We start from the raw sequence: 41,465 nt of genomic DNA on the forward strand, positions 1-41,465 counted from the left end.
GGCACCGGTGAGGTGCGGGCCCTCGCTTCGCAGATCGCGAGTCAGCGCAGGGGCTGAAATCAGCCGACGAGGCGGATGTTCTCGGCCTGCGGGCCCTTCTGGCCCTGGGTCACGTCGAACTCGACCTGCTGGCCCTCGAACAGCTCACGGAAGCCATTGGCCTGGATGTTCGAGTAGTGGGCGAACACGTCCGGGCCGCCCTCGGCCTGCTCGATGAAGCCGAAGCCCTTTTCGCTGTTGAACCACTTCACGGTGCCGGTAGCCATAACCGTCTCCTCCTACTGGGGCATCAGGGATCCACACCTCGTGAATCCCGGAGTAGCCGCGATCCCCATCCGGAGACTGAAACACCGGACAAAACAAATGCGCCTGTCGGTTGGAACCAGCAGGCGCACACCACGTTCATGGGAACCAAAACTGCAACTGCTTCGACTGTAGCACGGTGCCACCATGGTTGACCGGGGATTTTCCCGCCCTACAGATCACGTTTGGTGGCTCCGCAAATGGGGCAGACGGCGCCCCGCCGAAGCGGGACGCCGCCTGTACGCACCGGTCGGGTCAGCGCCGGCCGGCCGGCTCCGGCACCCCGTGGGCACCGGTCAGCGGGGCCGGGCCCTCGCCGTGGCCGTGGCTCGGGGTGTCCGCGTGGCCGGGCCACCAGGCGCGGCGGCCGAGCAGCGCGGTGAGCGCCGGGGTGAAGAACATCGCCATCACGAAGGCCGCGATGAGGATGCCGATGGCGATCGAGAAGCCCATCTCGCTCATCAGGGTGTTTCCGGCCAGCAGCATGGTGCCGAAGGTCGCGGCCAGGATGAAGCCGGCCGCGGCCACCGTCGGACCGCCGTGGCGGATCGCCTGGCTCGCCGCCTCGCGGGGGCTGCGGCCCTCGCGGGCCTCCTCGCGCAGTCGGGCGATCATCAGGATGTTGTAGTCGGTGCCGAGCGCGACCACGAACAGGTAGATCAGGATCGGCAGCATGAACATCAGGCCCTGCTCACCCTTGATGTTCTGGAACAGCAGGGTGGTGGCACCGAGGGTGGCGCCGAACCCGAGGCCGACCGAGGCCATCAGGTACCAGGGGGCGACCACGCTGCGCAGCAGCAGGCCGAGGATCACCATGATCAGCACCGCGGCGATCGGGAAGACCAGGCTGTAGTCGTGGGCCATCGCCGTGTTGATGTCCTTGTACACGGAGGTGGTGCCGGCGACGTAGGCCTTGGTGCCGGCGGGCGCGTGGTCGTGGGCGACCTTGCGGACCTCGCCGATGGTGTCGATGGCCTTGTTGCTGGCCGCCTCGTCCTTGAGGACGACGGTGATGTCGGCGGTGAGCCCGTCCTTGCTGACGCCGTGGTCGGGGTCCGGCATGGCGGCGCTGGACACCCCGCTCACCTTGCCCAGGTCCTCCACGTAGCCCTTGAGGCCGGCGACGTCGATCCTGTTGCCGTTCTGGCTGGTCAGGTAGATGTGGGCGGGGTCGGCGGCACCGGCCGAGTAGGCCTTGACCATGGTCTCCTGGACGACCATCGACTCCTTGGACTTCGGCATCGAGCTGCCGGCCATGTCGAAGGTGCCCTGGTAGCCGAGCGCGGCGACCGCGAGGCCGACCATCACCAGGCCGGAGAGCAGGGCTGCGGCGGCCGGACGGCGGCCGACACCGCGGCCCATCGCGGCGAAGCGGGCGTTGGACGGCTCGCGCTGCCAGGCCTTGGAGGGCCAGAACAGGACCTTCTCCGGGATCAGGCAGAGGATCGCGGGCACCAGGGTGACCGAGGCGATCGCCGTGACGGCCACCGCGATCGCCAGCGAGGGGCCGAGCGCCTTGAACATGCCGAGGCTGGACAGGACGAGCACGGCGAAGGCGACCACGACGGCACCGGCGGCGGAGGCGATGGCCTCGCCGACCCGGCCGACCGCGTTGGCGACGGCCTGCTTGCGGTCGTCCCCGGCGCGCAGCCGCTCGCGGTAGCGGAACATCAGGAACAGGAAGTAGTCGGTACCGACGCCGTAGAGCACGACGGTGAGGATCTGTTCCATCGAGTTGTCGGCCTTGAGCCCGAACACCTTGCTGGCGTCCGAGATCAGGCCGTTGGCGACCATCGAGTAGATGACCACCGAGAGGATCGGCAGCAGCGCGATGATCGGACTGCGGAAGATGATCCCGAGCGTGAGCAGGATGATCACGACCGTGCCGAGGCCGATCAGCATGCCGGCCGTCTTGCCTGCGTCCTTCTGGTCCAGGTTCATCGCGGCCGGGCCGCCGACCTGGAACTTCAGGTTGCTGCCGGAGGCGAGTGCGGTGCCTTCGTCGCGGAGCTTCTTCGCGGCGTCGGTGAACTCGTCCGTCTGCATCTTGGTCTTGTCGATGGAGACCATCGACATCGCGTACTTGTGATCCTGGGAGTAGGAGGCCGCGGAGACCGGGGCGACCATCTCGACCAGCGGGATCTTCTTGTCGGCCAGGCCCTGGGTGACCTTGGTCATGGCCGCCGCGTCGCCGTCGTCCAGCTTGCCGCCGTCGGTGCGCTCGAAGAGCAGCAGCGCGGAGGGCGAGACGTTGGACGGGAAGGCCTTCTGCTGGACCTCCGAGGCCTGGATGGACTCGTAGTGCTTGGGCAGGAAGGCCGCTTCATCGGAGTTGGCCTTCAGCGGCGGGGCGGTCGCGATGATCGCGACCGCGGCGATCAGCCATGCGCCGATCACCCACCACGGGCGGCGAACGACGAATTGTCCTAGTCGGTGGAACATGCTCGATGCCTCCTGGGCATGGTTCACCGCAGCCCTTGGGGGACGGGACGCTGGGCGACGGCAGGACCGGCGCGCGGAGTGCTGTGGACACTCCCTTGCCGGTCGGCAGGTAAGTAGGTCTGGGGCATCATCCTACGAGTACTTGCTTGCCGCCCGGCAAGGAGCCCCCGTTGCATTCAACCCCCGCGGCCGCCCCGAAGCGGCCCCGCTCCAGTTTCTCCCGGGCGCAACCCCGTTGACCTCGTGCTCCGGGTGGAGACTTCTCCCCCTCAGGGTGGAGGCGCACCCCCTACCCCCCAGGAGGAGATCTCGGGGTCCCGGGGTAGGGAAAACCCCACCCCGGCCCCGAGGAGAGCACCAGGAAACGGCCACCCGCCAGCCGGATTACCCGTCAACCCCCGCTTCCCTACTGTCGATCGGGACGCCGGACCGCACCCGGCGCACCCCGACCGGCGGTTCTCCCGACCCAGGGCCGCCGCCGCTCCCGTCCGGCGACGACCGCCGCTCTCCCAGGGGGGAACCACCGTGAAGCCCGTGAAGTCCAGACTCGGCCTGGCGGCCGCGATGGGTGCCTGGAGCGCCCGGCACCGGAAGACCGCCGTGTTCGGCTGGCTGCTCTTCGTCGTCCTGGCCGCCGCGCTCGGCACCGTGCACGGCAGCACCAAGGTGACCGACGCCGAGTCGATCCCCGGACAGGTCTCCCGGGCCGCGCGGATCCTCGACGAGGCGGGGCTGAAGAGCCCGGCGAACGAGACCGTCCTGGTCCAGAGCTCCACCCGCAGCGCCGACGAACCGGAGTTCCGCGCCGCCGTCGGCCAGGTGATCGCCGCCGTGAACGGCACCGGCCGGGCCGCCGAGGTCCGTTCGCCGTACGACACCAAGGCGGTCTCCGCGGACGGCCACTCCGCGCTCGTGATGCTGACGCTCAAGGGCGACAGCACCGAGGCGGTGGAGCACGTCCAGTCGGTGCTGGACGCGGTGGCCGGCGTGCAGAAGCAGAACCCGGACCTGACCGTGGTCCAGCTCGGCGACGCCAGCTCCGGCAAGTGGATGCAGGACCAGTTCACGAACGACTTCGCCCGCGCCGAGTGGACGGCCGTGCCGCTCGCCCTCGGCATCCTGCTGGTCGCCTTCGGCGCGCTGGTCGCCGCCGTGCTGCCGGTGGTGCTCGCGCTCACCGCCTTCGTCGCCGCCGCCGGACTGGTCGCGCTCAGCAGCGGGTTCCTGCACACCAGCAACGACGCCAGCTCGGTGATGCTGCTGGTCGGCCTCGCCGTCGGCGTCGACTACTGCCTCTTCTACCTGCGCCGCGAACGCGAGGAACGGGCCGCCGGGCGGGACGCGGCCACCGCGCTGGCCGTGGCCGCCGCCACCAGCGGCCGGGCGGTGCTGGTCTCCGGCGTCACCGTGGTGGTCGCCATGGCCGGGATGTTCCTCACCGGGATCGCCACCTTCCGCTCGATGGCCTACGCCACCATCGTGGTCGTGATCACCGCCGTGCTCGGTTCGCTCACCGTGCTGCCCGCACTGCTGTCGATGCTCGGCGACCGGGTGGAGAAGGGCCGGGTGCCGTTCCTCGCCAAGCTGCGCCGGCCGGACGCCGCGCAGACCGGCGGACGGTTCTGGAACGCGGTGCTGACCCCGGTGCTGCGCCGCCCGCTGGCCGCCACCGTGCTCGCCGGCGCCTTCCTGCTGGCCCTGGCCGCGCCGATGCTCACCATGCACACCGCCAACCTGACCTTCCAGCAGCAGCTGCCCAAGGGCAACGCGCTGGTCGCCGCCTCGCAGAAGATCGAGGCCGCCTTCCCCGGCAGTCCCGGCCCCGCCACCGTCGTGATCAAGGCCGCCGACATCGACTCCCCCGCGATGACCGCCGCGATCGCCGACCTCAAGGCGAAGGCCCTGGCCGGCACGCTGATGCACGGCCCGGTGGAGGTCGCCGTGCACGCCGACCGGAACGTCGCCACCGTCGACATCCCGCTCAACGGCACCGGCAACGACGCCACCAGCAACGACGCCCTGAAGAGCCTGCGCGAGGACCTGGTGCCCGCCACCGTCCTCAAGGTGCCCGGCACCGAGGCCCCGGTCACCGGCCGCACCGCCGGGTCGTACGACTTCAACCACACGATGACCGGCTCGATGCCGCTGGTCTTCGCCTTCGTGATCGCCTTCGCCTTCCTGCTGATGCTCACCTCGTTCCGCTCGCTGGCCGTCGCCGTCACCGCCGTGGTGCTCAACCTGTTCTCGGTGGGCGCCGCGTACGGGGTGCTGACGCTGGTCTTCCAGCACGGCGTGGGCGCCTCGCTGCTGGGCACCGCCGGGGTCGGCGCGGTGGAGTCCTGGGTGCCGCTGTTCCTCTTCGTGATCCTCTTCGGGCTCTCGATGGACTACCACGTCTTCGTGGTCTCCCGGATCAAGGAGGGCCACGACCGCGGCCTGCCGACCCGGGCCGCGATCGCCCACGGCATCCGTTCCACGGCCGGGGTGGTCACCAGCGCCGCGGTGATCATGGTGGCGGTGTTCGCCGTCTTCGGATCGCTGTCCATGCAGGTGATGAAGCAGATGGGCGTGGGCCTGGCGGTCGCGGTGCTGATCGACGCCACGGTGATCCGCGGGGTGCTGCTGCCCTCGGTGATGACCCTGCTGGGCGAGCGCAACTGGTACCTGCCGCGCTGGCTGAACTGGCTGCCGGACCTCTCGCACGGCGAATCCGTCCCGCCGCTCGGCGCCGACCGGGCCCTGCACACCCAGCCGGCCGCCCCGGCGGAGGCTGCGCGCCACCGCAGGGCCGGGGTCTGAGCCTCCCGGCACCCAGGACGCGTCCGACGCCGGGCCCCGCAGCGCGCGGGGCCCGGTGTCCGTGCGTCATGATGATCACCGTCCGGGATCCCCCGGGACGAACGTCGGCGGAACGGAACTCCAGTCATGATCCCCTTCGACGAGGGCCGCGCCCGGCTGCTGCTCGCCCGGGCCTGCGAGTCGGCCGGGCTGGCCGCCCCCGACGGGGCCACGCTGCTCGCTCTCGGCGAGAACGCCGTCTTCGACCTCGGCGACCCGGCCGTGGTCGCCAAGGTCGGCCGCGGCCCCGAACTGTACGACCGGGCGCACCGCGAGCTGGCCCTCGCCCACTGGCTGGCCGGGCAGGACGTGCCGGTGGTCCGCCCGTACGACGCGGTGGCGCCCGAACCGCAGCTGGCCGACGGCCACCCGGTCACCTTCTGGCACCGGCTCGCGCCCGCCGTCCGGCCCGCCCGTCCCGTCGACCTCGCCCCGCTGCTGCGCGCCCTGCACCGGCTGCCGCTGCCGCCCTTCACGCTGGGCCGGCGCGACCTGCTGGCCCCGGTCGAGCGCTGGCTGGCCTCCGCCGAGGGCCACGTCGACCCCGCCGACGTCGCCTTCCTGCGCCACCGCCGGGACGCCTTCGAGGCCGCCCTGCCCGACCTCGTCCCGCAGCTGCACCCCGGGGTGATCCACGGCGACGCGCTGCCGCGCAACGTCCAGATCGGCCCGGACGGGCCGGTGCTGCTCGACCTGGAGTTCATGGCGAACGACCTGCGCGAGCACGACCTGGTCGTCCTCGCGCTCAGCCAGGACCGGTACGGCGTGCCCGCCGAGGAGTACCGGGCGTTCACCGCTGCGTACGGCTGGGACGTGCGCGAGTGGTCCGGCTTCACGGTGCTGCGCGGCGCCCGGGAGACCGCCAGCGCCTCCTGGGTGGCGCAGCAGGCGGCCAGCAACCCGGCCGCGCTGAAGGAGTTCCGGCGCCGGGTCGACTCGCTGCGCAACGGGGCCACCGAGGTGCGCTGGTACCCGTTCTGACGGCCCTCTCCGTTACCCGCGTCGGCACGGAGATGCCACCGGGGCGGGTGTGAGAAGACTCTTACGGCGGTTCGGTCCGGCCCGCAACCGGGAAACGTACGATCGGCGTCCTGTCGGGCAGTCGTCCTGACCCGAGAGACCGGCACCGTACTCGCACCTCAGGAGCCGCCGCCATGCACCGGACCGCCCACCGCCCCTCCACCCCGACCCGACCGTCCCGCTCCCGGCGCCGGCTGTTCGCGGGCTGCATCGCGGTGGCCGCCGCCCTGGGGCTGGCCGCGTGCGGGACCGCCAGCGGAGCGCTCCGGTCGCCGAGCGCGGCGGCGCCGTCCGGGGCGCAGTCCCCGGTCACCGCCCAGCCGAGCGTGACGGCGGCGGCCACCATCGCGCCGACCCCCGGCTCGGACGCCGTACCACCGGGTTCCCCGGCTCCGGTCGCCCCCTCCTCCGCCCCGGCGGCTCCGCCGAAGTCGAACCCGCCCGCGGCCACGGGCGCCCCGGCGGCCTCCGCCACGCCTGCCGCCCCGACCACGCCTGCCGCCCCGACCGCGTCGGCCGCCCCGACCGTACCGGCCACTCCGACCGCCGAGCCGTCCTCGCCCGCCGCGCCGCCCCCACACACCGGGGCGGGCACCGTGATCGGCTCCACCGCCTCCGGCGGCCGCACCGTCGCGCTCACCTTCGACGACGGCCCCGGCCCGGCCACCGGCCAGATCCTCGACCTGCTGGCCCAGTACCACGCCAAGGCCACCTTCTGCGAGATAGGCCAGAACGCCGCCGCCAACCCCGCCATGGTCAAGCGCATACTGGCCGCCGGGCACCGGCTCTGCGACCACAGCGTCCACCACCCGCAGCCGTTCGCGAAGCTCCCGCACGACAAGGCCGTGTACGAGATCACCGCCGCCCGGGACATGATCGTCCAGGCGGGCGGCCCCGGCACCGAGGTCGGCTGGTTCCGTGCCCCGGGCGGCGGCTTCAACAGTGACAACGAGCACATCACCGCGGGCCTCGGGATGTCCTCGCTCGGCTGGTCCGTCGACCCGCGCGACTGGTCGCGTCCGGGGACGCCGGCCATCGTCTCGGCCGTGCAGAAGCAGCTCAAGCCCGGCGGCGTGGTCCTGATGCACGACGGCGGCGGCGACCGCAGCCAGACCGTGGCCGCGCTGAAGCAGCTGCTGCCCTGGATGGTCGCCGAGGGGTACACCTTCGACTTCCCGGCCGCGTAGCACGGCCGGCGGCCGCCCCGAGGCTTCCCCCTCGTTCACTCGGTGGACGACCCCCGACGGCGTCGCCCGCAGCCTGGTCTGCGCGATCCGCGTCCAGGCCCACCTCGCGCCCCGGGTCGGGCAGGTGCTGACCGTCCGGTACGACCCGCCGGCACCGGACACCGCCGAGGCCACCATCGTGCCCCGCCCGAGGGTGCCTGACGCCCTGCGGCGGGCAACCCGCCCCGCTGCACGTCTTCGTCCTCCCCGCGGACCCGGCCCATCCGGTGGGCCCGGGGCCGGCCGGGCGTCAGTCGACGCGCAGCCGGTAGACCTGCCGCGAACCGCCCTCCGGGCCCGGGCCGGCGGCCTCGGCCGGAGTGAAGCCCAGCCGCTCGTAGAAGACCCGGGCTCCGCTCGCCACCGCGCCCGGGTGGTCCGGACCGAAGGTCACCACCTCGACGGTGGCCGGGCCCCGGACGTGGCGGCGCAGCACGTCCTCGACCAGCTCCCGGCCGACGCCGGTGCCCCGGGCGCGCCCGGCCACCACGAGCCAGTGCAGGTGGTACACCGGGGGCCGCTCGGGCCCCGCGTTCCCGGCACCGAACAGCAGGCCGCCGAGCAGCCCCCGGTCGTCCTCGGCGACGGTCGCCAGGCCCCGGTCGGTGCTGCTGCGCACCGCGCGGTGGAAGCCCGGATCGGCGACCATCGGGCCGAACCAGTGCTCGACCTCGGCGGCGAGGGCGAGGAAGCCGGGCAGGTCCGCGGGGAGGGCCGGGCGTACCGTCACCGGGCGGGCCAGCGCGGGTCGACCACGGCCTGCGGGTCCTTGCCGCGGCGCAGCCAGGCCTGGAGGCCCTCGGCCCACTGCCGGTACCAGTCGATCTGCCGCCGGTGCAGCTCGGCGGGCGGCACCGCTCCCACCTCGGCCGGGTAGCGCCCGGCCAGCGCGACGGCGACCCGGACGGCGGCCAGCGCGTCGCTGCCCGCCTCGTGGGCGTCCGTCAGCTCCACCCCGTACAGCTCGCAGACCCTCTGCAGGGTGCGCGAGCCCTTGCGGTACTTGTCCACGGCCCGGTCGATCACCAGCGCGTCCAGCACCGGCCCGACCGGCCGGCCCAGGCGCTCGGCGAGCGTCGCCAGCCCGTACCGGCGCAGCTCGGCGTCGAGCAGCGACAGGTCGAACGGCGCGTTGAACGCCACCACCGGCCGTCCGGCGGCGATCCGCTCGCACAGTGCGGCGGCTATCTCCTCCACCGCCTCCTTCGCCGGTCTGCCCTTGCTCCGCGCCACCTCGTCCCCGATCCCGTGGATCGCCTCCGCCTCGGCGGGTATCGGCACCCCGGGGTCGACCAGCCAGTGCGCGGCCCCCACCCGGGCGGCCCCGACCGTGTCCACGAGCGCGGCCGTGACGATGCGGTCCACGGCCGGGTCGGTGCCCGTGGTCTCCAGGTCGAAGCCGACCAGTGGCTGCTGCCACCAGCTCATCAGGTGTGTCCTTCCGTCCTGCCTCTCGAAACAGCCCCTATCATCACCCGCCCCACCGACAACCCGGCCGGGGGGAGCCCGCTCGTCCTCGTCGCCGTGCCCCGTGCCCCGGCCGCTCGGGGCGGCCCGGGCACGGCCCCGGTCAGGCCGCCCGGCCGGCCGGGCGGGCGAGCGCGAGGCGGCTGGGGAGGACGCTCGCCGCGACGGCGAGCAGCAGGCACAGGGCGGTGCTCGCGCCGAGGGGCGCCCAGGGCAGCCGCAGGGCGACGGTGGTCTGGCCGGCCAGGATGCGGTGGTTGAGCAGTGCGGTGGTGCCGTACTGGGTGAGCGCGGTGACGGCGAGGGCGAGCAGGGCGGCGGTGGCGACGACCAGGACGGCCTCCAGCGCGACCATCCACGTCACCTGGCGGCGCACCGTCCCGGCCAGTCGCAGCACGTCGAAGTCGCCTCGGCGGTCGGCGGTGCTCATCACCATGGTGTTGACGATGGCGATCAGCGCGTAGAGCAGCGCGGGCCCGAGGATCGTGGTGGTGGCGATCCAGGCGTAGTGGGCGCCGGGGTCCGGCCCGGGGTCGCGGGCGTCGGTGAGGGTGCCGCCGAGCCGGTCGGCCGGTTCGGCGTCGAGGTGGACGGCGGCGGGGCGGGCGTCTGCCAGGTGGCCGGCGGTGGCCTCGCCGCTGAGCAGGACCTCGTCCAGGCCGAGCTGGGTGCGGTAGACCAGGACGAGCCGCAGGCTGGTGACGGTGCCGTCGGCGAGGCGCAGGTTGACCTGGTCGCCGAGCTTCCAGCCGTGGCCGCGGACCTGGTCGGTGGAGGCGGCGAGGGTGGCGCCGCGCAGGTCGGCGGCACTGCCGCCGACGGTGGGCAGGGTCCAGGCGGTGGCGGGGTCGCCGTCGACGACGGTGGCGGCGGACGGCACGCTCGCGGGCGAGTCCTCGCCGTGGTCGTCGAAGGCGGGGGCGGCGGCGCCGAGGCCGGTGACCACGGTGGCGGTGGTGGCGGTGGCGTGCAGGCCGGGCCGGGTGGCGGTGAGCCGGTGGGCGGCGTCGGCGGGCAACGGGGCGGCGCCGGGACGCAGCACGTACCGGGCGGCGGTGGTGGCCCGGTTCTGGGCGGTCATGGCGTCGGCGAAGGCGGCGGTGGAGCCGACCACGGTGCCGGTGAGCGCGATGGTGAGGAAGGCCGGGGTGGCGGTGGAGACGGTGCGGCGCACGGCAGTGAGGGCGTTCTGTCGGGCGAGCAGCGGGGCGGCGGCGACGGCCCGGGTGAGCGGGGCGCTGAGCAGCCGGACCAGCGGCGGGACGAGGACGGGTGCGAACAGGGCGAGCGCGGTGATGGTGAGCAGGTCGGCGCCGAGCACCCACTGGGAGGCGAGCTGCGGGTCGTCGGGCTGGTCGCCGGGGGCGGGGGGCATGGTGGGCGCGGCCAGGTAGTAGCCGACGGTGGCGGCCAGGGCGAGCAGTCCGAGCAGGGCGCAGGTCCAGCGCAGCGGGGTCATGACCCTGCGGTCGGCGGCGGCGTCGCCGAGCGCCTCGACGGCGCGCACCCGGCCGGCCCGTAGGGCGGCGGTGACGGCGCCGAGCAGGGCGACGAGGAGGCCGACGGCGGCGGCCAGCAGCATCGGCCCGGCGGCGGGGTGCGCGGTGAAGCCGTCGGGGGCGGCGCCGCGGGCGACCAACCAGGTGGCGAGCGCGGGTGCGCCGGGCAGTGCGAGCAGGCAGCCGCTGACGGCGGCGGCGAGGGCGACGACGGCGGCCTCGCCGGTGATCAGCCAGACGATCTGCCGGGGTGTGGCGCCGACGGCGCGCAGCATCGCGATCTCCTGGCGGCGCTGGGCGACGGCGAAGGCGAAGGTCCCGGCGACGACGAAGACGGCGACGAAGGCGGTCATCGCGGCGGTGAACTGGAGCACCTTGTGCAGCGAGGGCGCACCGAGCGGGGAGTCGTCGCCGGCGGTGTCGTTCAGCAGGCTGCCGGTGGTGGCGACGAGCAGGACGCCGAGGGTGAGGGCGACGTAGGAGCCGGCGAAGGCGGCCCTGCGCCGCCGCAGGCTCGCGGCGGCGACCGGCAGCAGGGTGGCGAGCGAGGTCATGCCGCCGTCTCCAGGGCGGTCATCCGCTCGGCGACCTGCTGGGCGGTGGGGTGGGGCAGGTCGTCGACGATCCGGCCGTCGGCGAGGAAGAGCACGCGGTCGGCGTGGGCGGCGGCGACCGGGTCGTGGGTGACCATGACGGTGCTCTGGCCCTCGCGGTCGACGAGGTCGCGCAGCAGGGCGAGGACGTCCCGGCTGCTGGTGGAGTCGAGGGCGCCGGTCGGCTCGTCGGCGAACAGCATCCGCGGCCGGGTAATCAGTGCGCGGGCGATCGCGACGCGCTGCTGCTGGCCGCCGGAGAGCTGGGAGGGCAGGTGCCGGGCGCGCTCGCCGAGGCCGACCTGGGCGAGGGCGCGGTGCACCTCGGCGCGGTCGGGGCGGCGGCCGGCCAGTCGCAGCGGCAGGCCGACGTTCTGTTCGGCGGTGAGCGAGCCGACCAGGTTGAAGGCCTGGAAGACGAAGCCGATCCGCTGCCGGCGCAGTACCGTCAGCTCGGTCTCGCCGAGCCCGGCGAGGTCGGTCCCGTCCAGGGTGACCCGGCCGCTGTCGGGCCGGTCGAGGCCGGCGCAGCACTGCAGCAGGGTGCTCTTGCCGGAGCCGGAGGGCCCCATGACGGCGGTGAAGCCGCCGCGGGCGAAATCGACGTTCACCCCTCTGAGTGCCCGTACGGCCTCCGGTCCGGTTCCGTAGGTGCGGTGTACGTCGACGAGGCGCAGCACGGCCCCGTCCTCCCCCGTGATCTTCACGGTAGCCACACCTACCACGGGCTCCGCGCTCCGGACCAGGTGGCTTGGGGGAATCGTTACGCCGTCAGCCGGCGGGCCTCGGCCTGGACTTCGGCGTCCAGCTCCGCCCTGGTCCTGGTGCCGCAGTCGAGGGTGCCGTACTCGTCGTCGAGGCACGCGAGCGGGTCGGCCGGGTCGAATTCGTGCCCGAACCGCCTGTGGACCCGGTGGGTCAGGTCCTGCGGCCCGTACTCGCCGGCCAGCAGCCGGGCGGCGAGCGCCCGCAGGACGGCCTGCTTGCCGGGCACGCCGCCGGGCGGGTGGAAGGCCAGTCCGAACTCGGCGAGCGCGGGCGGCAGCAGGTCCGGCACCAGGCCGGACGCCTCCCCGTTCGGGCAGGCGGCGAGGGCGGTGAGGGCCTCTCCGTCGAAGCCGGCGACGAGCGCGGCGCAGGCGGTGTCGACCACCTCGACGGCGGTCAGTTCCCCGGCGCTCCACAGCAGGGCCGCGTCCCGCAGCCGTTCGGCGGCCGGGTCGGTGCACACTGTCGGCACCGGGCGGACCAGGAAGGCGTCGACCGGGTCCTCGTGCTCCGGCCGGAAGCCGTGCCGCTCGTACAGGCGGCGGGCGGCGCTGCCCTGCAGGACGTTCAGGCGGACGGGTTCGCCCGCCGCGTCGGCCTCGGCGAGGAGGTGCCGCAGGACGGCGGTGCCGAGGCCGTGGCCCTGGTGGCCGGGGCGGAGGTAGAAGTGCTCCAGCAGGCGACCGCCCTGTTCGGCGGGGCGGACGGTGACGGAGCCGGCGAACGCGCGGCCGACCAGCACGATCGAGGTGTGCCCGGGTGAGAAGCCGTCGCGCAGCCGTTGGCGGACCCGGTGCCCGTCGTAGCGGCCGAGCCGTTCGAGGTCGGCCCGCATGACCTCGGCCCGCAGCTCGGCGACGGCTTCGACGTCGGCGGTCGTGGCGGGGCGCAGGCTCCAGTCGGCATAGGTGCTCACGAACCGCAGTCTGACAGCCACGCCACCGCGCTGGCCAAGGATTTTGTCAGGACACGGGCCGGGAGTCGGCCCAGACGCCCTCGAACTCCTCGCGGTAGACCTCCAGCAGTCCCGGCTCGGTGCCGCCGGGCTGCTGGCCGGCGCCGCCGCGCAGCACCAGGGCCGGGGACTCCATGCCGCGGGCGCGGCGCAGGTAGGGCTGGATGACGCCGAGGTCGCGGCCCTGCCGGCGGCCGCCCGCCTGGCCGGTCGTGCGGGGGCCCTCGACCAGGTAGGCGGTGAAGCGCGGGGTCTCGTCGAAGACCCGGATCTCGAAGCCGCCCTGGTCCCGCAGCCGGGCCCGGACCCGCCGCACGTGCATGATGTTCATCTCGATGGAGCGCGACAGCTCGCTGCGCCCGAGGCCGAGTTCGCGTTCGCGGCGGCGCACCGCGCTGCTCGCCGGGTTGAGGAAGAGCAGCCGCACCCGGCAGCCCTCGCCGGCGAGGCGCACCAGGCGTTTGCCGGTGTAGTTCTGGCAGAGCATGCCGAGGCCGATGCCGAGCGCGTCCAGGCGCCGGGCGCCGTCCAGCAGGTCCTCCACCGGCAGGTCGCGCTGGAGCCGGACGCGGTCGGCGTGCACCGCGACGACGTCCGCGTACCGGCCGGCCACCAGGGACTCGACCACGTCGGCGGGCACGCCGCCGGCGCCGCCGTCCAGCACGGCCAGCAGCCGGGCGGCGGCCCGCTCGGTCTGGGCCAGCACGGTCTGGGTGAGCACCCGGTTGCGGGAGACCACGTGCCGGGCCACTTCCAGTTCGTCGAGCGCCAGCTCGATCTCGCGCCGGTCGGCCAGGTACGGCTCGAAGCAGGGCCAGTGCTGCACCATCAGCTCGCGCAGCTGGGGCAGGGTGAGGAAGACCAGCGGGTCGTCGTCGGCCGGGTCGAGCAGGTAGCCCTTGCGGCGGCTGACCTCGCGCACGGCCCCGGCGCGGTGGGCCCACTCCTCGCCGGCCGGCCCGGCGGCGGCGGTGACCCAGTCCTCTCCGTGGGCGGGGGCGTAGATCGGGTGCAGCACCTCGTCGACCAGGGCGCGCAGCCGCTGTTCGACCAGGTTGAGCCAGACGTAGGCGCGGCCGGACAGCCGGACCCGCTGGTAGGCGTCCTCCCACTCGGCGACCGACCAGGCCAGTGCGGGTATCTCGACCGGGCCGCCCTGGGCGGGCACCAGGGCCCGGCCGGTCAGGGTGGGGCGCATGACCACCGTGGGCGCCTCGCTGCGGGCCGCGCCCCGGTCGGGGCCGCCGGGCCCGGAGCCACGGCCGCCGGCGGGGAACACCATGCGCCACCTCGTCTGGTTGCTGCGGCTGACCCCCGCGGGCGCGGGGACCGTCGAATTCCTGGCGGCCCGCCCGGGCGGCGGGACGATCAAGGGTACTGCCCGCCGCGAGCCGCTCGCAGCCGGATGCCCGGGGGCCCTCCCGCACCATCCGCCGCGTTCTTCACACGAATGCCCGACGGACGCTCATTCGGCCCAACCCGGGCCGGATCTCCCGGCCGCCGGGGACGCGCTCGGGGAGTATGCGCTGTGCCGTGCGTCACGGCGCGCGGTCACGCACATGCCCGGCCGCCCGGCCGGGAAGAGAGCGTCCGGGTCCGGGCAGGCGGTCGGGCCGTTGTCGGACTACATGCCAGTTTCCGTCGGCAGTAAGGGAGTTGAGCAGTCATGCAGGTCTGGCCCGGTGCGCCCTACCCGCTCGGCGCCACCTACGACGGGGCCGGCACCAACTTCGCGGTGTTCTCGGAGAGCGCCGACCGGATCGAGCTGTGCCTGATCGCCGAGGACGGCTCCGAGACGGCCGTCGAACTGCGCGAGACGGACGCCTTCGTGCGGCACGCCTACCTCCCGGGCGTCCAGCCCGGCCAGCGCTACGGCTTCCGCGTGCACGGCCCGTACAACCCGGGCCTGGGGCAGCGGCACAACAGCGCCAAGCTGCTGCTGGACCCGTACGCCAAGGCGATGAGCGGGCACATCGACTGGGACGAGTCGGTCTACGGCTACCACTTCGGCGCCCCCGAGCGCCGCAACGACCTGGACTCCGCCCCGCACACCATGCACTCGGTGGTGATCAACCCGTACTTCGACTGGGGCACCGACCGCCCGCCGCGCACCGACTACCACCGCACCGTCATCTACGAGGCCCACGTCAAGGGCCTCACCCGGCTGCACCCGGGCATCCCCGAGGAGATCCGCGGCAGCTACGCGGGCCTGGCCCACCCGGCGGTGATCGAGCACCTGGCCAAACTCGGCGTCACCGCGATCGAGCTGATGCCGGTGCACCAGTTCGTCCGCGACCACCGGCTGCGGGACCTGGGCCTGGCCAACTACTGGGGCTACAACACCGTCGGCTTCTTCGCCCCGCACTCCTCCTACTCCTCCACCGGCGACCGCGGCCAGCAGGTGCAGGAGTTCAAGTCCATGGTCAAGGCGCTGCACGCGGCCGGGATCGAGGTGATCCTGGACGTCGTCTACAACCACACCGCCGAGGGCAACCACCTGGGGCCGACGCTGTCGCTGCGCGGCCTGGACAACGTCTCCTACTACCGCCTCGCCCAGGACCAGCGCTTCTACGAGGACACCACCGGCACCGGCAACAGCCTGCTGATGCGCAGCCCGCACGTGCTCCAGCTGATCATGGACTCGCTGCGCTACTGGGTCACCGAGATGCACGTGGACGGCTTCCGCTTCGACCTCGCCGCCACCCTCGCCCGGCAGTTCCACGAGGTGGACCGGCTCTCCTCCTTCTTCGACCTGGTCCAGCAGGACCCGGTGGTCTCCCAGGCCAAGCTGATCGCCGAGCCCTGGGACCTCGGCGAGGGCGGCTACCAGGTGGGCAACTTCCCACCGCTGTGGACGGAGTGGAACGGCATGTACCGGGACACCGTGCGCGACCTGTGGCGCGGCGAGAACGCGGCCCTCGCCGAGTTCGGCTCCCGGCTCACCGGCTCCTCCGACCTCTACCAGGACGACGGCCGCCGCCCGATCGCCTCGATCAACTTCGTGACCTGCCACGACGGTTTCACCCTGCGCGACCTGGTCTCGTACAACGAGAAGCACAACCAGGCCAACGGCGAGGACAACCGGGACGGCGAGTCCTTCAACCGCTCCTGGAACTGCGGCGTCGAGGGCCCCGCCGCCGACCCGGCCGTCGAGGCGCTACGGGAGCGCCAGCAGCGCAACTTCATCGCCACCCTGATGCTCTCCCAGGGCGTGCCGATGCTCTCGCACGGCGACGAGCTCGGCCGCACCCAGCTGGGCAACAACAACGCCTACTGCCAGGACAACGAGCTCACCTGGGTGCACTGGCCCGAGGGCGACGGGCCGCAGGCGCGGCTGCTGGAGTTCACCCAGGGGATGATCTGGCTGCGCCGCGACCACCCGGTGTTCCGGCGGCGGCGTTTCTTCCACGGCCGGCCGGTGTCCGGGCGGTCGGGTGCGGGCACCCACGGTCCGGGCGCGCGGGGCGCGGCCGCGCCGTCCACCGGCGGGTTCGACGACCTGACCGACATCGCCTGGTTCACCCCGGCCGGGGAGGAGATGACCAAGCGCAACTGGGGCGCCAGCTACGCCAAGTCGCTGACCGTCTTCCTCAACGGCTACGCGATCTCCGAACCGGACCGGCGCGGCGGCCGGATCGTCGACGACTCCTTCCTGCTGATGTTCAACGCCCACTTCGAACCGCTGGAGTTCACCGTGCCCGCCGACCACGGGCAGGAGTGGCAGGTCGTGGTCGACACCGCGCAGCCCCGGCTGCCCGCCCCGGGCACGGGCGCCCGGGTCAAGGCCGGGGACGCCCTGTGGCTCACCGACCGCTCGCTGATGGTGCTGCAACGGCCCGCCTAGGGGGGCGCGCAGGATCTTCGGACGGCCGGGGGCGGTCACCTGTTCGGGTCAGCAGCGGGTCTTGGCGGCGGGCTCCCCCGGGTACCTATGGAGCTATGACCCCCGCCGCCGAGCCCGCGCAGCCCCGCCCGGCCGCCACCGTCCCCTCGTCGTCGTACCGTCTCCAGCTCCAGCCCGGCTTCACCCTCCGCGACGCCACCGCCGCCGTCCCCTACCTGGCCGCGCTCGGCGTCTCCCACCTGCACCTGTCCCCGCTGCTGGAGGCCGTCCCCGGCTCCACCCACGGCTACGACACCGTCGACCACGCCCGGATCAGCGAGCAGCTCGGCGGCGAGCCGGCGCTGCGCGAGCTGGCCGCCGCCGCGCACCGCCACGGCCTGCGGCTGATCGCCGACGTGGTGCCCAACCACATGGCCGTGCCCGCCCCCGAACGGCTCAACCGGCCGCTGTGGCAGGTGCTGCGCGACGGTCCCGACTCGCCGTACGCGCACTGGTTCGACATCGACTGGACCGCCCAGGCGGGCCCCGTCGACGCGCCCGGGCGCGGACGGGTGCTGCTGCCGCTGCTCGGCGACCGGCTCGGCGCCGTACTGGACCAGCTCACCGTGGACGCCGGCACACTGCGCTACCACGAGCACGAACTGCCGCTGCGCCCCGGCACCGAGGAGCTGCCGCTGCCCGAGCTGCTCGCCCGCCAGTGGTACCGGCTGGCCTGGTGGCGGCTGGCCCGCACCGAGCTCAACTACCGGCGCTTCTTCACCGTCAACGAGCTGATCGCGCTGCGGGCCGAGGACCCGGAGGTGTTCGCCGCCACCCACGCCGTCCTGCTCGCGCTGCACGCCGACGGCGTCCTGGACGGCTTCCGGATCGACCACCCGGACGGGCTCGCCGACCCACGCGGCTACCTGCGGCGCCTGGCAGCGGCCACCGGCGGGGCGTCGGGGACCACCGGCGGGGCGTCGGGGACCACCGGCGGGGCGTACGTCGTGGTCGAGAAGATCCTCACCGGCGACGAGCGGCTGCCCGAGGACTGGCCGGTGGCCGGCACCACCGGCTACGACGCGCTGCGCCGGATCGACGGCGTGCTCACCGACCACGCGGGCGCCTGCCGGCTGGCCGGGGCCTACGAGGCCTTCCGGCACGGCGGCCCGGTCCGGGACCTCTGCGAGGACCCGCACCCCGCGATCGCCGCCGCCCGGCGCGGCCGGGCCGACATGACCGGGCCGGACGGCGAACTCGCCGCCGAGGTCGAGCGACTGGTGCGGATCGCGCTGCGGATCGGCGCCGCCGAGCCCGCGCACGCCGACCACTCGCCCGGGCAGCTGCGCGCGTCGCTCGGCCGGCTGCTCACCGGCTACCCGGCGTACCGGCCGTACGCCCGGCCCGGCGAGGTGCCCTCGACGGCGTCCGTGGAGCAGCTGCGGGCGGCCCTGGACGGTTCCGCCGACGCGACCGACCGGCTGGTCGCCGCGCTCGCGCTCGGCGAGCTGGGCCGCGGCGCGGACAAGGACGAGTTCTGCGCGCGCTTCGCCCAGACCGCCGCCGCGGTGGCCGCCAAGGGCGTCGAGGACACCGCCTTCTACCGCTGGAACGCGCTGCCCGGCCTCAACGAGGTCGGCGGCGAGCCCGCCCGGCCCGGACTGCACCCGGAGGAGTTCCACGACTGGTGCCGCTACCTGGAGCGCACCTGGCCGCACAGCATGACGGTGCTCTCCACCCACGACACCAAGCGCAGCGCCGACGCCCGGGCCCGGCTCGCCGTGCTCGCCGAGCGGCCGGACGCCTGGGCCGCCGAGGCCGCCTCCTGGTCCACCGCCGCGGGCCCCGGCTTCGACCGGGACGCCGACTGGCTGCTCTGGCACACCCTGGTCGCCGCCTGGCCGATCGCCCCGGACCGGCTGGTCGCCGCCCTGCTCAAGGCCGCCCGCGAGGCCAAGCTGCACACCTCCTGGACCACCCCCGACCCGCGCTACGAGCAGGCCCTGGAACAGCGCGCCCGCTCGGTCTACGGCAACCCGGGGCTGCTCCCCCGGATCGAGGGCGCCGTGCACGCCCTCGCCCCGTACGCCCGCGCCAACACCCTGGCCGCCGCCCTGCTGCACCTCACCGTGCCGGGCGTGCCGGACCTCTACCAGGGCAGCGAGGAGCCGCTGTACACCCTGGTGGACCCGGACAACCGGGGCGTGGTGGACCTCGGTGCGCTCGCCGTGCGGCTCACCGACGCGGCCGCGCCGCGCCCCGGCGACCTCGCCCGCGAGAAGCTGCACCTCACCACCACCGCGCTGCACCTGCGCCGCGCCCGCCCGCTCGGCGCCTACCGGCCGTTGCACGCCGTCGGCCGCTCCGGCGACCACCTGCTGGCCTTCGCCCGGGGGGACGACGTGGTCACCGCCGTCACCCGGCTGCCGTACGGGCTGGAGCGGGCGGGCGGCTGGCGCGACACGGTGCTGGAGCTGCCCGCGGGCGGGCCGTGGACGGACGAGCTGACCGGGCGGAACTTCCCGGCGGGCACGGTGGCGGTGGCGGAGCTGCTGGCGGCCCTGCCGGTCGCACTGCTGACGAGGAGGGCCTGATGCCGGTCTACGAGGTGTGGGCGCCCAACGCCGCCTCCCGTGTCCGGGTCGACGTCGACGGCGCGGCCCACGAGTTGGCCCGCTGCCCGGACCGGGACGGCTGGTGGTCCGGCGAGGCCCCGGCGGGCGACTACGCCTTCCGGCTCGACGACGGCCCGCCGCTGCCCGACCCGCGCTCGGCCCGGCAGCCGCACGGCCCGGACGGGCCCAGCCGCGCCGTGGACCACGCCGCGTTCCGCTGGTCGCACACCGGCCGGCGCGGCCGGGCGCTGCCCGGCGCGGTGCTGTACGAACTGCACGTGGGCACCTTCACTCCTCGCGGCACCTTCGACGCCGCCGCCGAACGCCTGGACCACCTGGTCGAGTTGGGCGTGGACTTCGTCGAGCTGATGCCGGTCTGCCCGTTCCCCGGCAAGCACGGCTGGGGCTACGACGGGGTCTCGCTCTGGGCCGTCCACGAGCCCTACGGCGGGCCCGAGGGGCTCAAGCGCTTCGTGGACGCCGCCCACCGCAAGGGCCTCGGGGTGGTGCTGGACGTGGTGCACAACCACCTCGGGCCGTCCGGCAACCACCTTCCCGCGTACGGGCCGTACTTCACCGACCGGCACCACACCCCCTGGGGTTCGGCGGTCAACCTGGACGCGCCCGGCTCGGACGAGGTGCGCGCCTACCTGATCGGCAGCGCCCTGGCCTGGCTGCGCGACTACCGGATCGACGGGCTGCGACTGGACGCCGTACACGCCCTCGCGGACGACCGGGCGGTCCACTTCCTGGAGGAACTCTCCCACGAGGTGGAGAAGTTGGCGGTCGCCACCAACCGGCCGCTGTTCCTGATCGCCGAGTCCGACCGCAACACCCCGGCGACCACCGCCCCGCGCGAGGCGGGCGGGCAGGGCCTCACCGCGCAGTGGAGCGACGACTTCCACCACGCCCTGCACTGCGCGCTCACCGGCGATTCCCAGGGCTACTACCGGGATTTCGCGGACCAGCCGCTCACCGCCCTCGCCAAGACGCTCACCCGGGGGTTCTTCCACGACGGCACCCGGTCCTCCTTCCGCGGCCGCAGCCACGGGCGGCCCTTCCCGCCCGCCGACGGCCACCGGCTGCTCGGCTACCTCCAGACCCACGACCAGGTCGGCAACCGGGCGCTCGGGGACCGCGTCTCCACCAGCCTCTCCCCCGGCCGGCTCGCCTGCGGCGCGGCACTGGTGCTCACCTCGCCGTTCACCCCGATGCTCTTCATGGGCGAGGAGTGGGGCGCCGCCACCCCCTGGCAGTACTTCACCGACCACACCGACCCGGACCTCGCCGAGGCCGTCCGGCAGGGCCGGCGGCGGGAGTTCGCCGCACACGGCTGGGCCGCCGAGGCCGTCCCCGACCCGCAGGAGCCCGCCACCGTGCTGCGCTCGGTCCTCGACTGGACCGAGCCCCGGCGCGCCCCGCACGCCGAACTGCTCACGTGGTACCGGCGGCTGATCCGGCTGCGCAGCGAGCGGCCGGAACTGTCCGACCCGGACCTCGGCGCGGTGCGGGTGACGTTCGACGAGGCGGCGGGCCGGCTGGTGGTGCACCGGGGGCCGTACCGGATCGCGGTCAACCTCGGACCGGACGAGGCCGCGCTGCCGCTGGGGGCCGCCGGGCGCGAGGTGGTGGCGGCCTTCGGGTCGGCGACGCTGGAGGGGACGGCGGTGCGGACGGCGCCGGACACGGTGGCGATCGTGCTGACCGGCTGACCCGGCGGAATCACCGGAGGAAGGTGCCGATCCGCTCCCGGAGCGACGGGGCGTCCAGGCCGTAGGCGGCCAGGTGCTCGGGCATCGACCCGTAGTGCCGGTGCTCCTCGCGCGGCACGCCCAGGCCCAGCACCCGGTGCGGGCGGTCGGCGAGCGCCGCGTGCGCCTCGTTGGCGGAGGTGCCCGCCAGGTACGGCTCGACCAGCACCACGTCCACCCGGTCGCCGAGCGCCGCGCGCAGCCCGGCCGCGTCGAAGGGGCGCACCGTCGCCGCGTACAGCACGGTGACGTCCAGGCCCTCGGTGGCCGCGAGCACCGCGTCCAGCATCGGCCCGACGGCGAGCACCGCGCCGCGCGAGCCCGTCCGGACGGTGGTGAAGCGGCCCGGCTCGACCGGCACCGGGGCCGCGTTCTGGTGTGCCGAGAGCCGGACGTAGACGTTGCGGTCACCGTCCGCGTAGGCGTGGCGCAGCAGCTGCTCGGCCTCGTCCGGGTGGCCGGGGACGTGGACCGTCCAGTCCGGCAGGGTGTCCAGCAGGGCGACGTCGCCCGGGGACATGTGGGTGCGGCCGCCGGCCGGCCAGTCGTACGAGCCCGCCGCGCTCACCAGCACGGCGCCGACGCCCTGGTGGACGAGGTCCAGCTTGACCTGCTCGAAGGGCCGTTCGATCAGGAAGCTGGCGAAGGTGTGGGCGATCGGACGCATCCCGGTGAGCGCCAGGCCGCCGGCCGCGCCGATCAGCAGCTGTTCGCGGATGCCGACGTTGACCACCCGGTCGGGATGGCGCTCCTGGGCCGGGGCGAAGGCGGCCGCGGTGATGTCGGCGAGCACCAGGGCCAGCCGGGGGTCCTCGTCCAGCAGTCGGGTGGTCACGTCCACGAAGCGGTCACGCATGGTGTCCATCGGTGAAGTTCCTCTCAGGGGCTCGGTCTTGGCGTGCTCGGGCTGCGGCCGGGTGCTCAGTGCGGGCCCTTGGGCTCGACCCGTGCGACCACCACGTGCGGGCGGCCCAGGTGCTCCGTGGCATAGGCGCGGTACAGCGCCTCGTGGTCGCGGCCGTCCACCGTGGCGGTCGACCAGCCCTCGGCCGCGAACCGCTGGGCGATGCCGCCCTGCCAGCCGTGCGTGGCCGAGGAGTTGTCGATCACCACCACGTTCAGCCGGTCCAGTCCGTAGGCCCCGGCGAAGGCCACCGCCTCGGCGTTGGAGCCCTCGTCGAACTCCGCGTCGCCGACCAGCACCCACACCGCCGGGTCGGCCAGGCCCTGCGCCCGCAGCCCGAGCGCGGTGCCGACGGCCAGCGGCAGGCCGTGGCCGAGCGAACCGGAGGCGATCTCCACGCCCGGGACCAGCGTGCGGTCCGGGTGGTGGCCGAGCGGCGAGTCGTAGCCGCCGAAGCTCGGTAGCACCGCCGGGTCGAGGAAGCCCTTGGCCGCCAGCACGGCGTAGTACGCCATCGGTCCGTGGCCCTTGGAGAGCAGGAAGCGGTCACGGTCCTGCGCGTCGGCGGTGTCCGGGGTCACCCGCAGCACCCGGTCGTACAGCACCCAGAGCGCGTCCAGGGTGGAGGTGGCGGCGGGGCCGTGCTTCTCGTCGCCGGTCATCAGGCTCATCAGGGCGGGCAGGTCCTCGAAGCGGGTGCCCGTCGTGGTCGTGGCGGTCGCGTTCGTCGTCATGACCACGATCGTGCAACTTAAAGCCGACTTGAGGTCAAGCGGCTACAGTGGGTTTCCATGACCGCCCGCCCCGACGGCCACCGCGACCCCGGCCCGCACCACAGCGACCTGCTCACCATCGGCCAACTCGCCCACCGCAGCGGCCTCGCCGCCTCCGCGCTGCGCTACTACGAGAGCCTCGGCCTGATCCACGCCACCCGCACCTCCGGCGGCCAGCGCCGCTACACCCGCGGCACACTGCGCCGGATCGCCTTCGTCCGCGCCGCGCAGCGCGTCGGCCTCTCCCTGGACGAGGTGAAGGTCGCCCTCGACCGCCTCCCCGACCGCCCGGCCCCCAGCCGCGCCGAGTGGGACCAGGTGGCCGAGTCCTGGCAGAGCCGGATCGACGACCAGATCGCCGAACTGCAACGACTCAAGGAGAAGCTCACCGGCTGCATCGGCTGCGGCTGCCTCTCGCTCTCCCGCTGCGCCCTCTACAACGCCGCCGACCGCGCGGCAGAAGCCGGACCCGGCGCCCGCTACCTGCTCACCCGCGACCCGGACGACGGACCCGAGCCTCTGCCCCCGGCCGCCGACACCTGCGGGACCCGCCGGGGCGAGCACTGAAACCCCTGTGCGCCGCAGCCGCCGACCCGCGCCCGCCGATGGCGTACACCCTGCTCCGTGTGTCCAGCAACCTGCCGTGGCACCTGCGGGGTTGAAGCCCTCGGCGCGGACACCGGACGCCCTCGCCGAGGAGTGGCTCGGGGTCGCCTAGAGTCGCGGGTCGGTGCGCAGCAGGCTGTACCGGACGACATCGCGCCACTCGCCGGCGCGGAAGGTCACCGCGCGCTGCACGCCCTCCCGGGTGAAGCCGAGCTTCTCCAGGACGCGCTGCTCGGCCAGGTTGCCCGCCTCGGTGTCCGCCTCCAGCCGCATCGCCGGCGAATGGGCGAACAGGTAGTCCACCAGCAGCCGTTGGGCCCGGGTGCCGATCCCGCGCCCGCGCGCCCGCGGCAGCAGCTGCACCCCCATGGTCCAGTACGGGGCGGACGGTCTCACCCCGGCGCGGTTGGCGGCGACGAAGCCGCCGAACCCGCCCCCGGCGACGACCGCGAGCGTCACATGCTCCTCCCCGAGCATTCCGTCCTCCAGCCACCGACGGCGGAACCGCTGCGGGTCCCGCCAGCCGTACCACTGGAACTCGCCCAGCGCCTCGGGGTCGTCCAGCATGTCCTCGATCGCGGAGAGATCGGCCTCGGCGATCGGGCGCAGGGACACTGATTCATCACTCATGCAGGCGCCAACGGCCGGGCGGCCGTGACGGTTCCTCGGCCGAGCGGCGGGCGGGGACCGGTGCGCAGCAGGCTGCGGAGAACGACATCAGGCCATTCTCCGGAGCGGACGAGCTGTGCCCGCTTCACGCCCTCGCGGACGAATCCGAGCTTTGCCAGGACGCGTTGCTCGGCCGGATCGCCGGATGCGGTCTCCGCTTCCAGCCGCATCACCGGCGAATGCGCGAACAGGTAGTCCGCCGGCAGCCGTTGGGCCCGGGTGCCGATCCCGCGCCCGCGCGCCCGCGGCAGCAACTGCGCGGGGGCGTCTTCTACTGCGACCGCCTTCATTCGACGATCGAGCGGGCGAGCCGGAATCCCACGTCGTCGATCCGCAGGGTCGGGTGGCTGCGGCGGCGAACCGAGGCGCGGCAGCTCCAGTGCTCGTCGAACCAGCCGCCGCCGCGCAGGACGCGGTAGCTGCCGTACACCTCGGGGTCGTAGCGGTCCCAGCACCACTCCCACACGTTGCCGAGCAGGTCGTACAGCCCGTAGGCGTTCGGGCGCAGCCCGCCCACCTCGTGCGGCCGCTCGCCCGAGTTGCCGCGGTACCAGGCGATCTCGTCCAGCGGGCCGTAGCGCGGGCCGTCCGTTCCGGCGCGGCAGGCGTGCTCCCACTCGGCCTCGGTGGGCAGCCGGTAGCCGTCGGCGGCGCGGTCCCAGGAGACCTCCTCGCCGTCCACCCGGTAGGCGGGGGCGAGGCCTTCGCGCCGGGACAGCTCGTTGCAGTGACGGACGGCGTCGAGCCAGGAGACGCTGTGCGCGGGGCGGCGGTCGCCGGTCGCGCCCTCGTACTGCTCGCGGGTCACCGGACAGGCCGCCAGTCGGTACGAGGCGACGTCGACGCCCCAACTGCGCTGGGTGCGACGGTCGGAGAGGGTGACCCGGCCGGAGGGAACGGTGATCATCCACCGATCCTAAGCGGAGCCCCGCAACAGGGCGACGCACGACGTCGAGGCCGAACGCCGCGAGCAGGCCGCGGACCGGGTGCACGGAGTGTCCACGTCGGACCTCGCCGCCCCGCGGGGTCGTCCGCGATCACGGCGAACGTGGTCGCGGACTCGCGCGCAGTCCTCGGAGGGCCGGTGCGCGGGACAACCCACCCCGCGCGGGAAGTCGGCCGGACCGACCTCCCACGCGGCGGCGCATCACCTACCCGCCGGTGGCCGGCCGCGCGGTGACCGTGCACAGGCGCTTGGTGGCGCGGGTGAGGGCGACGTACAGGTCGCGTTCGCCGGTGGGGCGGGCCGCCGCGATCCCGTCCGGGTCGACCACGACGGCCTCGTCGAATTCCAGGCCGCGCGCCTCGGAGGCCGGGACCAGCCGGGCGTACTCCTCGACCCCCGCGGCCGCCAGTTCCGCCACCCTGCCGTCCGCGCAGATCACGCCGAGCAGCTCGCCCGGATGCGCGGCGGCCTGCGCCCGAAGCTCGCGGACGAGATCGGCCACCAGCCCCTGCGGGGCCACCGCGACGGCACGCGGCTCGTCCCCGTGCCGGATCGACCGGACCGGCGGCTGGTCAGGGGCGATGCGGCTGAGCAACTCCCCGGTGGTTACCAGGATTTCCTGCGTGGTCCGGTAGCTGACGGTCAGCGTCCGCAGGTCGAAGCGGCGGCCGAAGAGGGGGGCGAGCGCCTCGTTCCAGTCCCGCGCCACTGTCGCCGGGCCCGCCTGCGCGAAGTCGCCGACCAGCGTCATCGACCTGCCCGGGCACCGGCGCGTGATCATCCGCCACTGCATGGCGGTCAGCTCCTGCGCCTCGTCGACGACGACGTGCCCGAAGGTCTGCTCGGGCGGCCCGTCGACCAGGCTCGCCGCCTCGTCGAGGAGCGGCACGTCCGCGTCGGCCCACGGCGCGCCGGGCGTGCGCAGCAGCAACGCCAGCTCGCCTTCGCCGAGTTGCGGAAGGTGTGCGGTCAGCGCATCGGCGTCGGCCAGCAGGGCACCGACGACGTCGCCGGGAACGAGCCGCGGCCAGAGTTCCTCGACCGCCCGGTCGAGGTGCGGGTCCTCCAGGAGGTCGGCGCGGACGGCGTCGGCGTCGAACTCGTCGGCCCCCGTGGCGGGCGCGTCGTCGATGCCGAGGCTGCGCAGGTCCCGGGCCGCCATCCGGTCGAGGTCGACCCCGGTGAGCTGCGCGACCTCGGCGTCGATGCGCTCCAGCGCCTCGGCCGTGCCGCGGGCCAGCGCGTTGGTCAGGGCGTCGACCAGCAGTTCCAGGAACAGCCGGCGCGCCCGGTTGTGCGCGAGCCCGCTCGCCTGCGCCGCCTGCCGCGCCCCGGCGACCTCCTCCTCCGCCAGGCGGACCCACTCCTGTCCGACCCGGAGGGTGAAGTCCCCGCCCGGGGCCTGTCGCGACCGGACCGACGAGGCCAGCGCTTCGGCCAGTTCGGCACCGCCCTTGAGGCGCGCCGCCTCGAACGGGTCCACGGCACCCGGCACGACGCCGGCCAGCTCCTCGCACGTCGCCAGGACGACGTCGTTCTCCCCGAGCGAGGGCAGCACCTGGGAGATGTAGTCGAGGAACCGCGCGTTCGGCCCCAGCACCAGCACACCGCGCTCGGCCGCCTTCGGGAACGCGTACAGCACGTACGCGGCGCGGTGCAGCGCCACCACCGTCTTTCCGGTGCCCGGGCCGCCCTGCACCACCGTCACCCCGCGGTGCGAGGAGCGGACGATCGCGTCCTGTTCCGCCTGGAGCGTCGCGACCGCCGCCCCCATCCGCCCCGTACGCCGCTCCTGGAGCGCCGCCGTCAACGGCCCGTCTCCGACGACGTCCCCGGCGGTCGGCTCCGAGCCGTCCAGCAGCTCGTCGCTGACCCCGACCACGGTACGGCCCGTCAGGCTCAGATGACGGCGGCGCCGCAGCCCCAGCGGGTGGACCGGCGTCGCCTCGTAGAAGGGCCGCGCCGCCTCCGCCCGCCAGTCCACCAGCAACGGCAGATCGTCCTCGTCCCGTTGCAGGCCCAGCCGCCCGATCCGCAACGCGGTCCCGTCCGCCAGGTCGATCCGGCCGAAGACCAGCCCGCCCTCGGCCCCCTGCAGCCGGCGCACCTCGCCCGCCAGCCGCCCGGCCGCCACCTCCCGCTCGTACACCTCGCCCGCGCTGCCCGCCACCGACGCGAGCACCCGCCCCAACTGCGCCCGCGCCCCGGCGAGCCGCTCATCGAACAGCTCACCGATGACGGACACCTGCACCTGCTCCAGCTCCACCTGCTGTGCGGCGGTGTCATTGATCTGCGACACGGATGAGCCCCCTCTCGGTTCGACCCGCCACTATGCAGAGGGAATTCGGAGAAGTAAACGTTGACTTGTCCGGCCTGAATGTGTCCTTCGATTCCTCGCGTGGAATTTTCTCGGCGGAATTCCGGAACGGTTTCCCGGGCGCCCCTTCTCGCCCTGCGGAAACGGCCTTTCCCGGCCCCGGGCGGGGGCACTGCCGCGCGGCGGCCCGGGGCCGAAACACCCGTCCGACTCATGCCCCGGATAGCCCCAACAGGCCGCCACACAAAGGCTTTTGCCGCATGCGCGCCCATCGGCCGGCCCGCCTAGGATCGGCGGCATGAACCGTACGATCCGCACCACCGAAGACGTCCTCGCCCTCCTCGACGGCCTCTTCCCGCCGGCCGAACCGTTCTGGGACCGGTTCTACGCGGACCGGTCCGCCGAGCGCCCGTTCTTCGCGCCCAAGCCGGACGAGAATCTGGCCTCCTGTCTCGACCGCGGTCTGCTCTCCCCCGGCCGGGCGCTCGACCTCGGCTGCGGCGCCGGCCGCAATGCGATCCACCTGGCCTCCCTCGGCTTCGAGGTGGATGCCGTCGACCTCTCCGCCACCGCCATCGCCTGGGCCCAGGAGCGTGCCCGCGAGGCGGGTACGGGCACCGAGCTGCGGTTCCACCGGGCGAGCATCTTCGACGCCGAACTCCCGTACACCCACTACGACCTGGTCTACGACTCCGGCTGCCTGCACCACCTCCCACCGCACCGCCGGGTCAGCTACCTGGCCCTGCTCGACCGGGTCCTGGCACCGGGCGGGCACTTCGCCGTCACCGCCTTCGCCGCCGGCGCGATCGGCTCCGAGCGGCCCGACGCGGAGCTCTACCGGATCGGCGCGCTGGAGGGCGGCCTGGCCTACTCGGCGGACGAACTCCGATCGCTGTTCCGCGAGTTCACCCCGCTGGAGATCCGCCCGATGGCCGCCCAGGGCCCCGACTCGCCGCTGTTCGGTGTCCCCTTCCTGCTCACGGCGCTCTTCCGGCGATCCGCCGGCCTCTAATCGGCCTCTCATCCTCCGCCCCTAGCCTGCGGCCGCATGAACGTCTCACTGCTCGACGGCTGGTTCCCGTGGACGGTCCGGGCCGCGGCCCTCGCGCTGCTCCTGGCCGCCGTGGGCCTGCGGGACCGGGCGTGGCGGCGCAAGCGGGGGCCGCTCGCGCTCGGGACGGCGCTGGCGGCCACCGCGGCCGGCGCCGTCGCCGTGCCGGTGCTGAGCGGGATCACCGACCCGATCCCGTTCGGGGTGTGGCTGTGGAGCGGGGTGGCGGTCACGGCGCTGTGCGTGCTCGGGTTCGGCTGGCGCGGCGCCCGGTGGTGGCGTCGGGCGCTGGTGGCGCCGACCGTGCTGCTGGCGCTGTTCTGCGCGGCGAACAGCGTGAACATCGCGACCGGCTACTACCCGACCCTGGGAGACGCGATCGGTGAGCTCGGCGGGCAGCCGCTGCCGGACCAGATCACCCTGGACGAGCTCGGGTCGGTCCACGGCAGGACCGGCACCGGCCGCATCGTCCAGGTCGACATACCGGACACCGCCAGCGGCTTCGCCCACCGCCAGGAGCTGGTCTACCTCCCGCCCGCCTGGTTCCGCAGCCGGAACCGGCCCAGGCTGCCGGTGCTGGAGATGATCGGCGGCGAGTTCGCGGCGCCCGACAACTGGATCCGCTCGGGCAACGCCGTGAAGACCGCCGACGCCTTCGCCGCCCGGCACAACGGCTTCGCGCCGATCCTGGTCTTCGTGGACGCCACCGGCGGCTTCCGGGTGGACACCGAGTGCGTGGACGGCCCGCACGGCCACGCCGAGAGCCATCTGCTCAGGGACGTCCCGCCGTTCGTCCAGAAGACCTTCAACGCCGCCACCGACCCGCACAGGTGGGGCGTGGCCGGCTGGTCGATGGGCGGCACCTGCGCGTTCGACCTCACCGTCGAGCACCCGGACGTCTTCACCCACTTCGCCGACTTCTCCGGCGACAAGGGTCCGTCCATCGGCGACCGGGACCACACCGTCCAGGAGCTGTACGGCGGCGACGCGGCCGCCTGGGCCGCCCACGACCCACTGACCGTGCTCGCCCACCACCCCAGGTACCAGGGTGTCTCCGGCTACTTCGCCCAGGGAAACGAGGAGCACGGCCAGATCGAGTCCGCCAGGGCCCTGGAGACGGCGGCCCGGAAGGACGGCATCCGGACCGTGAACGCGGTCGGCTCCGGCGGGCACACCTGGCAGACCGGTTCCGCGGCCTTCGCCCAGGCCCTCCCCTGGCTCGCCCAGCAGCTCGGCGTCCCGGGCACCCACGCGTAACCGCCCCCCGAGAGGTCAGTCCCGTTCCCGCCCCACGGCCTCCTCGTACGCCAGCAGCGTGTCCACCACCAGGCGCCGCTGCGCCGCGCTGAGCGGCCCGAGGGCCGTGCGCCAGGCGGCGGCCCCCGGGGCGAGCCAGGCCTCGATGGCGGGCAGCCGGGCGGAGGCGATCGCGACGATGCGGCGCCGGCGGTCGGCCTCGTCCTCGCGCCGCTCCAGGATGCCCTGCCGGCTGAGGTCGCCGACCATCAGGCTGACCGTGGTGGGGGCGACCTCCAGTCGGGCGGCGAGGTCGTTGACGCCCATCGGCCCGTCCAGCAGCAGGCAGGCCAGCAGCGACAGGTGACGGGGCGCCAGCGCGAAGCCGAGCAGCGGTTCGGGGACGGGAATGCGCTTGGCCCGCCCGACCAGCCGGGGCATCAGCAGCAGCATCGACCGTACGGCGTCGTCGAGCTCCTCCCCGTTCGACGGCTGCCGCACGTCGCGCGGTTCACTCTCGGGCGTTGACATCGCACACCCCTTCCCAGTTACCTTTGATAGCAAAGCTGTTTTACGTGCAAAGCAAACCTGCCAGCCCATGGTACGAACCGAGCCGAACGGAGCTCCACCATGCCGCACCTGAGCCTGCACATCCGCGAGGAGTCCCTCGACCCCGACGTCGAGCGGTCGCTCATCGCCGGCCTCACCGAGGCCGTCGCCACGGTCTTCGGCGAGCAGTTCCGCCCCCTGGTCGCGGTCGAGCTGATCGGGGTCCCGCAGCGCCGCCGGGGCATCGGCGGGCTGCCGACCGACGAGGTCGCGCCGGTGGTCACGCTGAGCATGCGGGAGGCGGCCTACCACCTGCCGCAGGTCCCGGACGCGCCCGCGCGTCTGGTCGCGGCGGCCACCGGGGCGATCGCCGGCGTGCTCGGCGAGGCCGTCGGGCAGCAGACCGTGGTCACCCTCGACGGCGTTCCGGCGGGCCGCTCCGGCCTCGGGGGCCGGGTCGGCTGACCGCATCCGTTCCGACCGGCCGCCCGCACCGGCCGCGAACGGGGAGGCCCCGGGCGCCGAGGGTCTCCCGCCCCCGCACGTTCCGAGAACGTCGCACGAGCCCGGCGCACCTGCCCCCACCAGCCCGGATGCGCCGCCCCGGCCCGCGCACGGACGCGAAGGCACGCTCCAGGAATCCCCCACACACCCTCCACGCCCGTTCACATCGGCCCCACAAGCCCCATCGACCCCAAAGGGAATCCGGGCCTCCGGCCGGAACCCGGCTTGGCGACCGGCGCTCCGGTGGCATAAGTTTCGACCGCCGTCGGCATGCCATCGGCCCTGACCACCCCTCAATCCCGGGGCGGGCGGCCGGGCGAGGAGCACGACGGCCGTACGCAGAGGGGGGAGGAGCTGCCATGCCGCATGCCCGCGACCACGGGTCGACCGGGCGGCGAGGACGGACGGACGGCGCCGCGCACCAGCGGCCCACGGCCGGTGCGCGCCCGACCCCGACCAACGCCACCGGACACCCGAGGAACCGTCAGTTGCGCACCACCAGACTCGCCACCGCCACCGCCGCAGCCCTCGTCTGCCTGGGCGCGCTCAGCGCCTGCGGCCCGGACAACGGGAGCCAGGACGCCGGGAAGACCGCCGCACCGGCCGGGGCCGCCGGCACCACGCCCAGCACCAACCCCACCAAGCCGGCCGGCTCCGACAAGGGCATCCCGGACAAGGCCTGGATGGACACCAAGAGCATCCCGATGGACGAGAGTTACCACTACACGCCGCTGGCGGCCAACGCCAAGCCGGTCTCCGGCCCGGTCCAGTTCAAGGGCATGGAGCTGTGCCGCGCCGCGATCGCCAAGGACGACGAGCCGCTGTTCACCGGCGCCGCCGCCGCGAAGGCCTCGGTCGGCTTCGACGGGGACCGCTGGGCGGCCCAGCAGACCCTGCTGTTCCACGGTGACCCGACCCGCAGCAGCGGCACCAAGCAGACCACCAACCTGGCCGAGGGCCGCCTGACGGAGGCGCTCAAGTCCTGCGCCAAGACCGCGCCCGGCGCCACCGTGAAGGTCGACAGCGCCCCGGACGCCCCCTACTTCGCCGCCGTGCTGACCGTCCCGCAGGCCGACGGCAGCACCGTCACCCTGCACGAGTACGTGGTCAGCGACGGCGGTGCGGTCAGCGAGCTGGCCGTCTGGGCCACCACCAAGGCCGGCGCCCAGCCGAAGGACGCCTGGAAGGCCCCCGAGGACAGGTTCGTCGGCACCGGCATGACGGCGCCGATGTGCGAGGCCCTTCCGGGCTGCGACGGGCACTGACCCCCGGCGGGCACCGCACCTCGCGGGCGCCCGGACACCGCACGGCGGGGTACCCGCCCACACAGACGGCCGCCCGGCCCGTCCGGCACAGGGGACCGGACGGCCCGGGCGGCACTGTCACGCCGGCTCCCGGGGAGCCGGCCTCACAGCCCCAGGACGCCGAGCGCGGTGGTCCAGTCGTTCGCGATCGCGCTGCGGGCGTCGTCGAGGCCCACCCGGCCGTTGCACACCGCGTTCTTGAGCTTGGTCTCGACGGAGTCCTTGCTCTGCGCCGGCTGGTTGCCGTAGCGCGGCTCGGGCCACAGGTTGGCCGGGTCGCGCGGGGCGCCGCCGAGCTCCAGCGGAACGAGGTGGTCCTCCTCGTAGTCCGCCGTGCTGGTGTCCGCGTAGCCGTAGGCGGCGATCTGCTGCACCTTCAGCGGGTTGGTGTAGCTGGTCGGCGGGCGGACGGTGGCGGTCCAGCCCGAGACGCAGATGGTCTGCCCGATGGTCGCCTGGGTGACGTCCGGGTTGTACGCACCGGGGGTGCAGTACGGGTCGGGCAGCGGCAGGTACGCCTGCGAACAACTCGCCGCGAGCGTACGGGGCTCGGCGGTGGCACCGTGGGCCGGCGCGGCGGCCTGCGCGGTGCCGGCGGCGAGCCCGGCGGCGGCGAGGGCGGCTGCCGAGGCGGTGACGGTGAGGCGGTGACGGAGCATCATGGGGGAAGCACTCCCGGGCCGGCCCGGCCCCTCGCCGGGCGACTGTGTTCATGACAGCACCGACCGGCCGACCACCGTCAGGCCCGGGACGTGAACGCCTGGTGACCGCGTCTCCACAACCTTCGCCGTCCCGGACGCCACGCCCCGGGCCACGTGCCGAGCGGTCAGCCCCTCAGGACCGCGAGTTCGATCTCCCGGCCGGCCCGGTCTCCGGGCACCGGCAGCGCCACCCCGGAGGGCTCGAAGCCGGCCTTCCGGTACATCGCCTCGGCCCGGGCGTTGTCCTCGTGGACGAACAGCCGCACCCGCTCGATCCGGGGCTCGGTGAGCGACCACGCCCACTCCTGGACGGCCCGGATCAGGTCCTGCGCCAGCCCGGTGCCCCGTGCCTGCGGCCGGACGTAGACCCCGACCACGTGCACCTGGTCGACCGCGATGACGTCGCCCTCCAGGGCCCCGTCCCCGCCGGGCCGCTCGACCAGCCCGGTCATCGTGCCGAGCCAGCGTCCGTCCTCGGCCTCCGCGATGAACTGCGCCACGTGCGGGCCCGTCGCGGCCCGGGTGATGCGGTCCTGCCAGAACTCGTCGGGCCTGGCCGCGGCCTGCTCGTGCGTCTCCAGGAAGGCCACGGCCGCGACCGGGTCCAGCAGCGCTTCCAGGCGGATGTCCCTGGCCTGCGGCCAGTCCTCGGTCCGTACCCGTCTGATGATGGTGGCACTGGTGTTCATCGCGTGATCATTTCATCGGCACCGACAGCCCCCGCAACCGGATTCGGCACCACCGGTCGGACCGGATCGGCCCGGGACGCCTCCAGCAGTCGCGCCAGCAGCGCCGCCGGCCCGTCCGGCAGGCTGCCGTGGACGAGTTCGGTCCGGTGCACCAGCCTGGGCGCGGCGATCGACGCGTGCCCGACCCCGGGCGCCGCCGCGAGCACCGGCTCGGGCAGCAGGGTGAGCCCGTGCCCGGCCGCCACCAGCGCGAGCAGCCCGTGCAGGTCGGTGCCCTGGTAGCGGGTGGCGGGCCGGAAGCCGTCGACGCCCGCAGCCGCGCGCAGCCGGGCCGCCGTCGGCGTGAGGTCGGGGGCGTCCAGCCAGCGGGCGGCAGAGAGGTCGGCGAGCGCGAGGCCGCCGCGCCCGGCCAGCGGATGATCGACGGGCAGGGCGACGGCGACCGGCCGTTCGGCCACCGCGACGGTGCGCAGCGGGCCGACGTCGGGCAGCGGCAGCGGGTCGCTGGGCGCGGCCAGCCCGTCGATCAGGGCGAGGTCGACCTCGCCGGTGGCGAGCCGCGCGGGCAGCACGTCCTGGGCCAGCACCCGGACCACCAGCTCCGCCCGCGGATAGGCCCGGCGCACCTCGCCGAGCGCGCGCCCCAGGGTCGCTCCGACCGCCAGCGGGGTGGCCCCGAGCACCAGCCGGGCGCTCAGGGCACCGGCCAGGCGTGCGACGTCGGCGCGCGCCGCCTCCAGCCGGACCAGCAGCGGCGCGGCGTGCTCCAGCAGCCGCTGCCCGGCCCCGGTCGGGCCGACCGGGCGGCGGACCAGCAGGGCGGCCCCGAGGTCCGCCTCCAGCGCCGCGATCTGCTGGGAGACCGCGGACTGGGTGTAGCCGAGCTCCCGAGCCGCCTCGGAGAAGGAGGCGAGGCGGGCGACGGTGACGAAGGTGCGCAGCTGCTGCGGGTCCACGGCGGTCATCAACCGATCTGATCGAAGCTTAAGGAATCATCGTTGGCGCTGATCTCGGGTGCGGGGCCAGGATAGCCGCATGACCTACCTGACCCCGCGGGTCGCCCTGGTCGGCGACCGCTCCCCCGCCGTCCGCTCGCACGCCCGGATCCCGGGCCTGCTGGACGCCCTCGCCGAGCACGACCACCTCGTCCTGGACGCCTACTGGATCCCGACCGGGGACGCCGCCGAGCCCGGCGCCCTGGACGGCTTCGACGCGGTCTGGCTGCTGCCGGGCAGCCCGTACCGCAGCGAGGCGGGCGCCCTGGCGGCCGTCCGGACCGCCCGCGAGCGCGGCATCCCCTTCCTCGGCACCTGCGCCGGTTTCCAGCACGCGGTGCTGGAGTACGCCCGGAACGTCTGCGGCCTGGCCGGGGCCGTCCACGGCGAGGAGCACCCCGACGGGGAGCAGCAGGTGATCGCCCCGCTGGCCTGCTCCCTGGTCGGCCACGAGGGGGCCGTCACGGTCGCCCCCGGCAGCCTCGCCGAACGGGTGCTCGGCGCCACCCGCACCCAGGAGCGCTACCACTGCGCGTACGGCCTCAACGGCGCCTACCTGGAGCGGCTGTCCGCGCACGGCCTGCGGTTCAGCGGCGCCGACGGGTCGGGCGAGGTGCGCATCCTGGAGCTGCCCGGCCACCCGTTCTTCCTGGCCTCGCTGTTCCAGCCCGAGCTGTCCGGCGACGGCACCCGGGCGCACCCCATGGTCCGCGCCCTGGCCGGCGCCGCCGTGGCACACGCGGATGCGGGCACCCCGGCCGCGACGGCCTGAACGCGCCTCACATCGGCAGCGACCGCAGCCGCACCGGCCCCTCCGGCCACCCGGCCCCCGCGACCAGCGGGGCCCACATGGTGCGCAGCGGCATCTCCGCCAGCCGCCCCCCGGGCTGTTCCACCGTCACCTCCTGCGCCACCTCCCGGAAGCCGAGCCCCCGGTAGAACGCGGTCAGCGGCGGGCGGCAGAACAGCAGCGCGTACCGGTGGCCGAGCGTGCGCGCGTGGTCGAGGCCGGCCCCGACCACGGCCCGCGCGAGGCCGCCGTGGCGCCGGTCGGGCGCGACGCAGACTCCGCCGACGCCCACCACGGTCAGGTCGGTGCCGCCCACGGTGAGCGGCAGCGGCAGCAGTCCGGTGTGGGCGACGAGCCGGCCGTCGGCGGCCCGGACGCCGAAGTGGATCTCCTTGGGCAGGAAGGCCAACCCGGTGTACGCGACGCCGTACGGGTCGTCCCCGGGGCCGAGGATCTCATCCTGCTCGGCACGGCTGTACTGCGCGAGCCGTTCGACCACCGGCGCCCCGGCGAGGTGCGGCTCGGGCGAGAAACGATCATCCATTCCGCCATGCTCTCCTCCCACCAGCGCCTTCAACCAGTCCCTTCCCGGCCACTCGGTCCGACGATCGTCCCGGCACCGCGCCGGTGTGGAAGCATGCCCCTCATGCAGCAGCCCACCGACCAGTCGGCCGCCGACCTAGCCGCACCGCTGCCCGGCCCGCCGCTGCGCCTGCCCCGACCGGTCCGGGCCGTCGCGCCGACGGCCCTGGTGCTGCTCGTCCTCGTCCCGCTCGCCGCCAACGACCCCGACTTCGGGCCGACCGCCTCGCCGGGGACCAACGCGGGCCTGATCGCGGTCGGCGCGCTCGCCCTGGTCCTGCGGCACCGCCACCCGGCCGCGACGACCGCGGTCACCCTGGTGAGCGGCCAACTCCCGCTGGCCGTCGCGCTCCACGGGCTGGCCGCGCGGCGCGGCGGCACCGCGCCGGTGTACGTCCTGGCGGCCCTGGCCCAGCTGCGGCTGTTCGTCCCGTTCGACCTCGGGGACGTCAGCACCCCGTCCGAACTCGCCAACCTGATCGAGGACCCGCTGGTCTTCGGCGTCGTGCCGCTCGCCCTCGGGCTGACCGCCCACCAGCGCGCCCTCACCGTCGCCGTACTGGCCGAACGCAACCGGCTGCTCGGCGAGCGCAACCGGCTGCTGGAGGAGGCCCGCCGGCACGCCGAGGAGCGCGCGGCGGCCGCCGAACGCGCCCGGCTCGCCCGGGAGATGCACGACGTGGTGTCCAACCGGGTCTCACTGATCACCCTGCACGCGGGCGCCGGGCAGGTCGCCCGGGCCGAGGACCCGGCCGCCGTCCGGGAGACGCTCGGCCTGATCCGCGCCCTCGGCCTCCAGGCGCTCACCGAACTGCGTGTCCTGCTGGGCGTGTTGACCACCTCCGCCGACCAGGCGCCGTCCCTGCGCGGGCTGCCCGCCCTGGTCGAGGAGTCCCGGCAGGCCGGGCTGGCGGTCGGGCTGACCGTCAGCGGCCCGGCCGAGGGGCTGCCCGATCCCGGGCCCGCCGTGCAGTACGCGGCCTACCGGATCGTCCAGGAGGCACTGACCAACGCGCACAAGCACGCCCCGGCCGCCGAGGTGGCCGTCACCGTCGAGGTCGCACCGGACGGACTGCGCCTGGCGGTGGTCAACTCCCGCACCGAGCCGCCGGACCCGGGGCCGGCCGGCGACGGAACGGCGGACACCGGACCCGAACTGCCCTCCGGCGGCCACGGCCTGCGCGGCATGCACGCCCGGGCCGGCGACCTCGGCGGCACCCTGCACGCCGGGCCGACCCCCGAGGGCGGCTTCGCCGTCCGGGCCCGGCTGCCGCTCGGCACCGCCTGAGCGGCACCGCCCGAGCGCAAGCGCCGGCCGCGCTGCGGCCCGAACCGCCGTCAGGCCGCCGCGCGCCGCGTCAGCTCCGCCCAGACCTCGGCCACCCGCGCTTCCAGCTCCGCCAGGCCGCCGCCGTTGTCGATCACCAGGTTCGCGATCGCCAGCCGGTCCTCCCGGGAGGCCTGCGCGGCCATCCGGGCCCGGGCCTCCTCCTCTGCCATCCCGCGCAGCCGCACCAGCCGGCCCAGCCGCACCTCGTCGGCCGCGTCCACCACCACGACCAGGTCGAACAGCGGCGCCAGGCCGTTCTCGGCCAGCAGCGGCACGTCGTGCACCACGACCGCGTCCGGCGCGGCCGCCGCCTCCAGCGCGGCGGAACGGGCCCGCACCAGCGGGTGGACGATCGCGTTCAGCGCCTTCAGCCGCTCCGGGTCGGCGAACACGACCGCCCCGAGCGCCGGACGGTCCAGCGTGCCGTCCTCCCGCAGCACCTGCGGTCCGAACTCGGCGACCACGGCCGCCAGACCGTCCGTCCCGGGGGCGACCACCTCGCGGGCGATCACGTCGGAGTCCACGATCACCGCGCCGCGCGCGGCGAACAGCCGGGACACCTCGCTCTTGCCCGCGCCGATGCCGCCCGTCAGTCCGATCTTCAGCATGGCGTCAGGCTACCGGCGCGGCGCCGGGGACGTCAGTGCGGGGCCGCCCCCCTCAGCCCAGATCCAGGCTCTCGCCCTCGCCCAGCACCGCCAGCTCCGCACCCGTGCCCGGCCCCTCCGGCCCGACCAGCCGGGTCTGCACGGCGAACCCGATCGGGCTGAGCACCGCCTCGTGCACCGGCACCGCCCGGCGCGGCCCGGCCTCCCGGACGTAGTCGATCACCTCGGAAGCCTTGCTCCAGGGCGCCGCGAGCGGCAGCAGCAGGGTGTCCACGGCGTGCGGCGGCACGGTGAACGCGTCACCGGGGTGGAACAGCCGGCCGTCGAAGAGGAAGCCGATGTTCCGTACCCGCGGGATGTCCCTGTGGATCTCCGCGTGCCACTCGCCGTGCACCGAGACGCCGAGCCCGCCGATCTCGAAGGCGTCGCCCTCGCCGACCACGCCGACCCGCTGCGCCACGCCCTCCAACCGGTCCGCGACGGCCCGGTTGGTCCACACCCGCAGCGCCGGGTCGGCCGCCAGCGCGGCGCGCAGCCGGGACTCCTCGAAGTGGTCCATGTGCTCGTGGGTGATCAGGACGGCGTCCGCCCCGGCCAGTGCGGCGGGGTCGGTGAAGCTCCCGGGGTCGACGACGACGGTGGTGCCGCCGTGCTCGACGCGTACGCAGGCGTGTCCGAACTTGGTGATTCGCATGCCGGAAACCATACAGCAAGGCTGTACAGTAAGGCTGCATATCTTGTCGGTAGACTCGTCCCATGCCCAGCGAAGCCCCGCACCCGGACACCCTGGAACTCGCCGCCGACCTGCGCGCCGCCCTCGGCAGCCTGGTCCGCTCCCTGCGCGGCGGCGACGAGCTGCCGCAGAACCAGGCCGCCGTCCTCGGCCTGCTGGTCCGCGACGAGCGCTCCTGCACGGTCGCCGAACTCGCCGCACTCCAGCGGGTCCGCCACCAGTCGATGGCCCGCACCGTCGCGCTGATGACCGAGGCCGGACTCGTCACCCAGCAGCCCCACCCCACCGACGGCCGCAAACTGCTCATCGCCGCCACCGAGGCCGGGCGCACCGCCCTGCTCGACCAGCGCGCCCGCCGCGAACACCGGATCGCCACCGCGATCGAGTCCCGCCTCAGCCCCGCCGAACAGGACCGGCTCCGCGCCGCGGTCGACCTGCTACGCCGACTGGGCTGAACCCACCAGGCCCTGGGACACGACGTCCCTGGGCTCGGCACCCTCGGTCTCGGCGCCCTTGGTCTCGGCACCCTCGGTCTCGGCGCGCACCGCCGGGACCGCCGCCGGCTCGATCTCCGGCAGGTCCACGTGCTCGCTCAGCCCGAACCGCCGGTGCAGCCGCCGCAGCGGGGCGGGCGCCCACCAGTTGAACTCGCCGAACAGGCTCATCGCGGCGGGCACCAGCAGGCACCGCACCAGGGTGGCGTCCACCGCGACGGCGACGGCCAGCGCGATGCCCATCTGCTTGACCATCAGCATGTCCCCGAGCGCGAACCCGGCGAAGACGATCACCATCAGCAGCGCCGCCGAGGTGATGATCCGACCGCTGCGCTGCACGCCCAGCTCCACCGCCCGGACGCAGTCGTGCCCGCGCAGGGTCAGCTCCCTGATCCGGGAGAGCAGGAACACCTCGTAGTCCATCGACAGCCCGAAGGCGAAGGCGAAGACCAGCACCGGGATGAAGGTCTCCAGCCCGCCGGTCGGGCTGAATCCGAGCAGCCCGCTGAACCAGCCGTCCTGGAACACCAGGGTGAGTGCGCCGAGCGAGGCGCCCAGCGAGAGCAGGTTCATCAGCAGTGCCTTGACCGGCATCACCACCGAGCCGGTCATCAGGAAGAGCAGCACCAGCGTCCCGGCCGCGACCAGGCCGAGCGCCCACGGTCCGCGCGAGAGCAGCTCGTCCTGGAAGTCCACCACCGAGGCCGCGCCGCCGGTGACGTAGGTGGTCAGTCCGTCGCGGTCGCCCCGCAGCTCCTGCACCACCTGCTTGGCCGGCCCGCCCTGCGGGTCCCCCTGCACCAGCACGTCGATCGTGGAGACCGTGTCGCTCACCGGGCTCACCGCCCGCACCCCGCTCACCCCGGGCAGCTTGGCGACCACCTCGTCCGCGTACGCCTGCGCCACCGACGCCCCGCCCTCGACCACCACCGTGATCGGCGCGGCCGCGGCCTGCGGGAAGCGATGGTCGACCGTCTCGGCGACCTGCCGGCCGGCCGAGGAGGCGGGCAGCACCGCGGCGCCGGAGCTGCGCATGTCGGCGTGGAGGAACGGCGCCCCGGCCGCCATCAGCAGCGCCACCGAGGCGAGCGTGACCGCCACCGCCCGCTTGCGCACCCGGCGCACGATCCGGCTGAAGAACCCCTCGTCCGCCACGGGCGCGGGCGGCGCCTTGATCCGCGCACCGGCGAAGCCGAGCAGCGCGGGGATCAGGGTCAGCGCGGCGGCGACGGCGATCACCACGACGCTCACCCCGGCCGCGGCCACCGCGCCCAGCACCGGGCTGGTGAAGACGAACAGGCCCGACAGTGCGACGGCCACGGTCAGCCCGGAGAAGGCCACGGTGCGACCGGCGGTCGCCGCGGTCCTTTCGACGGCGGCGGTGATGTCCGCACCGTGGCCGCGTTCCTCGCGGAAACGATTCACCATGAGCAGCGCGTAGTCGATCGAGAGCCCGAGCCCCAGCACCGTGGCGATCGGCAGCACGCTGGTGTCGATGTCCATGATCCGGCTGAAGCCGAACATGGCCAGCAGCGCTCCGCCCACCGAGGCGACCGCCCCGATCACCGGCAGCGAGGCCGCCGCCAGCCCGCCGAAGACCAGCACCATGACGATCAGCGTGAGCGGCAGCGTCACCAGCTCGCCGAACCGGGTGTCCTTCTCGGTCTGCTGCTTGACCTCCTGCTGGAGCACCAGGTCCCCGCCGACCGTGACGTGGGCACCGCCCGCCCCGTCCAGCGCGGTGAGCCGCTGGGTGACGGCGTCCGTCTGAGCGGTGCTCGCGGTGTCGGCCATCCGTACGGTGACCAGGCTCGCCGTCCCGTCGGCGGAGTGCAGCGCGGCCGACGCCGGGCCGGGGCCGTACGCGTCGAGCGCCGAGGAGACCCCGGGCAGGCCGCTGATCTCGGCGGTGGCCTGCTCGACGGCGGCCTTCACCGCCGGATCGTCCACCGGCCTGCCGTCCACCACGGCGGTGACGGTGCCCTTGACCGGGTCGGCCGCGGCGACCACCGCGCTGCCCCGGTCGGCCTCCGCACTGGCGGAGGAGGCCCCGGCCACCGAGCCCTCGAAGACCCGGCCCCCGATCAGGACGCCGACCACCAGGACGACGGCCCACAGGCCGAGCACCCAGCGGCGGTGGCGGAAGCAGAACCGGCCGATGGCCGCGAGTCGGCCGCCGATCACGGCGGTGGGGGCGGCGGAAGAGGGGTAGCGCATAAGAAGCCTTTCGGGCAGCTCCTCTCAATCTAGGTGCAACCCGAACTACGGCCTATAGATGGGCAATGAGCCCCATCTCACACTTTCCTTCACATAAAACACACATAAGTCGGACCCGTATAAGCCAAGGCGAAAAACGAAATGGGCCCCACCCGGAAATTCCGGGT

The 41,465-nt window shown here is 74.2% G+C and carries 36 protein-coding genes; 14 read left to right on the plus strand and 22 right to left on the minus strand.

Going from position 1 to position 41,465, the window contains the following annotated elements:
- Positions 1 to 59: 59 nt before the first annotated feature.
- Positions 60 to 266 carry a cold-shock protein gene (locus ACFU7Y_RS04710; RefSeq protein ID WP_224283510.1) on the minus strand — a complete coding sequence of 69 codons (207 nt, stop codon included), beginning with the start codon at positions 264 to 266 and terminating at the stop codon, positions 60 to 62.
- A gap of 292 nt (positions 267 to 558) precedes the next feature.
- A complete protein-coding gene (locus ACFU7Y_RS04715; protein WP_224283509.1) occupies positions 559 to 2,745 on the minus strand; it encodes an MMPL family transporter in 2,187 nt (728 codons plus the stop codon).
- 564 nt (positions 2,746 to 3,309) lie between these two features.
- Between ACFU7Y_RS04715 and ACFU7Y_RS04720 the strand changes: the two genes are divergently transcribed.
- From ACFU7Y_RS04720 to ACFU7Y_RS04730, 3 genes are all read left to right on the plus strand, one after another.
- Positions 3,310 to 5,544 carry an MMPL family transporter gene (locus ACFU7Y_RS04720; RefSeq protein ID WP_224283511.1) on the plus strand — a complete coding sequence of 745 codons (2,235 nt, stop codon included), beginning with the start codon at positions 3,310 to 3,312 and terminating at the stop codon, positions 5,542 to 5,544.
- A gap of 126 nt (positions 5,545 to 5,670) precedes the next feature.
- On the plus strand, positions 5,671 to 6,564 hold the full coding sequence (locus ACFU7Y_RS04725; RefSeq protein ID WP_224283508.1) for a phosphotransferase enzyme family protein: 894 nt from the start codon (positions 5,671 to 5,673) through the stop codon (positions 6,562 to 6,564).
- Between the two features lie 173 nt (positions 6,565 to 6,737).
- Positions 6,738 to 7,790, plus strand: coding sequence for a polysaccharide deacetylase family protein (locus ACFU7Y_RS04730; protein ID WP_380766477.1), 1,053 nt, complete (start codon positions 6,738 to 6,740; stop codon positions 7,788 to 7,790).
- Positions 7,791 to 8,079: 289 nt separating this feature from the next.
- Here the strand turns inward: ACFU7Y_RS04730 and ACFU7Y_RS04735 are convergent, their stop codons facing one another.
- The 6 genes from ACFU7Y_RS04735 to ACFU7Y_RS04760 form a co-directional block, all read right to left on the minus strand.
- Positions 8,080 to 8,559: a GNAT family N-acetyltransferase gene (locus ACFU7Y_RS04735; RefSeq protein WP_380766478.1), complete on the minus strand. Its 480-nt coding sequence runs from the start codon at positions 8,557 to 8,559 to the stop codon at positions 8,080 to 8,082.
- Positions 8,556 to 9,257, minus strand: coding sequence for an exonuclease domain-containing protein (locus ACFU7Y_RS04740; protein ID WP_224285246.1), 702 nt, complete (start codon positions 9,255 to 9,257; stop codon positions 8,556 to 8,558). Before ACFU7Y_RS04740 ends, ACFU7Y_RS04735 begins: the two co-directional genes overlap by 4 nt.
- A 142-nt stretch (positions 9,258 to 9,399) precedes the next feature.
- Positions 9,400 to 11,349: an FtsX-like permease family protein gene (locus ACFU7Y_RS04745; protein ID WP_380766480.1), complete on the minus strand. Its 1,950-nt coding sequence runs from the start codon at positions 11,347 to 11,349 to the stop codon at positions 9,400 to 9,402.
- A complete protein-coding gene (locus ACFU7Y_RS04750; RefSeq protein ID WP_380766481.1) occupies positions 11,346 to 12,095 on the minus strand; it encodes an ABC transporter ATP-binding protein in 750 nt (249 codons plus the stop codon). Before ACFU7Y_RS04750 ends, ACFU7Y_RS04745 begins: the two co-directional genes overlap by 4 nt.
- A 56-nt stretch (positions 12,096 to 12,151) precedes the next feature.
- A complete protein-coding gene (locus ACFU7Y_RS04755) occupies positions 12,152 to 13,072 on the minus strand; it encodes an N-acetyltransferase family protein (protein WP_374120058.1) in 921 nt (306 codons plus the stop codon).
- A 46-nt stretch (positions 13,073 to 13,118) separates the two neighbouring features.
- A complete protein-coding gene (locus tag ACFU7Y_RS04760) occupies positions 13,119 to 14,309 on the minus strand; it encodes an SAV2148 family HEPN domain-containing protein (protein ID WP_224283108.1) in 1,191 nt (396 codons plus the stop codon).
- Positions 14,310 to 14,777: 468 nt separating this feature from the next.
- Between ACFU7Y_RS04760 and glgX the strand changes: the two genes are divergently transcribed.
- The 3 genes from glgX (at position 14,778) to treZ (ending at position 21,261) form a co-directional block, all read left to right on the plus strand.
- Positions 14,778 to 16,955: a glycogen debranching protein GlgX gene (glgX, locus tag ACFU7Y_RS04765; protein WP_224283105.1), complete on the plus strand. Its 2,178-nt coding sequence runs from the start codon at positions 14,778 to 14,780 to the stop codon at positions 16,953 to 16,955.
- Between the two features lie 95 nt (positions 16,956 to 17,050).
- On the plus strand, positions 17,051 to 19,528 hold the full coding sequence (treY, locus tag ACFU7Y_RS04770; protein ID WP_380766482.1) for a malto-oligosyltrehalose synthase: 2,478 nt from the start codon (positions 17,051 to 17,053) through the stop codon (positions 19,526 to 19,528).
- The gene (gene treZ / locus ACFU7Y_RS04775; protein WP_380766483.1) at positions 19,528 to 21,261 is read left to right on the plus strand and encodes a malto-oligosyltrehalose trehalohydrolase; all 1,734 of its coding nucleotides are present in this window, start codon (positions 19,528 to 19,530) and stop codon (positions 21,259 to 21,261) included. Before treY ends, treZ begins: the two co-directional genes overlap by 1 nt.
- A 10-nt stretch (positions 21,262 to 21,271) precedes the next feature.
- Here the strand turns inward: treZ and ACFU7Y_RS04780 are convergent, their stop codons facing one another.
- Complete coding sequence (locus ACFU7Y_RS04780) at positions 21,272 to 22,165, minus strand: transketolase family protein (RefSeq protein ID WP_380766484.1); 894 nt, start codon at positions 22,163 to 22,165, stop codon at positions 21,272 to 21,274.
- Positions 22,166 to 22,221: 56 nt separating this feature from the next.
- Positions 22,222 to 22,938 carry a thiamine pyrophosphate-dependent enzyme gene (locus ACFU7Y_RS04785; RefSeq protein WP_224282921.1) on the minus strand — a complete coding sequence of 239 codons (717 nt, stop codon included), beginning with the start codon at positions 22,936 to 22,938 and terminating at the stop codon, positions 22,222 to 22,224.
- A gap of 57 nt (positions 22,939 to 22,995) precedes the next feature.
- Between ACFU7Y_RS04785 and soxR the strand changes: the two genes are divergently transcribed.
- On the plus strand, positions 22,996 to 23,544 hold the full coding sequence (gene soxR / locus ACFU7Y_RS04790; RefSeq protein WP_224282922.1) for a redox-sensitive transcriptional activator SoxR: 549 nt from the start codon (positions 22,996 to 22,998) through the stop codon (positions 23,542 to 23,544).
- A 147-nt stretch (positions 23,545 to 23,691) separates the two neighbouring features.
- Here the strand turns inward: soxR and ACFU7Y_RS04795 are convergent, their stop codons facing one another.
- From ACFU7Y_RS04795 to ACFU7Y_RS04810, 4 genes are all read right to left on the minus strand, one after another.
- A complete protein-coding gene (locus tag ACFU7Y_RS04795; RefSeq protein WP_224282923.1) occupies positions 23,692 to 24,213 on the minus strand; it encodes a GNAT family N-acetyltransferase in 522 nt (173 codons plus the stop codon).
- Positions 24,210 to 24,542, minus strand: a complete 333-nt coding sequence (locus tag ACFU7Y_RS04800; protein WP_224282924.1) for a GNAT family N-acetyltransferase — start codon at positions 24,540 to 24,542, stop codon at positions 24,210 to 24,212. Before ACFU7Y_RS04800 ends, ACFU7Y_RS04795 begins: the two co-directional genes overlap by 4 nt.
- Entirely contained in the window at positions 24,539 to 25,159 is a 621-nt protein-coding gene (locus ACFU7Y_RS04805; RefSeq protein WP_224282925.1) for a formylglycine-generating enzyme family protein, read from the minus strand. The genes ACFU7Y_RS04800 and ACFU7Y_RS04805 overlap by 4 nt, the downstream gene beginning before the upstream one ends.
- Before the next feature lie 244 nt (positions 25,160 to 25,403).
- Complete coding sequence (locus tag ACFU7Y_RS04810; protein ID WP_224282926.1) at positions 25,404 to 27,497, minus strand: AAA family ATPase; 2,094 nt, start codon at positions 27,495 to 27,497, stop codon at positions 25,404 to 25,406.
- A gap of 316 nt (positions 27,498 to 27,813) precedes the next feature.
- On the opposite strand from ACFU7Y_RS04810, the gene ACFU7Y_RS04815 reads away from it, so the two are divergent.
- Both ACFU7Y_RS04815 and ACFU7Y_RS04820 read left to right on the plus strand, forming a co-directional pair.
- Positions 27,814 to 28,527, plus strand: coding sequence for a class I SAM-dependent methyltransferase (locus tag ACFU7Y_RS04815; RefSeq protein WP_380766485.1), 714 nt, complete (start codon positions 27,814 to 27,816; stop codon positions 28,525 to 28,527).
- Positions 28,528 to 28,563: 36 nt separating this feature from the next.
- Complete coding sequence (locus ACFU7Y_RS04820) at positions 28,564 to 29,823, plus strand: alpha/beta hydrolase (RefSeq protein WP_380766487.1); 1,260 nt, start codon at positions 28,564 to 28,566, stop codon at positions 29,821 to 29,823.
- 15 nt (positions 29,824 to 29,838) lie between these two features.
- Here the strand turns inward: ACFU7Y_RS04820 and ACFU7Y_RS04825 are convergent, their stop codons facing one another.
- On the minus strand, positions 29,839 to 30,333 hold the full coding sequence (locus ACFU7Y_RS04825; RefSeq protein ID WP_224284652.1) for a MarR family transcriptional regulator: 495 nt from the start codon (positions 30,331 to 30,333) through the stop codon (positions 29,839 to 29,841).
- A 99-nt stretch (positions 30,334 to 30,432) separates the two neighbouring features.
- Between ACFU7Y_RS04825 and ACFU7Y_RS04830 the strand changes: the two genes are divergently transcribed.
- Positions 30,433 to 30,816 carry a hypothetical protein gene (locus ACFU7Y_RS04830; protein WP_224284651.1) on the plus strand — a complete coding sequence of 128 codons (384 nt, stop codon included), beginning with the start codon at positions 30,433 to 30,435 and terminating at the stop codon, positions 30,814 to 30,816.
- A gap of 527 nt (positions 30,817 to 31,343) precedes the next feature.
- Positions 31,344 to 32,120, plus strand: coding sequence for a hypothetical protein (locus ACFU7Y_RS04835; protein WP_224284650.1), 777 nt, complete (start codon positions 31,344 to 31,346; stop codon positions 32,118 to 32,120).
- A gap of 143 nt (positions 32,121 to 32,263) precedes the next feature.
- Here the strand turns inward: ACFU7Y_RS04835 and ACFU7Y_RS04840 are convergent, their stop codons facing one another.
- From ACFU7Y_RS04840 to ACFU7Y_RS04850, 3 genes are all read right to left on the minus strand, one after another.
- A complete protein-coding gene (locus tag ACFU7Y_RS04840; RefSeq protein WP_380766488.1) occupies positions 32,264 to 32,821 on the minus strand; it encodes a hypothetical protein in 558 nt (185 codons plus the stop codon).
- A gap of 164 nt (positions 32,822 to 32,985) precedes the next feature.
- Positions 32,986 to 33,549: a GNAT family N-acetyltransferase gene (locus tag ACFU7Y_RS04845; RefSeq protein ID WP_224285595.1), complete on the minus strand. Its 564-nt coding sequence runs from the start codon at positions 33,547 to 33,549 to the stop codon at positions 32,986 to 32,988.
- The gene (locus tag ACFU7Y_RS04850; protein WP_380766493.1) at positions 33,546 to 34,505 is read right to left on the minus strand and encodes a LysR family transcriptional regulator; all 960 of its coding nucleotides are present in this window, start codon (positions 34,503 to 34,505) and stop codon (positions 33,546 to 33,548) included. Before ACFU7Y_RS04850 ends, ACFU7Y_RS04845 begins: the two co-directional genes overlap by 4 nt.
- A gap of 79 nt (positions 34,506 to 34,584) precedes the next feature.
- On the opposite strand from ACFU7Y_RS04850, the gene ACFU7Y_RS04855 reads away from it, so the two are divergent.
- Positions 34,585 to 35,316: a hypothetical protein gene (locus tag ACFU7Y_RS04855; RefSeq protein ID WP_224285096.1), complete on the plus strand. Its 732-nt coding sequence runs from the start codon at positions 34,585 to 34,587 to the stop codon at positions 35,314 to 35,316.
- Positions 35,317 to 35,323: 7 nt separating this feature from the next.
- On the opposite strand, the gene ACFU7Y_RS04860 is transcribed toward ACFU7Y_RS04855, so the two are convergent.
- Positions 35,324 to 35,878 (minus strand): GNAT family N-acetyltransferase, encoded by a 555-nt coding sequence (locus ACFU7Y_RS04860; protein ID WP_380766489.1) that lies wholly within the window; start codon positions 35,876 to 35,878, stop codon positions 35,324 to 35,326.
- A gap of 102 nt (positions 35,879 to 35,980) precedes the next feature.
- On the opposite strand from ACFU7Y_RS04860, the gene ACFU7Y_RS04865 reads away from it, so the two are divergent.
- Positions 35,981 to 37,204 (plus strand): sensor histidine kinase, encoded by a 1,224-nt coding sequence (locus ACFU7Y_RS04865; protein ID WP_380766490.1) that lies wholly within the window; start codon positions 35,981 to 35,983, stop codon positions 37,202 to 37,204.
- A 50-nt stretch (positions 37,205 to 37,254) separates the two neighbouring features.
- Here the strand turns inward: ACFU7Y_RS04865 and coaE are convergent, their stop codons facing one another.
- Both coaE and ACFU7Y_RS04875 read right to left on the minus strand, forming a co-directional pair.
- Positions 37,255 to 37,854, minus strand: a complete 600-nt coding sequence (gene coaE, locus ACFU7Y_RS04870; protein WP_224283180.1) for a dephospho-CoA kinase — start codon at positions 37,852 to 37,854, stop codon at positions 37,255 to 37,257.
- Positions 37,855 to 37,906: 52 nt separating this feature from the next.
- Positions 37,907 to 38,548 carry an MBL fold metallo-hydrolase gene (locus tag ACFU7Y_RS04875; protein ID WP_380766491.1) on the minus strand — a complete coding sequence of 214 codons (642 nt, stop codon included), beginning with the start codon at positions 38,546 to 38,548 and terminating at the stop codon, positions 37,907 to 37,909.
- 62 nt (positions 38,549 to 38,610) lie between these two features.
- Here ACFU7Y_RS04875 and ACFU7Y_RS04880 point away from each other — a divergent pair, with 62 nt between their 5' ends.
- Complete coding sequence (locus ACFU7Y_RS04880; RefSeq protein ID WP_224283178.1) at positions 38,611 to 39,042, plus strand: MarR family winged helix-turn-helix transcriptional regulator; 432 nt, start codon at positions 38,611 to 38,613, stop codon at positions 39,040 to 39,042.
- Here ACFU7Y_RS04880 and ACFU7Y_RS04885 read toward each other — a convergent pair.
- A complete protein-coding gene (locus ACFU7Y_RS04885) occupies positions 39,025 to 41,298 on the minus strand; it encodes an MMPL family transporter (RefSeq protein WP_380766492.1) in 2,274 nt (757 codons plus the stop codon). The two genes, ACFU7Y_RS04880 and ACFU7Y_RS04885, sit on opposite strands and share 18 nt — an antisense overlap.
- Positions 41,299 to 41,465: the final 167 nt, after the last annotated feature.

Source organism: Kitasatospora sp. NPDC057542, assembly GCF_042801945.1.
Taxonomy (GTDB): domain Bacteria; phylum Actinomycetota; class Actinomycetes; order Streptomycetales; family Streptomycetaceae; genus Kitasatospora.

What these genes read in the sequence shown, in the direction of transcription:
- ACFU7Y_RS04745 (WP_380766480.1), bottom strand. Translation starts at nt 11,349, where the DNA reads ATGACCTCGCTCGCCACCCTGCTGCCGGTCGCCGCCGCGAGCCTGCGG.
- ACFU7Y_RS04720 (WP_224283511.1), top strand. Translation starts at nt 3,310, where the DNA reads ATGGGTGCCTGGAGCGCCCGGCACCGGAAGACCGCCGTGTTCGGCTGG.
- treY (WP_380766482.1), top strand. Translation starts at nt 17,051, where the DNA reads ATGACCCCCGCCGCCGAGCCCGCGCAGCCCCGCCCGGCCGCCACCGTC.
- ACFU7Y_RS04860 (WP_380766489.1), bottom strand. Translation starts at nt 35,878, where the DNA reads ATGGATGATCGTTTCTCGCCCGAGCCGCACCTCGCCGGGGCGCCGGTG.
- ACFU7Y_RS04820 (WP_380766487.1), top strand. Translation starts at nt 28,564, where the DNA reads ATGAACGTCTCACTGCTCGACGGCTGGTTCCCGTGGACGGTCCGGGCC.
- coaE (WP_224283180.1), bottom strand. Translation starts at nt 37,854, where the DNA reads ATGCTGAAGATCGGACTGACGGGCGGCATCGGCGCGGGCAAGAGCGAG.
- ACFU7Y_RS04780 (WP_380766484.1), bottom strand. Translation starts at nt 22,165, where the DNA reads ATGGACACCATGCGTGACCGCTTCGTGGACGTGACCACCCGACTGCTG.
- glgX (WP_224283105.1), top strand. Translation starts at nt 14,778, where the DNA reads ATGCAGGTCTGGCCCGGTGCGCCCTACCCGCTCGGCGCCACCTACGAC.
- ACFU7Y_RS04830 (WP_224284651.1), top strand. Translation starts at nt 30,433, where the DNA reads ATGCCGCACCTGAGCCTGCACATCCGCGAGGAGTCCCTCGACCCCGAC.
- ACFU7Y_RS04840 (WP_380766488.1), bottom strand. Translation starts at nt 32,821, where the DNA reads ATGATGCTCCGTCACCGCCTCACCGTCACCGCCTCGGCAGCCGCCCTC.
- ACFU7Y_RS04855 (WP_224285096.1), top strand. Translation starts at nt 34,585, where the DNA reads ATGACCTACCTGACCCCGCGGGTCGCCCTGGTCGGCGACCGCTCCCCC.
- ACFU7Y_RS04875 (WP_380766491.1), bottom strand. Translation starts at nt 38,548, where the DNA reads ATGCGAATCACCAAGTTCGGACACGCCTGCGTACGCGTCGAGCACGGC.
- ACFU7Y_RS04730 (WP_380766477.1), top strand. Translation starts at nt 6,738, where the DNA reads ATGCACCGGACCGCCCACCGCCCCTCCACCCCGACCCGACCGTCCCGC.
- ACFU7Y_RS04865 (WP_380766490.1), top strand. Translation starts at nt 35,981, where the DNA reads ATGCAGCAGCCCACCGACCAGTCGGCCGCCGACCTAGCCGCACCGCTG.
- ACFU7Y_RS04825 (WP_224284652.1), bottom strand. Translation starts at nt 30,333, where the DNA reads ATGTCAACGCCCGAGAGTGAACCGCGCGACGTGCGGCAGCCGTCGAAC.
- ACFU7Y_RS04740 (WP_224285246.1), bottom strand. Translation starts at nt 9,257, where the DNA reads ATGAGCTGGTGGCAGCAGCCACTGGTCGGCTTCGACCTGGAGACCACG.
- ACFU7Y_RS04715 (WP_224283509.1), bottom strand. Translation starts at nt 2,745, where the DNA reads ATGTTCCACCGACTAGGACAATTCGTCGTTCGCCGCCCGTGGTGGGTG.
- ACFU7Y_RS04815 (WP_380766485.1), top strand. Translation starts at nt 27,814, where the DNA reads ATGAACCGTACGATCCGCACCACCGAAGACGTCCTCGCCCTCCTCGAC.
- ACFU7Y_RS04845 (WP_224285595.1), bottom strand. Translation starts at nt 33,549, where the DNA reads ATGAACACCAGTGCCACCATCATCAGACGGGTACGGACCGAGGACTGG.
- ACFU7Y_RS04885 (WP_380766492.1), bottom strand. Translation starts at nt 41,298, where the DNA reads ATGCGCTACCCCTCTTCCGCCGCCCCCACCGCCGTGATCGGCGGCCGA.
- ACFU7Y_RS04760 (WP_224283108.1), bottom strand. Translation starts at nt 14,309, where the DNA reads ATGCGCCCCACCCTGACCGGCCGGGCCCTGGTGCCCGCCCAGGGCGGC.
- ACFU7Y_RS04880 (WP_224283178.1), top strand. Translation starts at nt 38,611, where the DNA reads ATGCCCAGCGAAGCCCCGCACCCGGACACCCTGGAACTCGCCGCCGAC.
- ACFU7Y_RS04725 (WP_224283508.1), top strand. Translation starts at nt 5,671, where the DNA reads ATGATCCCCTTCGACGAGGGCCGCGCCCGGCTGCTGCTCGCCCGGGCC.
- ACFU7Y_RS04805 (WP_224282925.1), bottom strand. Translation starts at nt 25,159, where the DNA reads ATGATCACCGTTCCCTCCGGCCGGGTCACCCTCTCCGACCGTCGCACC.
- soxR (WP_224282922.1), top strand. Translation starts at nt 22,996, where the DNA reads ATGACCGCCCGCCCCGACGGCCACCGCGACCCCGGCCCGCACCACAGC.
- ACFU7Y_RS04785 (WP_224282921.1), bottom strand. Translation starts at nt 22,938, where the DNA reads ATGACGACGAACGCGACCGCCACGACCACGACGGGCACCCGCTTCGAG.
- ACFU7Y_RS04795 (WP_224282923.1), bottom strand. Translation starts at nt 24,213, where the DNA reads ATGAGTGATGAATCAGTGTCCCTGCGCCCGATCGCCGAGGCCGATCTC.
- ACFU7Y_RS04800 (WP_224282924.1), bottom strand. Translation starts at nt 24,542, where the DNA reads ATGAAGGCGGTCGCAGTAGAAGACGCCCCCGCGCAGTTGCTGCCGCGG.
- ACFU7Y_RS04710 (WP_224283510.1), bottom strand. Translation starts at nt 266, where the DNA reads ATGGCTACCGGCACCGTGAAGTGGTTCAACAGCGAAAAGGGCTTCGGC.
- treZ (WP_380766483.1), top strand. Translation starts at nt 19,528, where the DNA reads ATGCCGGTCTACGAGGTGTGGGCGCCCAACGCCGCCTCCCGTGTCCGG.